The sequence below is a fragment of the Massilia scottii genome (assembly GCF_030846495.1).
GTDB classification, from domain to species: Bacteria; Pseudomonadota; Gammaproteobacteria; order Burkholderiales; family Burkholderiaceae_D; genus Telluria_A; species Telluria_A violaceinigra.
Genome location: NZ_JAVCWM010000005.1, coordinates 341,646 through 392,361, shown reverse-complemented (window position 1 = coordinate 392,361; position 50,716 = coordinate 341,646). Strand labels below are relative to the sequence as shown.

The window sequence follows — 50,716 nt, the reverse complement described above, 5'->3', positions numbered from 1 at the left end:
CTAGGGTACCTCGAAAAACCGGTGCAGCCGTGGCATCATAGCGGCTTAATGCTATCGACCCAATTTCATGATCAAGACGAGTCTGTTTGCCGACCAAGAACGGGAAGCCAAGCTGAACAAGCTTGGTGATGCGCTGAAGGTGATGGAGCAGCATGTCGACTTCGTCGCACTTGCCGATGCGGTTGATAAAGCGGCTCCACGCCCCAGCCGCGAACGCGGCGGCCGTCCCCCATTCCCGACCGAACTGATGGTTCGCGTCTTGCTGATCCAGCAGTTGTTCAATCTGAGCGACGAGCAAATGGAATTCCAGTTGCTCGACCGCCTGAGCTTCCAGCGTTTTGTCGGACTGCGTGCCAGTAGCCAGATACCGGACCGGACAACGATCTGGACGTTCAAGGAGCGCCTGATCAAGGCAGGCGCCAGCGAGAGCATCTTTGACGCGGTCAACCGTCAGCTTTCCAAGCATGGCTACATTGCGCGTGGCGGTCAGATGGTCGACGCGAGCATCGTGCAGACGCCGAAGCAGTCGATGAGCAAAGAGGAAAAGTCGCTCGTTGGAGAAGGTGCCATGCCAATCGACTGGAAGCCTGCGAAGCGCCGGCAGAAAGACACGGATGCGCGCTGGACCAAGAAGCACGGCAAGTCCTACTTCGGCTACAAGGTATCGGCCAACGCAGACAAACGCTACAAGTTGGTACGCAAGATCAAGGTCAGCACCGCCAGCGAGCACGACACGCTGCACTTCGAGGATGTACTCGATCCGGCCAACACGAACCGCAACATCCTGGCCGACAAGGGCTACGTGGATGGCGAGCGCGAGGACAGGCTGACCCGGCAGGGCTGGCGCATGCACATCCAGCGCAAAGGAAGCAAGGACAAGCCCATTTCGGAGACGCAAAAGCGTCGTAACGCGCGCATCGCCAAGACCCGCGCCCGGGTAGAGCATGTGTTTGCCGGCCTGGCCGAGATGGGCGGCAAGGGCCTGCGCACAATCGGGCTGGCGCGCGCCACGCTCCAGCTCAACTGGAAAGTCGCTGCGTACAATCTGCGGCGTCTGGTCTACTTGAGGGAGGCCAGGGTCGAGGCGTTCTGACGCCCGCAGTCCGTCCGGACTGCACAAAATGAGGTTGAGCGCCTGTAAAACGGGTCCGAAGCAGCTCGGCCTGACAGCAAAAAACGCATCCGTCGGCATCGCGACCGGCAGTTACGCGGAATTTGCCGGTAATTCGAGGTGCCCGTCAGTCGATCGTGTGCCGGATGCGGTCTTTGAAGCCTGCCTCAGTAACGCTTATGCCCATGGTCATCCAGTAGGCCCGGCAACGGGCCTGCCTCCGTCACGCCCGCAGCGTTCGCCGTCTTAGTTCAGCGCCACCTGCTCCGGCATCGCCGACGAGTGATGCTTGAGAATCAGCCAGTCCTTTCCCAGCTTCTTGTACACGAAGGTATACCGTGCCTGCACCTTGGCCGGCTTGCCATCCTTGACGATGTCGAAGGTGTACACGCCACTGTCGACCGCGCTATCCCTGCTCAGCATCTGGATGTGACGGGAGTTGATCACGCCGTGCGGCTTCAGTTCCAGAAAATGCACGAAATAATCCTCGATTTCCGCCGGCGTCGTCCGCACGTGGTTCGATACAGTCGGCTGCAACACCGCCTTGGGGTGGTACAGCTTGACCACGTCGGCCGGCTTTCCCGTGCCCAGCGCGGCGTTCCAGCGGTCGAACAGGCCGGCAATCTCGCGGTCCTGCCTGGTGGTCGGCGCGACGGCTTCGTTGCCGTACACCCGCGGCGGCTCCTTGGCATACGCAACGCTGCAAGCGAAGAGGGAAGCGGCAAGGATCAGTTTGTTCATGAAATTCTCCTGTCAAGTCAACGTGGATGGCGCATTGTTTGCTGCGACAGGCACACTATCGCCCCTCGCCGGCGCCTTGCCGTCCGCCGCCAGGCCTATCCGAAGCTCTGCCGTTCGGCATATACTGCGCGTATGCCCCGTACCTCTTCTCCCTCCGCTCAAACCCTGCGCGAGCACTACCGCGAGCAGCAAGCCAATACCGCCCGCCTGCGTCTGCTGCACGAGGCCGGCCAGGCGCTCGCCGCGCGCGAGGCCGCCACCGCGCTGGACGCGATGCTCGGCTTCGCCCTGGCGTTTTCCGCCTTCGACTGCGGCAGCGTGCTGGCCGACGACAACGGCGCGCTGCGCGTGCAGGCCGCGCGCGGCGAGGTACTGCCGGCGGGCATGCGTTTTCCAGCGCAAGGCGCCCTGGCAGCCGGCCTGAAGGATGAGGCGGGCGTGCTGGTCCGGCGCAACAGCGTCAGCCAGATGCTGCTGCCGGCCGGGGCGATGGCCGGCATCGAACTGCTGTTTCCCCTGCGTTCGGCGGGGCGCGCGCTGGGCGTGCTGCAACTGGCCAGCCGCCACCCGCTGCCGGTTCCCGGCGAGGCCGACCTGGCCGCCTTGTCCACCCTGGCCAGCATGCTGGCCACGGCCTTGCCCCAGGGCGGCGCGCGGCCTGTGGTGCCAGCCGCCCAATCGGCCAAGCTGCTCACGCCGCTCACACCGCGCGAGCGCGAGGTGCTGTGCCTGCTGCCGCACGGACTGACCAATGCCGACATCGCCTTGCGCCTGGGCATCGCCCCCGGCACGGTGAAGGTGCATGTGGAACGCATCATCCACAAGTTCGGCCTGGCCGACCGCACCCAGGTCGCCGCCCGCGCGGTCGAACTCGGCTTCGGCCATTCCGGCGCGACCAACCCATGAGCGTGCTGGCGAGCTGGTCCCAGTGGTGGTCGAACCGTTCCTTGCGCGTCAAGGGGCTGGTGCTGATCGCGGTGCCGCTGGTGATCCTGCTGGGCGCGCTCGCTTCGAGCTATCTGATGGGGGCCGAAAGCCGCCGCGCCCAGCAGGGCGTGCAGCGCACCTTGCAGATCCAGCACGACATCCAGGAAGTGCACACTTTGCTGGCCGAGGCCGCCACCGGCGTGCGCGGCTATCTGTTGACGGGGCGCGCGAATTTCCTGGAGCGCTACCGGATTGCCGAAACCGAGCTGCCGCGCACCTTGCGCCGGCTGCGCATGCAGATTCGCGATCCGCAGCAGAACGCCTTGCTCGACCAGGTAGCCGCCCTGGCCGCGAGAAAAAGCGAGGGCTTGAGCGAACTGGTCGCCCTCGGCAATACCACGCCGGCGGCAACGCTGGTGCCGATCCTGGTGTCGAACAAAGTGGTGCTGGACGAGCTGCGCGGCCACATCGACGCCATGCTGGCGCGGGAAGACGTGCTGCGGCGCGAGAGCGAGCGCTTCGCCGACCAGGTCTACATGCGCACGATGGTGGCCACCGGCGTGGCCAGCGCGGCCGGAGTGCTGGGCGCGCTCGTCGTGGTGCTGCTGTTTTCAACCGGCATCGGGCGCCGCGTGCGCGATCTGGCCGATAACGCGGAGCGGCTGGCGCGCGGCGCGCCGCTGGCGCCGATCGCACCGGCCACCGATGAACTGGGCCAGCTGGCGGCGCGGATGGAGCATGCCAGCATGCTGCTGGCCGCGCGCAGCGCCGACGCCGAGCAAGCCTATCGCGAAGCCGAGCGCGCCAGCAAGGCCAAGACCGAATTCCTGTCGCGCACCAGCCATGAACTGCGCACGCCGCTCAACGCGATTCTGGGTTTTGCCCAGTTGCTCGAACGCGATCTCAAGACGCCCGCCGAGCGCGGGCATGTCGGCCATATCCTGAAAGGCGGCCGTCACCTGCTGGCGCTGATCAACGAAGTGCTCGATATCGCGCGCATCGAAACCGGCCATATGGACCTGGAGCCGGAGCCGGTCGAGGTGGACAGCCTGCTGCGCGAAGCGCTGGCGCTGATCGCCCCGATGGCCGGCGAGCGCGACGTGACCTTGGCCGCCCAAGCGCCATCGTCCGGCGTGCACGTGCTGGCCGACCGCAAGCGCTTGCTGCAGGTGATGCTCAATCTGCTGTCGAACGCGGTCAAGTACAACCATCCGAACGGGACTGTGTCGCTGCGCGTCGAGGCCGACGCGCAGCGCGCGCGCATCGGCGTGAGCGACAACGGCCCGGGCATCGATCCATCCTTGCAAGCGCGCCTGTTCACGCCGTTCGACCGGCTGGGCGCCGAACACCGTCCCGGCGAGGGCACCGGCCTGGGGCTCGCGGTATCGCTGCAGATGGTGCGCGCCATGGGCGGCGACATCGGCATGGAAAGCGCGGTGGGGCAGGGCAGCACCTTCCGCGTCGAGCTGCCGCTGAGCGCCGCGGCGGGCCATGCGGACGCGGCGCGGCCGGCCAGCATTGCGGCGCCGCCATCGCAGCGCGCCTGTACCGTGCTGTATATCGAGGATCAGTCCTCCAACCTGGCGCTGGTCGAGATCCTGCTGGCGCGGCGCGCCAACATCACCCTGCTGAGCGCGTCCACCGGCAGCGAGGGCCTGGCGCTGGCCCAGCGGCATGCGCCCGACCTGGTGCTGCTGGACCTGCACCTGCCCGACGTATCCGGACTCGAGGTGCTCGCGCAGCTGCGCGCCACGGCCGGGTTGAGCCAGACGCCGGTGCTGATGGTCAGCGCCGACGCCTTGCCTGCGACCATAGCCGGCGCACTGGCCGCCGGCGCCGCCGGTTACCTGACCAAGCCGCTCGACGTGAGCCTGTTTTTTGCTACCTTGGACCGATTGCTGCCATGAATATTTCCGACCTGCATGCCATGCGGCTCCTGATCGTCGACGACAACATCGAGAACGTCAACATCCTCGAAGACATGCTGACGGGAGAAGGGTTTCGCAACGTCGTCAGTACCACCGATCCGCGCCGCACGCTCGATCTGGTATCGGCGTTCGATCCCGACCTGGTACTGCTCGACCTGATGATGCCGGACCTGGACGGTTATGCCGTTCTGGAGCAACTGGCGCGCCGCACGCCGCCCAACGAGTTTCGTCCGGTCATGGTGATCAGCGCCGACGTGACCCAGGAGGCCCGGAGGCGCGCACTGTCGCTGGGGGCCAAGGATTTCCTGACCAAGCCGTTCGACCTGATCGAGACGATGCTGCGCATCTGCAATCTGCTCGAAACCAGCCTGCTGTACAAGCGCCTGCAAGCGCTCACGTCGCCGGAGCCGCCGCTGCAGCGCTGGCACCCGAAGGCGGACGACTGAGCGGATGGGGCCTGGCGTTTAGTCGGTGTGGAACTCGCTGGCCGAGGCAAACAGATCCCAGGCCGCGATGAACAGCGCCGCCACCACCGGCCCGATCACAAAGCCGTTCAAACCGAACAGCGCCATGCCGCCCACGGTGGAGAGCAGCACCACGTAGTCCGGCATTTTGGTGTCCTTGCCCACCAGGATAGGGCGCAGGATATTGTCGACCAGTCCGATCACGACCACACCGAAGACGCTCAGCACCACGCCTTCCCAGATCGATCCGGTGACCAGGAAATAGACGGCGACCGGTGCCCACACCAGCGCCGCGCCGATTGCCGGCAGCAGCGACAGGAACGCCATCACCACGGCCCACAGCACCGGCGCCTGCACGTCCAGAAACCAGAATATCAGGCCTCCGAGCGCGCCTTGCGCCACCGCGACCAGGATATTGCCCTTGACGGTAGCGCGGGTGACGGCGGTGAAATTGCTGAACAGGCGCTGTTTATATTTGCGGCTCAGCGGAACGGCACTCTTGATACGCGCAGCGAGCGCCTGGCCGTCACGCAGCAGGAAATACAGCAGGTACAGCATGATGCACATGCTGACCATCAGATCGAAGGTGTAGCTGCCCACATGGATGGCCTGGCGCGCGACGGTCTGGCTGACCTGCGACGCGCCTTCCGTCATTTTCTGCTGCAGCTTCGACAGGGTGGTCAGGTCGAAACGTTCCAGCAAATTGACGGCCCACTGCGGCAGGGCAGCCATGATTTTCTTGAAGTAGCTGCCCACGGTCAGGTCGCCGGAACGGACCATTTCGTACACGGTGGCGGCCTGGTCGACCAGGGACACCGCGATCAGCGACAGCGGCAAAATCACCATGACCACGATCGACAGCAGGGTCAGCAAGGCAGCCAGATTGGGTTTGTGATTGGTCTTCTTGAGCAGCCAGCGATTCAGCGGCGCAAACAGGATCGCCAGCACCACGCCCCAGAAGATTGCGCCGGCATAGGGCGCCAGGATCCAGCCGAAGCCGATGGTGACCAGGGCGAGAAGGAGCAGAAACGATTTTTGCTGGAGGGTGTATTGGTGCATAGGAGTTTGCATATGAATTCGATAATTTTCGTAGGGTCATCATAATCTATCCCATGCCCAAGGTGCGTGCGTTGGGATACGCAAGTGCGGCGACTGCGGGGCGGCATTCGCATGACTGATAGAATACGATGTACTTTTTGGCACGCACATGACCAATACAAACTTGAAAAACCTGACTACCGCGATCCTGTTCGTACCGCTGCTGGCCTTCGCGGCGGCGCCGGACACAAAGACCGGTATCGAGACGCGCCATGGCAGGGTAGACGTGAGCGCGGACGCGGATGCCACGCACCTCCTTGTCGCTGGCAAGAAAATCGCAACCATCGGCGCAGGCGGCGCATCCCTGTTTCGCATCCCCGCCATGACGGAGCGAGAATACATCGTCGTGCAAGGCAGCCGCCCTGGTTTGCATTGCCAGTACTCGTATCGGCTGCTGGCATTGTCGGATAGTGCGCCGAAGGTGTCGAAGGAATTCGGCGAGTGCCTTGACCTTGGCGGCACCGGCATGGCCGGGGCCGAGCCGGTGGTGCATCTGAACAGTCGGGTGGACCCGGAAGCCGGCGTCGAAACCTATCAGTGGCAGGGCGATGACGTCATCCTGGTGTTTGAATCGCCCACTCTGTGCGGAGCAGCCGGGTTTCTGGCCCAGAAAAATGCCGCGCCGGTAAGCGCGCCGCGTGACAGGCGCGTCAAGGGCCCCGGACGATTGCAATTCCTGAGCGCTCCCGATGCCGGCTGCGCGATGCCCGGCGTATTTGTGGTGGCGGGCGATCGCGTGACGACCAGCCTGGCTTCCGGTGCGTTCGTGTATGCGAGCTACACCAATCCCAAAAGCGGAAGGAAAGTTCAGGGATGGGTGCCGCGTGAACGCCTGTCCGGCCTGTGATGCCCGCCATGGAAGGCGACTATTTCCGTCATCCCCAACGATTCCCGAAAAACGCGGAAGGCCCTTCTAAACGATAGGAAGTCAACTATAGCCGCACACGCCGAGTGCACGCATTGACGCTGCTATCGCCGGTGATGAATGCGAGCGCCATTCGCCTTCCATCGCGCACATATGTGGCCGTGCCAGTAACAAATTGGATGGTTGTCGAGCGCAAGGATTTACTCCGTTAGTAAAACGCCGGTGTGATGTGGACTCGGAACCGTCATATCTGCCACTGATGCCATGCGCTTCGGTTCCCACGGGCGCAGGCCCTGGTCCTTTGCCAGGCGGATGCGATGCACCTTCATCGCGTCGATGACGTCGAACGCTTGCGCACGGTCGGTCAGCAAGGGCAGGGTTTGTCCTGCTTCAAGGAAGAAACGGTTGCTGGCATCGCTATCGACCGACAGAAAGGCATCGCTCCACCAGTGCGTGATTCGGTCGCTGGCACGCTCCAGCGCACCTTGCGTTACCAGGCGGTTCGATTTTTCATTATTGATCTTTTTGGATGCGGGCATCAGGTTCCAGGCGTCGCCGCAAGGCCAGGCGGCGAAAGGGAAGCAGTGGTCGACGTCGTAATCGTCGCGCAGGCGCTGGCCGGACCAGACGCAATACACTGGCTTTCCCGCTTCCCGAAGCCGGGAGACGGCGACGCGCGCAATACGTGTGTCGCGTTCCGGATCGGCCCATGCAAGCAGGGCGTGCGCAAGCCGGCCACTATCGGGCAGGCGGTTTGCCGCGTACGACACGACCAGGCGTACCCATTCCGATACCAGCACCGGTTCGACCCAGACGTTGTAACGGGTGAGCGCCTGCCATATCTGGAACGGTACGCGCAGCTCGCCAAAGCTCCACAGGAATGGATCGTCAATCACCAGCCTTGACGGAGCCGCCGTCTGGCGCAGGGCATGAATATCGAAAATCGATTCGCTGCTGGCTGGCCAGCACAAATACTTTGCCGGCATCAGGCGAATGGTGCGGGCAATCTCCCACAGGCTGCAGTGCAGATGCCTGGCCGTATCGCTGTCGAACACCGCGCCCACGCGTAATTCGACAGGATGAATCAGGCGCAGGGCATTGAAACTGTCGGTGACAAAGCCTGGTTTGGTGCCCGCGCGCGATACAGGCATTTGTGGCAGACCGTTTTCAATCAGCGGCTTGTACATGCGCATCCAGAACAGCGCGGCCAGGCCCATCGGCAGCGCCACATAATCGGCTTCATGGCGCGCGCAGCCACCAGCCGTATCGGCAATGCGCGCCACGATGCGCAGCAGCGCGATTTTGTAGGTCGATGATTTTTCGTCGACCAGCACCAAGTGGCGCAGCAGGGGCAGGGCGCCGAGGCCATCGTCCGGAAGGCCGAAAATGGCCGTGGTCCATGCGATGCCGGGCCGTCCCAGCCGGTCCGCGCTGTCGCTGGCGCGAAGCAGGCGCAGTCCGAATTGCTGGGCGTGGCCTGATAATTCGTGCAGCGTGACTTCGTACATGGCGCGCGCGGTGTCAGGTTCTCCGAGGCGCAGGCTGATGGCAATGCGCCCGCTCGGTGCCAGCATGGTGGCGAGTTTTCTCAGTGCCCGTGCGCGCGCTGCGGGCGGTACATGCATCCATACCGCCGACAGGAGAATCAGGTCGAACGTCAGTCCTAAGCGTCTTACCTGGGCCAGGTCGGGGAGCGAGTCGGACAGCCAGTGAATAGGCTGGGATCCGTGCAGCGCGAGCGCCTGGCTGCGCATGGCGTCAGATGGTTCGACGGCGACGACATCGTATCCATGGCTCGCCAGCCAGGCGGCATCGCGGCCAGAGCCCGCGCCCACGTCGAGAATCGTCGAACCAGGTGCCGGGAGCAGATCCATCAGCCCGGCGTGTACCTCCTCGAACGACAACGATTCGTATTGTGTAACCAGTTCCTTGGCGTTTTGCTCGTAATGCGTGAACTGGGTCATTGGACTCGCTGGTTATTGTATCGATGTTACCGATAATAGCACCGTGATTGTGTTTGTCGTTTATGCCCTCATGGTGCGGCTGAAGAACACCGTCGGCTGCCCGCAGCGAATGCGGTACAGCTGCGCCGGGCGATTGCTGCCGTGGCGCTGCTTGCCGGGGATTTCTTCAAGAAAATCGCCTTCCTTGACGCGCTTGCGAAAGGCGCTTTTATCGATCGGCCGCCCCAGCACGATTTCATACACGCGCTGCAGATCGGACAAGGTGAATTCCTCCGCCAGCAAATGCGCCGGCAGCGAGGTGTATTCGACCTTGTTACGCAGCCGCTGGACCGCCGTGGCAATGATCATGGCGTGGTCGAATGCCAGATCGATGTCCACGCCGGCCTCGCTGATCGAGTGCCAGCAAGCGGCATCCGCCCCCGCTCCGTGCTGCAATTCGATGTGGCTTGACCCGATCAGCGCAAAATAGGCGAACGTGGCCGACCAGCCGCGCGGATCGCGCGTGCTGCTGCCGAATCCCTGCAATTGCTCCAGATAAGGCGCCGTCACGCCTGTCTTTTCGCGCAGCTTGCGCAAGGCCGTGCCGTCCAGATCGGCGTCGTGCCGCACATCGATGAACCCGCCCGGCAATGCCCATCGCCCCTTGGCCGGATGCGCGCCACGCTGCACCAGCAGCACGTGCAGTGCCTGTTCCCTGACCGTGAATATCACCAGGTCGACACTGGTCAACGGCACATCGAAAGCGTGGACGTTGTAGCTGGCGAGATATTCCTCTTCAGTGAGATCGGCGGTACCCATCGTTTTCCTCGTAGTGGCGAGCGCGGATTTTACCACTTCCCGTGTCTTAGTTGAAAATTCAAACTAAGTTAGTTGTAAATTACCACTAAGTGATTTATGATGCGGCAGCCGCCCGGCGCAACGCTGCTGCCGTGCGGGTTTCACGTCGTAACACATAAAAATAAAAAGGAACACCAATGAGTAATCGAGATTACCGCGCCGGTATTGCGCAGGAAACACTGACCGTGCTGGAGCGCGGGAACTATCAAAATGCGCGCGGAGAGACTGTGTCCATCGCTGACGCCCTGGCGTCCGCCAAGGCGCAGTCGCATCACTATTCGTCGGAGCGCCTGGCGCAACTGAGCGCGGCGCCGGTTGCGGGCGAAGCGAAGACCACGTGTTTTGAAGTACGCAATGAATCAACCCTCGCCGCAGCCCGGCGCGGCATCGCTGAAGGGCGCCTGGACCCGCTGTGCCTCAATTTCGCCTCCGCGAAGAACCCGGGTGGCGGCTTTCTCGGCGGCGCAGAGGCGCAGGAAGAAAACCTGGCCAAGTCGTCCGGCCTGTATCCCTGCATCGTGCAGATGAACGCCCTATACGACGCCAATCGCGCGCTCAGAACCTGCATCTACAACGATGACATGATCTATTCGCCCAAGGTGCCGGTGTTTCGCGACGATGCGTACGCCTTCCTCGATACGCCTTATCTGGCGTCGATCGTGACCGCGCCTGCCGTCAATCGGGGTGCGATTTCCCGCAATGAACCGCAGCGCATGCAGGATGTGGCGCAGTGCATGCTGCAGCGGATCGACAAGCTGCTGGCGCTGGCCCTGCATCACGGTCATCAGGACTTGATTCTCGGTGCCTGGGGCTGCGGCGTGTTCGGCAATCTGCCCGAGGAAATGGCCGGCTGGTTCGCCGCGCATTTGCTGCATAACCCGCGCTACAGGAACGCGTTCGGCCATGTGACGTTTGCGGTGCTCGATCGTAAAGACAGCGGGACGTTCGACGCATTCGATCAGGTGTTTGGGCGGCTGTAAAATTCGTCTATTCCTGGCACACCACGCCGGCTCAATGGCCGGACGCTGACATGCAAGCTTTGATCAATCGGCCGGTATCTGGTAAAACAGTGGTCCGCGCATCCGGCCGCTTTCCGGCCAGGCCGCATATGTATAACTACAAGGAGCGTCATGTCGACACCTCACACCACCATGCGGACTATCCGCGCCGCCGTCGCCCTGGCCATGCTGTCGCTGTGCGCCGCTGTTTCCGCGGCCGAACCGGCGTGGGTCACCAGAAGTAATGCCAACGCCAAGCTTGTGCTCAACGTGATGGCCAAATATGCGCCCGAAAGCGCCAGCGGCCTCGGTGTCGACGGTTACGACGAACAGATCACCGACCTGTCGCGCGACCATTTTGCACAGACCAATAAAGATACCCGCGCCGTGATCGCGGAACTGCAAAAACGCCGCAAAACCGAGACCGACGCCAAGATCCGCCAGGATATCGATATCCTGATCGGCAGCGCCGAAGACCAGATGCGCTCGGCCGCCCTGGAACGCAAGCATTTTGTCCCGTTCGATAATCTGGCCGATCAATTGTTCGGCGTGGTGCGCCAGACGCTCGACCCGCGCATTCCCAAGGAGCGCCAGAAGACGCTGCTGGTCCGGCTGCAGAAATACGCCGGCCTGGCCAAGGGATATCGCCCGTCCACCGAACTGGCGGTCGAACGCCTGCACGAGCGCCTGAAAGCGAACAAGAACCTGATCGGTCCTTTCAAGGATGAAGTGGAGCAGGCGATCAACGACAGCCCGACCCTGATCAAGGGCATCAAGGACCTGCTGAGCAAGAGCGACCTGCAAGGCTGGGAGCCGAGTTTCGCCGCGCTCGAAACGCAGCTGACGGCCTATAACGAGCACGTGAAAAAGCAGATCCTGCCGCGCGCGCGCAGCGACCACCGTTTGCCGGCCGAGGTCTATGCCAATAACCTGCGCCAGTTCGGGGTCGATATCGGTCCGCAGGAGTTGATCGCCAAGGCGCTGACCTCGTTCGCCGAAATCCGCAACCAGATGAATATCACCGCCGGCCTGATCGCGCGCGAGCGCAAGCTGGCCAATCCCGATTACCGCGCCGTGATGGCCGAGCTGAAAAAGCAGCAGATCGCGCCCGACCAGGTCATGCCTTTGTATGCCGACCGCCTGGTACAGATCGAAGCGGCCGTGCGCGCGCAAAATATCGTGTCGCTGCCGGCGCGCAAGGCGGTCATCCGCATGGCCAGCACCGCCGAAAGCGCAGCGCAGCCGGCGCCGCACATGAACCCGCCGCGCCTGATCGGCAACACGGGCGAATATGGCGAATTCGTGCTGACCGCCGGCATGCCGCCCGACGCCAAGGGCAAGACGCTGGCCTTCGACGACTTCACCCATGAAGCGGCAACTTGGACGCTGACCGCGCACGAAGCTCGCCCCGGGCACGAGCTGCAATTCGCCAAGATGATCGAAACCGGCGTCTCGACCGCGCGCGCGGTGTTTGCGTTTAACAGCGTCAACGTCGAAGGATGGGCCCTGTACGCGGAAGCGGAAATGCAGCCCTACGAGCCGCTCGACGGCCAGTTGTTCGCGCTGCAAGCCCGCATGCAGCGCGCCGCCCGCGCCTTCCTCGATCCGATGGTCAACCTGGGCGAGATCACGCCCGAGGGTGTCAAGGACTTCCTGATGGATGAGGTGGGGCTGTCGGAAGGCATGGCCACCCAGGAAATGCAGCGCTACACCTTCCGCGCGCCGGGCCAGGCGACCTCGTATTTCTACGGCTACCAGCGCCTGATGGAAACGCGCCAGGCGGCCGAGGTTGCCCTGCGCAAGAAGTTCAACCGCCAGGCCTTCAACGACTTCGTGCTGGCCCAGGGCCTGGTGCCGCCGGCGCTGCTGCGCCAGGCTGTGCTGCAGGAGTTCGTGCCGGCCCAGCGCTAGACCGATGCGGCCGCAGTGTGCCGCTTAACAACACTCCTTGACTGCGTCGCATGAAGCAGGCTTACAATCGTTCTCATCGGTTAGCCATGTGAACGCTCGTCAAGGAGGATTATCGTGATGTTTTCTGATCTGAAAATTGGTGCACGCCTGGCAATCGGGTTTGGCTTGACGATCTGCATCCTGCTGGTGATGTCGCTGTTCGGGATCAGCCGCATCCGCTACACCAGTTCCCTGACCGACCATATCGTCAACGACCGCTACGTCCAGGTCGAGCTGACCAATGTCATGCGCAGCTACGCCAACCGCGGCGCCCAGTCGCTGCGCAACGCCATGCTGGCGCCCGATCCGGCCCAGTCCAAAACCTTGATGACCGGCATGCTCGATGCCGACCGCACCGGCGCCGAGGCATCCGCCAAGCTGGGCGCGATGATGGTCGCCGACGAAGCGAAACAATTGTTCCAGGATCAGGTCAAGGCCTTCGATGCGTATTTCCAGCTGCGTTCGCAAGCGGTCAAGCGCTTCGAGGCGGGCGAGCGCGACGCCGCCATCCAATTCCTGTTCAAGGAAGTCATTCCGATACAGAACGCGTACTTCGGCCGGCTCGACGCCGTGCTCAAGTACCAGACCGCGCTGATGGCGCGCGACGGCAAGGAAGCGGCCGACGCGTCCAGCTCGGCGGCGCTGATGATGTTGATGCTGCTGGCGCTGGCCAGCGCGATCTCGGCGGTGGCGGGCTTTCTGATCACCCGTTCCGTGACCGTTCCCATCGGCGAGGCCGTGACCCTGGCCGAGACGGTCGCCCGCGGCGACCTGACCACCCGCATCGACGTGACCAGCCAGGATGAAACCGGGCGCCTGCTGACGGCCTTGAAGGACATGGTGGAGGGCTTGACCCGCACCGTCGGCGCCGTGCGCAGCAGCACCGACACGATCACGACCGCGTCCTCCGAAATCGCCGCCGGCAATATGGACCTGGCTTCGCGCACCGAAAACCAGGCCGCCAGCCTGGAAGAGACGGCGTCGTCGATGGAAGAACTGACGTCCATCGTCAGCCAGAACGCCGACAACGCGCGCCAGGCCAACACCCTCGTGGTTTCCGCCGCCGAGCACGCCAACAAGGGTGGCCGCGTGGTCAGCGAAGTGGTCGAAACGATGGGCGCGATCAGGGAAAGTTCCGGCAAGATCGTCGACATCATCAGCGTGATCGACGGCATCGCTTTCCAGACCAACATCCTGGCGCTGAATGCCGCGGTCGAGGCGGCCCGCGCCGGCGAGCAGGGGCGCGGCTTTGCGGTGGTGGCGTCCGAGGTGCGCAACCTGGCGCAGCGCTCGGCCAGCGCCGCCAAGGAAATCAAGGCGCTGATCGACGATTCGGTGGGCAAGGTCGAAAATGGCAGCGCACTGGTCAATCAGGCGGGCGAAACGATGCAGCAGATCATGGGTTCGGTGCGCCAGGTGGCCGACATCATGGGCGAAATCGCCGCCGCCAGCGCCGAGCAGAGCGCCGGGATCGGGCAGGTGAATGTGGCGATCGTGGCGATGGACAATGCCACGCAACAAAACGCGGCCCTGGTCGAGGAGGCCGCCGCCGCGGCGGCGAGCATGCAGGGGCAGGCGGTGCAACTGGCCGAGGCGGTCAGCGTGTTCAAGCTGCATGGCGACGATGCGCAGGGAACGCCGCTGCGCGCGCCGGTGCGCACTGCCGTTGCCGCGCCGGTGCGCGCCAGGGCAGTGGCCAAGCCGGTGGCGAAGGCGGCCGCCAAGGCGCCAGTCAAGGCGTCACCCCAACCCGCGCCCCGGGTCGCCAAGCCGGCGGCCCAGGCCGACGAGTGGGAAGAGTTCTAGCCCGCACCCGCCTTCATCTTGACGTCGAGGCCGGTGAGAATCAGGTCCAGTCCGGCCTCGAAGCGGGCCTCGAAATCCATGTCGAACAGGTCGTCCATCGCCGCCAGCACATGCGGATAGCGTTGCGCCGCCAGTTCCTCGAACGGACCGCGCCGGCTGTCCGCATCGATGGGGGCGGCCGCTGCCGGGGCCAGCGCCTGTTCCTCCATCACGAACCCGAGCACGTAGTACAGGATGGAAAATGCGCCCCAGCCCGCCATGCGTGTGCTGGCGCCCGCCGTGCGCAGCGGGCCGATCATCGACTCGGCCACGCGCAGCACGTTGTCGGTGACCACATAGGTGCCCGCGAACACGCGCGCACCGTCGCGCCGGGCGAGCAGGGCGGCGCGCACCGCCCGCGCCGTGGCGCCGACGGCGTCGCGCCATGAGGCCGGCGCCGCTTCCTGCGCCACGCCCGCCATCAGGGCGTCGGCCATGCCATCCATCAAAACCTGCTTGTTGGCAAAGTGCCAGTAGAGCGATGCTGCCTTGATGTCGAGCGCGTCGGCCAGCCGGCGCATCGTCAATCCCTCCAGCCCGACCTCATCGAGCAAGCCCAGTGCCGTGGCGATCACCGCCTCGCGCGAAATTCCCATGATGTCCTCTTTTTCTTGACAGTCTAACGGTGTTAGGTTTATCTTTGTCACTCCCTAACGATGTTAGCTTATATGACGATGACAAGCAATGCAGAGGTAATCGTGGCCGGCGCCGGGCCGGTCGGGCTGTTGCTGGCCTGCGAACTGGCGGTGGCCGGCGTGCGGGTGACGGTGCTGGAGCGGCGCGCCGGGACGGTGCCCCAATCGCGCGCGCTGACCATGCACGGGCGCACGCTGGAAATGCTGGCGCTGCGCGGCGTGGCCGGGCGTTTCCTTGCGCGCGGCATGCCCATTCCCAGCGGCCATTTCGCCGGCCTGCCGACCCGGCTCGATTTCAGCGCCTGCGACAGCACGTATCCCTTCACGCTGTTCATTCCCCAGAGCGTGACGGAACAGTTGCTCGAAGCCTGGGCCGGCGAACTGGGCGTGGACGTGCGGCGCGCGGCGACGGTCGAGGCAACCGGGCAGGATGAGGATGGCGTGTGGGTCGGCGGCACGCGGGCGGGAACGCCGTTCCGGCTGGCTGCGCGCTATCTGGTCGGTGCGGACGGGGCGCGCAGCCTGGTGCGGCGGCAGGCCGGCATCGCCTTCGATGGCTTGGCGGCCACCAAAACGGCCATGCTGGGCGACGTGCGCCTGCATACGCCACCAGCGGGCCGGGCCATCAGCCTGGGCAATCCGGCGGGCGGGCTGATGGTGGTCCCGCTCGGTGGCGAGCTGTACCGCGTGATCGTGGTCGATGCGCAGGAGATCGAGGTGCCGCTGGAGGTTCCGGTCACCCTGGAAGGATTGTCGGCAGCGACGCGGCGCGTGGCGGGGGAGGATTTCGGCATGCATTCGCCCGAATGGCTGTCGCGTTTTTCGAACCAAACCTGCCTGGCGCAGTCTTATCGTAAAGGGAGGATTTTTTTGGCGGGCGACGCGGCCCACATCCATTTGCCGGCGGGCGGGCAGGGGATGAATGTGGGCATGCAGGACGCCATGAATCTGGGCTGGAAGCTTGCTGGCGTGCTGCGGGGCAGGGCGGATGCGTCGCTGCTCGACACTTATGAAGGCGAACGCCATCCGGTGGGGGCGGCGCTGTATCGCAACACACTGGCCCAGAGCGCGCTGATGATGGATTCCTTCGGCCCGGCGGGCCAGGCGCTGCGCGCCACGCTCAGCGACCTGATGAAGGGGCCGGAACTCAATGCGGCGCTGGCGCATGATTTGTCGGGTTTCGGTATCCGTTATCCGGCTGCGCTGCTTTCCGGGGCGCCGGAGGGCGATGCGTGCGCGCGCTGGACCGGGCGCAGGTTGCCGGATTGGCCCCTGCGGCATGCCGATGGCGCGGCATCGTCGCTGTACGCGCATCTGGCGAGCGGACGCTGGCTGGTGCTGCAGGTGGACGGGGGCGTGCACGGCCGCTATCAGCCTGCGCTGGACGGCGCCTGGGTGAATGCGGTGACGGCACTGGTGCCGGGAAGGGAGGCGGAACTGGACGGCGTGGCAGCGCTCGTGGTGCGGCCGGACGGCTATGTCGACCATGCCGTTGCATTGCGGTCCTCCGTCACGGGCGGCAATCCATGCCCCGCGCAAGCGGTGACGTAGCCTGTCGCCCGGCACCTGCACGCCCGTTGTTGGTTTTCTTAGGCGTTCGCGCCAGCTCTGGTCCGGCCGCGTCCGCCTTGGCGCGGGAACAACGAAGTTGGTACCTGTAGCCCAATATTCGTCGTTCCCGCGCCGGCGGGAACCCTGGTTCCGCGCTCCACGCAAGGCTGCGACCCGCATTCCATCCCCCGCTCCTCATCCGGACGCATCCCCGCCCACGGCTCCATGCTCCCGCAGGAACCCACGGTCGGCTTGCCATCACGGCGCTCCACTCAGGCCGCGAGCAAACGCTTCTGATGCGTCACTACCCAGGCATACTGTTCCGGCGTATCCGGCACCTGAACGCCGCGCGACGCCGACACCAGCCTGAAGGCGTCCCCGGGCGTCCAGCCGTGCCATACCAGCACGGCCGCTGCCATCAATCCGGTGCGTCCGATACCGGCCCGGCAATGAATGACGGTATGTTCACCATCTTCAATGCGGCGGCCGAGCGCCTGCACCAGTGCAAAAACGCCTGGCGAGGCGGGCAAGCCGCGGTCGGCGATGGGGAAATGCGTGAAGGCAATGCCGTTCGACGCGCACAGTGCCGGCGCGTTGACCAGACCGAGTTCGTGTATTTCGTGCCGTTCCAGCAAGGAAACCATGCCGGTGATGCCATACCTGGCGATGCCGGAAAATTCTTCGTCAATCCATTCGCCAGCCACCGGTTTTGCCATCACGGCCAATGACCCGCGGCCAATGTCCGCGACCTTGTAAATCTCTGGACCCATATCACCTTTTATTGTTTATCGCATTGCGGCAACGTTGACGGCAGTGCCTCATTCGCCATCGCTTTCCTCTGACGCGGCAACTGCCCTGGCTTTGGCCGCCCCTGGCGAACGCAGCGGGCGGCGCCGGCGCGCCGATCTGGCCGCCCGCACCCCCTCCAGCCAGTCGCGTCCGGCGCCGGCCAGCGCGGCGTCGATCACCTCTTGCGGCAGGCAATACACCGAGGCCCAGCCCGCCCGGCCATCGGCCGTGTTGGTCGGAAAGTCGCGGCGCTCGATCGGCCAGCCGTACTTGCGGATCAGCGCGCGGATCACCGTGCTCAAGCTTTGCTTTCTTTGGTCGAAAATACTCTCAATGCCGGTCATGTCGTCCGATGCCAGCAAGACCGCCAGCACATCGGCGCGCAAGGTGCCTGGCATCTTGGGATAACGGAAGGTTTTGCTGCTGCTGTTACTCACTGTGGACATCCTGTCAGGCCGTGGTCAATACGATATCGACGATGATAGCCTGCTATGTGGGGTAACGGACAGAACAAAAATTCCGGTTGGAGGATAACCTAACTAGCGTAGAATTAATTGTACGGAGTACCGCCATGAAACCATCTTCTTTTGCCATTGTTGCCTTGTGCGCCTGCGCCGCGGGTGCGAATGCTCAAACACAAACTTCCGTGTATCGGGCTGCCCTCGCGCCGTCCGACGCAAAACAGGGGCTGGCGCTGGTTGATGTCAGCGATCTGTTCGACTCGGGCACGCCCGAGACCGCCACCAAGGTGTTCGGCTATCCCGGCAAGCGCATGGGCTTGCAGGACGTGACCGAACCACGCCGCTTTGCCCTCAGCAACTTTGAACGCGACCGCCAGAACAGCCGCGCCTGGGGCTTGTCGGTCGGTATCTCAGGCGGACCGGTCACCCTGCGCCTGGCGCACCAGAACAAGAGCGTTGCCAAGGTCGCACCGGCAACCTCGCTCGGCGCCCGCATGGATGCCAAGAATTCCATCGCCGCCGCCAATGTCGACCTGGGCAATATGAAGGCGTACGCCGCCTACAGCGCCAACCGCGGCTGGGGCGCGTCGCCGTTGTGGAATCCTGATAACCCCTACGGCGCGGCCATGGCCAGCACGCCATCGACCGACAGCCGCGACGTACTGGTCGGCATTGCCGTGCCGATGCGCGCCACCACCTACCTGGTGTCGTTCGTGCGCAAGAACGACCGCGACCGCGCCAACCGCGATGTGGACATGCTGGCCTTCGGCGCCACTTATCAGATTTCGCGCCGCACCGATTTTTATACCGCGTTTTCGCTGGTAAAACACCGTACCGGACCGGGCTACATGGCCATCACGGCGCCGGACGGCGGCAAAGGCTGGTCGGCCCTCAACATCGGCATGCGCCACTCGTTTTAAGCGCGGCCGGGCCCGATTCGGAGCGCTGGGCCGCCGCGCCGCAGGCGGGTCAGTCCTTGGTGCACGGCGCGTGCGCCATCAGGTGTTCAAATTCCAGCGCGCCCACCGGGCGGCTGAAGAAATAGCCTTGCACTTCATCGCAGCCATGCTCGCGCAGGAAGGCCAGCTGTTCGGCCGTTTCCACCCCTTCGGCAATGACTTTCATGCGCAGGCTGTGCGCCAGCGAAATGATCGACACCACGATCGCCGCCCCGTCGGCTTCCAGCGCAATGTCGCGCACGAACGACTGGTCGATCTTGAGCACGTCGATGGGAAAACGGCTCAGATACGACAGGCTGGAGTAGCCGGTGCCGAAATCGTCGATGGCGAGGTGCACGCCGAGCTGCTTGAGCATGCGCAAGATCGTGATGGCGTTGTCGACATCGCTCATCACCATGCTCTCGGTCAGTTCCAGCTCCAGGTAGCGCGCCTCCAGGCCGCTTTCCTCGAGGGCGCTGGACACCGATTGCAGCAGATCCTTGCCGGTGAACTGGCGGGCCGACAGATTGACCGCCATGCGCAGCCGGCCCAGCCCGGCCTTTTGCCAGGCCATGTTCTGCATGCACGCGGTACGGATCACCCACGCGCCGATCGGGATGATCAAGCCCATTTCTTCGGCCAGGGCGATGAAGCGCAGCGGCGAGACCAGGCCCAGCACCGGATGCTCCCAGCGCAGCAGCGCTTCCATGCCGACGATGACGCCGCTGTGCACATCGATCTGGGGCTGGTAGTGCAGCACCAGTTCGTTGCGTTCGAGCGCGTGGCGCAGGTCGGCCTCGATCTGCAGGCGTTCCAGGGTGCGCGCGTTCATTTCCGGGCAATAGAACTGGTAACTGTTGCGCCCCAGTTCCTTGGCCCGGTACATGGCTATGTCGGCATGCTTGGTCAGGGTGTCGGCGTTGCCGCCATCGGCCGGGTACACCGCCACGCCCATGCTGCAGGTGACGAAAAATTCGTGCGCCTGGATCCGCAGCGGCTCGGCCACCGCGTCCATGATGCGCTGGAGCACGCGCAGACCGTCGCCGTCGCCCGGATGGCCGGGCAAGACCAGCACGAACTCGTCGCCGCCCATGCGCGATACCGTGTCGGCCTCGCCCACGGCGCCCTTGATGCGCTCGCCCAGCACGCGCAGCATGGCGTCGCCGGCTTCATGGCCGAGCGTGTCGTTGACGAACTTGAAGCGGTCGAGGTCGACGAACACGACCCACAGTTCGGTACCCGCGCGGTGTGCCTGCGCAATGGCGCTGGAGAGCCGTTCGGCCAGCAGATGGCGGTTGGCCAGGCCGGTCAGGGCGTCATGATTGGCCTGGTATTCCAGCTCGGCCTCGAAGCGCATCACGGCGCTGATGTCGTACTGGGCCACCACGAAATGGCTGATCGCGCCGGCGTCGTCGCGCACCGGGGCGATGAACAGGTCGTTCCAGTAGCCGCTGCCATCCTTGCGGTAGTTGCGCAGCACGGCGTGGCCTTCGCGCTGTTCGCGCAGGGCGGCGCTGATTTCGTCGATGTTCTGCTGGTCGTGTCCGGCGCCCTGCAAGGATTTGAGGCTCTTGCCGATGACCTCGGCGGCGCTGTAGCCGGTGATCGATTCGAATGCGGGATTGACGTACTCGACGGCATAATCGGGGCCTTCGGCGTTGCAGATGATGACCGCGTTGGCCGACACTTCAATGACTTTCTCGCGCAGGCGCAGCGCCTTTTCGGTGCGTTTGCGCAAGGCCAGGTCTTCGGTCAGGCGCAGGTTGGCGAACTGCAGCGCGGCGGTGCGTTCGCCGGCGACGCGCTCGATCGCCGAGTGGCGCGAGACCAGGCTGTAGACATAGCCGGCCGTCAAGAAGCTCGACAGCAAGCCGCCCAGCAGCGCATACCAGGAACCGGCGTGGGTGCCCACGAAGGAGCGCGGTTCCTGGGTCACTTCGATGAACCACGGTTCTCCCCCCACGTTGAATACCGCGTTGACCGGAGCCGGATGGTCGTACAGCAGCCAGGCGGGCAGCAGGGAGCGGACGCTGCCGGACCGGCGTGGCGCCTTGCCGTCGGAAAACGCCAGCTGCGCCGCCTGCGCCGAGCCCGATGCGTAGATATTGATCGACATGCCGGGCTGGTCGAGCAGCCTGGCGTTGCCGAGCAGGGTATGGATCAGGTGGTCGACGCGGAACACGGCGGCCGTCTCGCCGATCACGGCGCGCTCGCGCTGGCGGACGGTGTCTTGCGGGGCCTGGCGCTGATAGACCGGCGCGAGCACCAGGAAGCCGGTATGAAATCCGCGCTGCTGCACCAGCGAGAGCAGGCCGGTGGCGGTGACGCGGCCGTTGCGGCGCGAGCGCGAGCGGGCGTCGCCATAGGTCGTCACGGCTGAAGTGTCGAGCCCGAGCGCGGTGTCGTTGCCGGCGGCCGGTTCGATATACTCGACCACGTTGTAGTGCGCGCGGCGTGGCGCCGGGCCGTGGTGCTCGTCGATGAATTCGGTGATGGTAAAACCCGGGATGCGCCGGCGCTGCTGCGCTTCGTAGGCCGGGCGCTCGGCATGGCTGACGAGGCGCTGGAAGCTGAGGGCGTGCAGTTCCGGATAACGCGCCAGCAAGGGCGCGGTAAAGCTGCGAAATTGTTCCCTGCTGACCACACCGAAGGTATTGAACAGCTGGTTGACCACCATCAGCTGCTCGATCGCGCCCGACAGTCCGCCGGACACGGCATTGATGCGCAGCATGGCTTCCTGCTGGAAGCGCACGGTGCGCGCCTGGGTTTCCACCCGCCGCACCGAGGCGAACAGCAAGGCAGTCAAGGCCAGCCCGACCAGCAGCGCCAGGATCGCCGACACCGAGATCGAAATACGCACCCGGCGCAGTAAATTTCCCATCAGCGAACCTCCTGCGTGCACGCGTCCGGGTGATCGACGATCACATCTGGCCGTAGGTTCACGATACGCCAAAGTACGCCGTTTGTATGTACGCTTCCGTACGGACGAGTATGCTTTACTGTAATACATTGCGTCGTAGAATCACTGCGCGTGATATTCTGTCGGACTAACTCAACGCAGTATTCACTGGAAGAATAGGCCGTCTCCAATGTCCAGTAAGCACGACCCTAACCAGAACCATTTGTTGGCAGCGCTTCTCGACGCCGAATTCGACCGTCTTGCCCCGCACCTCGAACTGATTCCCCTGCTGCTTGGCGACGTGTTGTCGGAATCGGGCGACAAGTTGCATCATTTGTACTTCCCCACGACCGCGATCGTGTCGCTCCATTACCTTCTGGAAAATGGAGGCTCGTCCGAAATTGCCGGGGTCGGCAATGAAGGCGTGCTCGGCGTGTCGGTATTCATGGGCGGCGACAGCACGCCCAGCCGCGCCGTGGTGCAGACGCGCGGCCATGCCTACCGCTTGCCGGCCGCGATCCTGATGGAAGAATTCAATCGCGGCGGCCATGTGATGCGCCTGCTGCTGCGCTACACCCAGGCCCTGCTGACGCAAATGTCGCAAACCGCGGTGTGCAACCGTCACCATTCGGTGGAGCAGCAACTGTGCCGCTGGCTGCTGCTGACCCTGGACCGCCTGCCGTCGAACGAACTGACCATGACCCAGGAACTGATCGCCAATATGCTCGGCGTGCGGCGCGAGGGCGTCACCGAGGCGGCCGGGCGCCTGCAGGGCTACGGCTACATCAGCTACCGGCGCGGCCACATCACCGTGCTGGACCGGGCCGGGCTGGAGGACGACGTGTGCGAATGCTACGCCGTCGTCAAGAAGGAATTCGGACGCCTGCTGTCGGACGTGCGCCACCGCCAGGGAAACATCGGATGAGCAACGGTTTCTTGCACAACACCTCGGTCGAGCGCCTGATGGTGATCGGCTTCGGCGCCACCTTGGCGGTGCTGCTGCTGGTCGGCAGCATCGCGCTCAATTATGCGGTCGACTCGGCGGGCGCGGTCAACCTGATCAAGGCCAGCATCATCCTGCTGCTCATTTTCCTGGCGCTGCTGTTCGTGCGGGTGCAGCGCGCCATCAGCCAGCGTACCGAGGCCGACCGGGCGCTGCACGCGGTGCCGCTGCTCAAGGCCGGCGCGCTGCAGGATGCGATTTTCAACAGCGCCAATTTTTCCAGCATTGCCACCGATGCCCAGGGCGTGATCCAGATTTTCAACGTCGGCGCCGAGCGCATGCTGGGCTACGCCGCCGCCGAAGTGGTCGACAAGCTGACCCCGGCCGATATTTCCGACCGCCAGGAACTGGAAGCGCGCGCCGCGGAACTGAGCCATGAAATGGGCGAGCCGATCGCCCCCGGCTTCGAATCGATGATCCACAAGGCCCTGCGCGGCATCGAAGACATTTACGAACTGACTTATATTCGCAAGGACGGCACCCGCTTTCCGGCGCTGGTGTCGGTCACGGCCCTGCGCGACGCGCCCGGCCGGGTGATCGGCTACCTGCTGATCGGCAGCGACAATACCGCGCGCAAGCAGGTCGAGGCCGAACAGGCCCTGCTCGACCAGCGCCTGCGCGACCAGCAGTTCTACACGCGTTCGCTGATCGAATCGAATACCGATGCCCTGATCGCCACCGATCCGCGCGGCATCATCAGCGACGTCAACCAGCAGATGGAAGCGCTGACCGGCTGCACCCGCGACGAACTGATCGGCGCACCGTTCAAAAGCTATTTTTCCGAGCCGGAACGGGCGCACGAAGCCGTCACGCGCGTGCTGCGCGAAGGCAAGGTGACCAATTACGAGCTGACGGCGGTGGCGCGCGACGGCACCCGGACGGTGGTGTCGTACAGTGCCAGCACTTTCTACGACCGCGACCGCAAGCTGCAGGGCGTGTTCGCCGCGGCGCGCGACGTGACCGAGCGCAAGCAGTTCGAGCACGCGCTGCAGGAGACCAATGTCGAGCTGGAAAGCGCGCGCGCCACGGCCGACAAGGCCAACCGCGCCAAGTCCGAATTCCTGTCCTCGATGAGCCACGAACTGCGCACCCCGCTCAACGCGGTGCTCGGCTTTGCCCAGCTGATGGCGTCCGACGTGCCGCCGCCGGCCCCGCATCAGCAGCGCTCGATCGACCAGATCCTCAAGGGCGGCTGGTATCTGCTGCGCCTGATCAACGAAATCCTCGACCTGGCCATGGTCGAATCGGGCAAGGTGACGATGTCGCAGGAATCGATGTCGCTGGGCGACGTGCTGCTCGACTGCCAGGGCATGATCGGCCCGCAGGCCGCCACCCGCAACCTGGGCCTGCATTTCCCGATTGTCGACAAGCAGCTGTACATCCATGCCGACCGCACCCGCGTGAAACAGGTGATGATCAACCTGCTGTCGAACGCGATCAAGTACAACCGCGAAGGCGGCTCGGTGAGCGTGACCTGCGAACTGGTGGCCGACGGCCGGGTGCGCGTGAGCGTGGAAGATACCGGCGCCGGTCTGGCGCCCACCCAGCTGGCGCAGCTGTTCCAGCCGTTTAACCGCCTGGGCCAGGAAAACAGTGCCGAAGAGGGCACCGGCATCGGCCTGGTGGTCACCAAGCGCCTGGTCGAGCTGATGGATGGCCGCATCGGCGTCAACAGCACGGTCGGTTCCGGTACCGTGTTCTGGGTCGAGTTCGCAGGCGCCGCCGAGCCCGCGCTGGCGATGGACCACGATGACGACCTGGAGCGCGACCGCCGCCAGGCCGCCGCGCGCCGGATCGGCCGGCAGCCGACCCTGCTGTACGTGGAAGACAACCCGGCCAACCTGGCGCTGGTGGAGCAATTGATGGAGCGCCGCGGCGACCTGCAACTGCTCACCGCCGTCGACGGCTACCACGGCGTCGAAATGGCGCGCGCCTGCAAGCCCGACGTGATCCTGATGGACATCAACCTGCCCGGCATGAGCGGCTACGGCGCGCTCAAGATCCTGCGCGAAGACAGCAGTACCGCGCATATTCCGGTGGTGGCGCTGTCGGCCAACGCCATGCCGCGCGACATTGAAAAAGGCTTGGAAGCGGGATTTTTCCGCTACCTCACCAAGCCGATCCGCGTGCGCGAATTCATGGATGCGCTCGACCTCGCCATCCAGCACGCGGCCGAACACGGCCTGGCCGAAACTGTCGACTCCGGCACCAATGCACCACTTTGAAAGAACGACATGCTTGACCCTTCTGAAATCCTGAGCGGCAACATCCTGATCGTCGATGATCAGGAAGCGAACGTGATGCTGCTTGAACAAATGTTGCGTAATGCAGGTTACGCCAACATTTCCACGACTCAGGATCCGCGCACCGTGTGCGCCGCGCACGCCGAACACAGCTACGACCTGATTCTGCTCGACCTGCAGATGCCGGACATGGACGGGTTCGAGGTGATCGAAGGACTCAAGCTGATCGAGCGCGGCGGCTACCTGCCGGTGCTGGTCATTACCGCCCAGCCCGGGCACAAGCTGCGCGCGCTCAAGGCCGGCGCCAAGGATTTCGTCAGCAAGCCGTTCGATCTGGTCGAGGTGCAGACGCGCATTCACAACATGCTCGAAGTGCGCCTGCTGTACCGCCGCCTGGCCGATTACAACCGCCAGCTCGAACAGACGGTGCTGGAGCGCACCGCCGAGCTGCGCGCCAGCGAAGCGCGTTTCCAGCGCTTTACCGAGCTGTCGTCGGACTGGTACTGGGAGCAGGATGCGCAGGGCCAGCTGACCCGGTTTTCCGGTCCCGTCAGCGAAATGCTGGGCATCGGTGCCGACAGCGACAGCGACGGCGGCTGGAACCCGGACGAGCGCGCCGAGCTGCAAGACAATATCGCCAGCCGCACGCCCTTCCTCGATTTCATCTTCACGCGCACGCGTGCCGATGGCAGCGTGCAATACCTGCAGGTGAGCGGCGAGCCGATGTTCGATTCGTCGAGCCGCTTCACCGGGTATCGCGGGATCGGGATGGATATCACCGAGCGCATGAACTGGCGGCCGCCGGCAACGACGCCGGGCTGACATGACCCGCCCCGGCGGTGCCGCATGGCGCAGCTGTCAGCCGTTCCGGGCGGCCGCTACCTGTAGAGCCGTCGCCCCCGCGCCAAGGCGGCTCTCGGCGGGGGGGCAAGTTCGCGCCGCATCCTCGGACGCAGTTTGTCAACCTTGTCCGTGCGACACCATTCTCCGATTGTGGTTACGCTGTCATCACACCATCCAATCATTTCCGGAGGCACCATGACAGGCACCAGCACGCTCGACCCCGATAATTTCCCTGAAACGCCCGACCGCAAGCTTGGCACCGGCCATGGCACCGGCGCACTCGGCCCCAGCGATTCGTCCGACAGCGGCAGCGACCTGGTCGGCGCATCGGGCTTCGGTCGCGACGACGTGCTGGACCTCGGCGGCGGCACCACCTCCGACCTGGAAACCGGCACGGCCGGCGGCGCCGGTCCCGACATCGGCGACCCTGACCTCGACAGCGACACCGATGCCAGCGGCACCGGCGAACGCGCCGCCGCCGGGCGCGACACCACCGTGCGCGACGGCGCCGACATCGACGTCGACCACATCGAATCGATTCCCTCGGTGCCCCTCGACGAGGACGATCTAGCATTCATGGCCAGTACGCCGCCGGGACAGGCGCCAGGCGGCAAGAAGGGCGCCCACCCCTAACAGGGCGCTCAGCACGGGCCGGGTGCGCATCGACAGCGCCGTGTAGGTGCTCGATTCGGCCACCTGCGCCACCATGCCCATGCCCTGGCGTTCGCGCATGGCGTTGGCCGGATCGGGCGCGTGCAGGGCGTCGCGCCGGGTCTGCGTGGCCGGCATGGCGGACGGCTCGCGCATCTGCCGGCGAAACAGGGCATGCCGCATATAGCGGTCCATCAGCGACGGCAGGTGAAAGCTGCCCAGCGACATCAGCCTGGAGGCGGCGCCCACATACACGTCGCGGCGCTGGCGGCGCGCCGCATACAGGATCGCTTGCGCCACCAGTTCGGGCGCGTAGATGGGCGGAGGCAGGGCCGGTTCCTTTTCCATGTAGTTTTTCGCGTGCACCGTGAACAGGGTGTCGACCGCGGCCGGCTTGATCAGGGTGACCGACACCGGCGCGCCATCGTGCGCCAGCTCGACCCGCAGCGCATCCGTGAAGCCCTTGACCGCGTGCTTCGAGGCCGAATACATCCCCTGCAGCGGCACCGCCACATCCGACACTTCGCTTCCCAGGTTGATCAGGGCGCCGCCGCGCGCCTTCATGTGCTTGAGCGCTTCGAGCGAGCCGTGCACCACGCCCCAGAAATTGGTCTGGAACAGGCGCTGCTGGTCTTGCAGCGTGACATCTTCGAGCTTGCCGAAAATCGCCACGCCGGCATTGTTGATCCAGGTATCGATGCGGCCGAAGCGCTCGATCGCGGCGCGGCCGATGCGCGCCACATCGTGCGGCACGCCCACGTCGGCCGTGACGGCGACGACCTGGGCGCCATGCAGGCGCAGCTCGCCGGCCAGCTGTTCGAGGGCATCGCGCCCGCGCGCGGCCAGCACCAGGCTGGCGCCCTCGTCGGCGGCCATGCGCGCGGTGGTCAGGCCGATGCCGCTGGTGGCGCCGGTGATCACCATCACCTGGTCCTTGAGGGGTTTGAGTCGGGGTTTCATCAGGCATCCTTTCGTGAATAGGCTCACAAAGGACAGACAGCGCGCGACGGTGTTTGGTTCGCCGGCGCTGGTGCCGGGGTTACGGTGCAGGGCAGTCAGCCCCGCCTGTGCGCTGGCGGGGATGGCGCGCCGGTCAGCCCAGGTGTTTCTTGAAGAAATCCATGGTGCGCTGCCAGGCCAGCTTGGCGGCCGCTTGATCGTAGCGCGGGGTGGTGTCGTTGTTGAAGCCGTGCTCGACGCCGGGATAGATGTAGTGCTGGTAATCGACCTTGTTGGCCTTGAGCGCCGCTTCGTACGCGGGCCAGCCGGCCAGGATGCGTTCATCCTTTTCGGCGTCGTGGATCAGCAGCGGCGTTTTGATCTTCGGCACTTCGGCGGCGGGCGTCTGGGCGCCGTAGAACGGTACCGAGGCGGCCAGGTGCTTGACCACGGTCGGCAGGTAGTTGGCGATGCCGCCGCCGTAGCAGAAGCCGACCACGCCGACCTTGCCGCTACCGTTGGGCATGGCCTTGAGGATGGCGGCGGCTTCGACGAAATCGGCGCGCGTCTTGGTCTGGTCGAGTTTGCCGAACAGTTCGCGCGCCTTGTCTTCGTCGCCGGGGTAGCCGCCGAGCGGGAACAGGGCGTCGGGGGCGAAGGCGATGTAGTTCTCGAGCGCGACGCGGCGGGCGATGTCTTCGATGTGCGGATTGAGGCCGCGGTTTTCGTGCACGACCAGCACGGTCGGCAGCTTGCCTTTGGCGTTGGCTGGCTGCACCAGGTAGCCGCGCAGTTTGCCGTATCCCTGGGGCGAGGGATACTCGACATAGGTGGCCTTGATGCGCGGGTCGGTGGGAGGCACGAGCTGGGCCGCGAAACTGGGGGAGAGCGCAGCGAGCATGCTGGCGGCCGTCGCGCCGCCGACCGCGTAGCGGCCGGCCTGCGACAGAAAGCCGCGGCGGTCGAGCTGGCCGTGTACATACTGGTCGAATAACTTCAGCACTTCGGGATCGAAATCTTTAGCGGTCATGCGTGTCATCGTTGACGTCTCCTCGTAGTTGCGGTGTGGCCGTGAATGGTTCCGCGGCGATCCGATCATACCCCGGTTAAGGGCTTGATGCAGGGTGGGGGCGGCGTGAGGAAACAGGCATGGGGGCGCCGGAAGTGAGGGAGGGTGCCGCTGTTGCGGGGCGCGCGACGAGCGCTTGCGGCGCGCAGATATGTCGCGTCGCAATGCGCTGCCGTCTCGCACCGGGCCGGCGCTCCGTGGAGCCATCGCCTTCGCGCCAGGAGGGCACTCGGCGGGGGGCGGCTGCGCGGCATAACGGTTGCCCAAATGGGCTACATCATTACTTCTTGCCGGTCAGGTAAATCTGGTCGAACACGCCGCCATCGGCGAAGTGGGCCTTCTGGGCCCTGGTCCAGCCGCCGGCAACGTCGTCAATGGTGAACAGCTTGACCTTGGGGAACTGCGCGGCGTATTTGGCGGCAATTTTGGGCACCACCGGACGGTAGTAGTTCCTGGCCGCGATTTCCTGGCCTTCATCGGTGTACAGGAATTGCAGGTAGGCTTGCGCCACCTTGCGCGTGCCGCGTTTGTCGACAACCTTGTCCACCACCGACACGGGCGGCTCGGCCAGGATGCTGAGCGATGGCGCAACGATGTCGACCTTGTCCGGGCCGAGTTCCCTGATCGCCAGCAGCGCTTCGTTTTCCCACGCGATCAGCACGTCGCCGATGCCGCGTTCCACGAACGTGGTGGTCGCACCGCGCGCGCCCGAATCGAGCACCGGTACGTTCTTGTACAGCTTGCCGATGAATTCCTTGGCCGTCGCTTCAGTGGCGCCCGGCTGGCGCAGGGCGTAGCCCCAGGCCGCAAGGTGGTTCCAGCGCGCCCCGCCCGAGGTCTTGGGATTCGGCGTGATCACGGCGATACCCGGCTTGACCAGGTCGTTCCAATCCTTGATGCCTTTCGGATTGCCTTTGCGGACCAAAAACACGATCGTCGACGTGTAGGGGGCGCTGTTGTGCTGCAAGCGTTTTTGCCACTGGGGCGACACGCTGCCGCGCTCGGCGATGGCGTCGATGTCATAGGCCAGCGCGAGCGTGACCACGTCCGCTTGCAGCCCGTCGATGACGCCACGGGCCTGCTTGCCCGAACCGCCGTGCGATTGCTTGACCGAGACGTTGTCGCCCGTCCTGGCTTTCCATTGCTTGGCAAACGCGGCATTGACGTCCTGGTACAGCTCGCGGGTCGGATCGTACGACACATTGAGCAAGGTAAGGTCAGCGGCGAGGGCAGCTTGTGACAGCAGGGTCAGTGCGATCAGGGACTGGCTTATTTTTTTTAACAGCATGGTGAGCTCTCTCGGTGGGAAATGCGGGAACAAACAGCATAAATTGCTCCCACCGGAAAGAACACGAATTAAATCAGCTTTGCATATGCGTTTAATGTGCCTTGGAGAGGATCAGCAGCCAGCGGCGCATCAGCAGCACTTCCACATGGCCCGGCTCGACGCCGGTATCGCATTCGATGATGGGGTTGACCGGGTAGAAGCGCTTGCGGAAATCGCGCGTCACCAGCACTTCGCGGCGGCCGAGGCGCATCAGGAATGGGGTTGGAGCGTATTCGAGGCCGAAGTTACCGTTCAGTGGAGTCATGATAAATTCCTTTGGGGTTTGCGTTGAGCGAGTGAATCCAGAATAGCACAAGTACTGTATGAATCCACAGGTACTGTATAAATAAACAGTTGTTTGTCGTTTTGCGGCATCGGCCCCTTTCTCGTCAGGAATAGGCGATGTGCCGCCCGGGCAGGCCGGCGCCGTCCCGCGCACGGGTGCCCTGGACCAGCGCCATGATCTGGTCCTTGCCGATGGCGATCGGCGCGGCGATGCTGCCGTCGGCGCCAAGCAGCAAGGCGCTGGGCGTGGCCACCACCCCGAACAGGGCGTTGATTTCCCGTTCCTCTTGCAGCAGGGCATCGGCGCCGATCAGGCCACCGAGCTTGTCGCGGTTGGCCTGGGCTGTCCCGCTGGTCACAATCACCAGCCGGTCGCGGGGAGGATGCGCGCCGCGCCATGCCAGCAGGTCGGCCAGCAAATCCTGGCACGGTGCGCAGTCGGCGCTCACGAACAGCAGCAGCGACGGGGTGCCGTTGCCGAACAGCGTACTTGAGGAGACAGCCGCCCCCGCCAGGGTGACGGCGCTGAACGCGGGCGCGGCGCTGCCGGGCAGGGGGCCGGTCAGCGGTGCGAACTGGTGTTCCGGGATGCCGGCCGCGGCCAGGCGTTGCTCCAGGTTATCGATTTTCAGGAGCAGCCGCCCTTGCTGGCGCACCAGGTTCAGCGACAGCCAGCCCTGGAGCAGAAAGAGGCACGCCACGGCCAGCGACGCCAGCACGGCCGCGCCAGGCGTCGCCGCCAGCTTGCCGGCTGCTGCCAGCAGCCCCTGATCGAGCTGTGCGGGTCCGGTCCACAATACATAAGCGGCGCACAGGGTCAGCAGCAGGCTGCGCAGGGCGACGCCCCAGCTGACCGGCGCGGCACGCACCTGTCCGAAGCAGTTGCAGCTGGGATGCCTGTTTTGCAGCAGCGCGACCGTCACCAGCATGGTCACCAGCGCCATGAACAGGGTCGCCGCCAGCGCGCCGGCCCATGCCACGCCTGGCGTGAGCAGGCAGACGGCAATGCCGAGCTCCGCAGCAGGCAGCACGGGAGCGGCCCGATCCGCCCATCGCGCGGGCAAGCCGAACTCGCGCATGGCGCCGGCGGTCTCGGCCGCGCGGCCGAACTTGGACACGCCGGCCAGGGTCAGGACCAGCACCACCGCGATGCCGCATACGACGAACAGGATACCCATTGATTACCTCCGGTCAGTGGCTGGAATGTGAATGGCGCGCTCAGTGCCTGCGGGCGCTGGCCGGCCGCGCCGTGGTCGGTCCCGCCGCCGGCGCCACCCCGAACGGCGACACGCGCTCGCCGCCAACGACGAAGCAGGGCTGGATGCAAACAGGATGGCTTCCGCAGCAAGTGACGCTGACGCAGGCCCATCCGGGCGGGCAGCTGGCGCTGGAGGTGCAGCCCGACAAGCCCGCGCACGGTTGCGGACGGTGGCAAAATCCGGCGCCTTCGATGGTCTGGAAGCACACGCAGCCGGGATCCTCGCAGCTGGGCAATGCCTCGCAGGTGCCGCCGGGGCAGGTCTTGCAGGTTTGGGTGCCGCAGCAGTCGCAGGCCGCCTGCTGCGCCGCGAGGTAAGCCGGGGTGCCCCAGGTATCGGTCCGGACACCCTCGAAGTAGGCGCGCGCCGTGGCGCGGCACGAGGAGCGCCGGATCCGGTTGCTGTCCAGGCCGAGCGCATCGAGGCGCGGCGGGTAAGCCGCGTCGCAGGCGTCGCGCAGGCAATCGATGAACGTGCCGTCGCAGCGTGGCCGGTTGCTGTTGCAGCTGCCCCAGCAGCAGTCGTGGCCGTCGCAACAGGCGCCGAAGCGCGCCGCGCCGAACGCGCCCGGAAACGATTGTCCGCCGGCGGCGCCGCAGCCGTTCGGACGGCAGACGTAGCCCGGGTGCGCGACCCGCTCGGGGCACGAGGCCAGGTCCGCCAGCGGATGCTTGGGCCGCACTCCGGCCGGGGTGCAGCATTGGGTCGCCACGTCGTACAGCTGGCGTCCGCACAGGCAGTTGGCCGCGGCCCGGGCCTGCTTCATGCCGACGCTGCCGAGCAGCGCCGAGACCGCACCGAACAGCGCCACTTTCATCACGTCGCGGCGCGCAATCTGGCTGCCCAGCGAGCGCGAAAAATGGTCGAAGCCGGTGTCGTCTCCGGCAGGGCTGGCCGGCGCGGCGGCGCGCACCCGCGCGCGCCCCCAGCGGCGCAGTGCGCGCGCCAGTGCCGACATGGCCGAACGAGTGGCATCCATGCTTTCCTCCGCGTCATACATGCATTGAATCGATTCAGGCAAACCGGTATGGCGTCATCACGTAGTCGGACACGACGGGCCCGGCCTCGTCGCTGGCGTGGTTCCAGGACGTCAGCGCGGCCGGGCTGGCTTCCGACCGCGTTCGGGTGCTCATCAATTGAAATCCGGACAGGGATTGTCCGGGCGCGAGCTGATGCGGGTAGGGCGGCGCATCGTCGGCGGCGTACCACAGCACGAAGGTCTGGCCGTCGGTTTCCACCGCCCAGCCGGCCGGGATGCCGGTCACGGCCACCGGCGCGGCGATCGCCAGTGACAAGGTGGCGATCGACTTGCGGCTGCCGGCCGGCTCGTCGTTGAAGAGCGTGTAGTTCCAGTAGCGGGCCCGGGACGCCGATTCCACGCGCGCCTTGAAGCGCGGCAGCGCGGCCGCCGTCGCGGCAGGCAGGCGGATGAAGCGGTTCAGGCTCAGCCCATACGCAAGCCCGCCCACCGTGTAGGTCCCGCTGAGGGTGAACAGGTATTTGCCGCCCACGGCCAGTTCCGCGCTGGAAAAGCGCGCCGTCACATGCGCGGTGGCGCTGGCGCCGATGAGCTCGATCACGATGGGGAATCCGGGCGGGCTGGCGCGGCGCGCGCTGCCGAGCGTCATCGCGCTGATGTGCAGATTGCCCAGCGGCGCTTCGCCCACGTTCATGATGTGCAGATTGAGGAACACTTGTCCGTTCACATGCTCAATCCCCGGCTCTCCGAGCACGACCTTGGTAGCGGCTGCAAGCTTGGCCATGTCAGCCTCGCAAGCCGTTGGGATGCCCGGCCCGGGGCCGGGCCAGGGCCGCGCCGGCCAGCAGCGCAATGAGCCCGGCGCTCACCAGCGGCACCGTGGATGGTTCCGGCACCGCGGCCGCCTGCCCCCCGATGAGGAAGGAAAACGTGCTCACGTCGCTGAAATTGCCATGGATGTCGGCCGCGAATACGTCCATCGACCAGGCCAGGCCGCGCACCGCATCGGGCGCGATGTCGACGTGGAACAGTTCGGTCAGGCCGGAGATCGTCCGGTTGCCGATGGTAAATTCAATCCCGCCCAGGCGTTGCTGGGGCGCCAGCATGTGATGCGGGTAGCCGCTGAACTCGAGAAATATCTCCGTGCTGAGCAGATCGAAGCCGCTCAGGTTGGTGATGGTGCCCGTGGCATCCCAGGCCGATCCGGGCGCCAGGGTGATGGTGTGGACGGCGGGCGTGATGGTCAGCAGCGACGCTGGCGCGGGCGCGGACCAGAACACGGCCATCGCGAAGAGGAGGGTGGCACATCGGTTCAATCGCACAAGGATCTCCGGCGGGAAGGGATGGGGGAGCTGCTGTTCTGCCGATTTTGTAAGAAGGCGCCGCTAGCGGGTTTGATTCGCGTCCATCCGTCCGGCTTGCTTAACCCGCCTCACGCCGGCGCTTGACGCGGCGCGACTCGTGCATGTGCGTTCGCTCAACAAGCGGCCGCTTGAGCCGGGCCTGGTGTAAAATTTGGCGCACAGCAACAATTTGATTGACTACTGTGCAAGTCGCGGCGATACTGCGCGCAAGCTGGCTGTAGTGCAATATGATCTGACGTATCATATTGACGATTACGTCCATGCCCGGTGGACCAGGTAAAACCGGTTTTGTGTGCCGTCAGCAGTCCCGCGGGAGCCTGTGGCGCTTGTTCATTGATTGGGGTTCTATTCATGCCTGACCCAAAGGCGGTCAATTCTGCGCTGTATAACGCGGTGCGCAAAGACGTGGCGCGCTACGTCAGAAACAAGCTGCGAAGCATGGAACTCGACGTCACCGCCCTCGAGCTGCATAACTCCAGCTCGACCAAGACCTTGCGCGTGTACGTGACGGTAAGCCGCACGACCAACCTGAAGGCACTGTACCTGGCCGAAACCATCGTCTGCCAGGAATTGCAGAAGGAATTCGGCCTGCGTCCGGACGCCTTTTACTGGCGCTATCATCCCGAACGCAAGGCAGCAGCGGAGGAGGAGGCGGTGCCTTCCTCGTCGACCCATTGAAATCGATTTGCCATGGCTAGTCAAAAAATCCTCGTCGTCGACGATTCGCTGGTGCAGCGCCTGATCGTCGCCGAACTGCTGCAGGCCCACGGGCACCGCGTGATCCTCGCCACCGACGGCGTCGAAGCGGTGGCGATGGCGCGCAGCGAGCTGCCGGACCTGATCGTCATGGATGTCGTCATGCCCAACCTGAACGGCTTCCAGGCCACGCGCGCCATCACCAGCGATGAAACCACCTGGCATATCCCGGTCATCCTGCTCACCAGCAAGGATATGGATTCGGACCGCGTCTGGGCGCTGCGCCAGGGCGCGACCGCGTTCCTGAACAAGCCGCTCGATCACGCCGCGCTGCTCGACCTGGTCAATACGCTGGAATAGCAGCGGGCCGGGCGCCAACTTGGCGGTCTGTGCGCTGCGAAGGGCGGCGCGTCGTGTACGATTGCAAACGTTGCCGTGCCGCTGGTGCCGGCCGTCGCCCATCGTTCAACCGTGATCAATTTCCATCCCCGCGTACGCAGCTTCGTCGCCGCCCGTCTCAGTCCCGAAGGCGAGCTCGGCTTGCACGTCACCATCGGCGCCATCCTGATGATGCTGGCGGCCGCGCTGTTCGGCAACCTGGCGGCCGACGTCGTCTCGCACGACGACATCACCGAGCTCGATGCCCTCCTGGCGAACTGGTTCCACGGACACAAGGACAGCATCTGGACCGGCCCCATGCTGTTCATCACCAACACCCATGACGTGCTGGGCGTGCTGCTGATGGCGAGCGCGCTGGGCCTCTACTTTTACTTCAGGAAAGCGCGCTACTGGCTCATTTGCCTGGTGCTGGCGGTGCCGGGCGGCCAGCTGCTCAACGTCATGCTCAAGTATATTTTCCAGCGTGCCCGGCCGAGCTTCGACGAGCCGCTGCTGACCTTGTCCACCTACAGCTTCCCCAGCGGCCATACCCTGGGCGCGACCGTGTTCTACGGCTTGCTGGCGGCCTACCTGGTGTGCGTGGTGCCGCGCTGGCGCGTGCGCATCGTGGTGGTGCTGGGAGCCTGTACGATGGTCGCCCTGGTGGCCCTGAGCCGGGTCTACCTGGGCGCCCATTACCTGAGCGACGTGCTGGGGGCCATGGTCGAAGGCTGCGGCTGGCTGGCGGTATGCATCACCGCCTGCTCGACCCTGCGCCGGCGGCGCGCGGCGCGCATCAGCGAGTAAGCCATCGCTTTCCCTCTCAACGCACCCCGAGGAGTGCCATCCTGACCCCGATCGCAGTCATCATCAACGGCAGTGCCGGCAGCGGCCACGACGACGGCCGCGCCGCCGAGCTGCGCGACAAATTCGCCGCGCATGGCCTGGATGCGCACGTCACCCTGGCGCGCGGCGGCAGCGAGTTGATCGAGGCGGCCAGGGCGGCGCGCGCCAGCGGCAGGCAGATCGTGGTGGCCGGCGGCGGCGACGGCACCATCAACGCGGTCGCCTCGCAGCTGGTCGGCAGCGGGGTGGCGTTCGGCGTGCTGCCGATGGGCACCCTGAACCATTTCGCCAAGGACCTCGGCATTCCGCTGGCGCTCGACGAGGCGATCCGCAACGTGGCGCAGGGCCGCCGCACCCAGGTCGATGTGGGCGAGGTGAACGGCACGATCTTCCTGAACAATTCCAGCCTCGGCCTGTATCCCGACATCGTGCGCGACCGCGAAAAGCAGCAGCGCCGGCTCGGGCGCGGCAAGTGGCTGGCGGCCTGCTGGGCCACCGTGACGGCGCTGCGCCGCTATCCGTTTCTCAGCCTGCGCCTGACGGTGGGCGAGCAGGAACATGCGCGCCGCACGCCGTTCGTCTTCATCGGCAATAACGAATACACGATGCAGGGCCTGAGCGTGGGCGAACGCCAGCGCCTCGATGCCGGCAAGCTGAGCCTGTACGTGGCGCAGCGTCCCGGCCGCCTGGGCTTGCTGCGGCTGGGCTGGAGCGCCCTGTGGGGCAGTCTGGCGCAGGAGCGCGATTTCGACGTACTTACGGTCGAAAACATGGAAATTGCCACCCGCCACACGCGTTTGCGCGTGGCCACCGATGGCGAAGTGACCGTCATGACGACTCCGCTGCGTTACCGGATTCGTCCGGCCGCGCTGACGGTCGTTGTCCCAACTTGAGGAGTTAGCATGCGTACTTTGGTTCATCTTTCAGACCTGCATTTCGGCCGGGTCGACGAAAAACTGCTGGCGCCGCTGCGCGAGCTGGTCGAACGCATCGCGCCGGACGTGGTGGTGGTCTCGGGCGACCTGACCCAGCGCGCCAAGAGCGAGCAATTCGAGGCGGCCAGGGCCTGGCTCGACACCTTGCCCGGGCCGCAGATCATCGTGCCGGGCAATCACGACATTTCGCTGTACAACGTGTTCCGGCGCTTCCTGCAGCCCCTGACGCGCTACAAGCGCTACATCACCGACGACCTCGATCCGATCTATGTGGATGAAGAGATCGCGGTACTGGGCGTGAATACCGCGCGCTCGCTGACCTTCAAGGATGGGCGCGTCAACGACGAGCAGGTGGCCATGATCCGCAAGCAGCTCAAGGGGCTCGACCCGGCGATCACGCGCATCATCGTGACCCATCATCCGTTCGACCTGCCCAAGACCGAGGATGACGACGACCTGGTGGAGCGGGCGCCGGCGGCGATGCAGGCGTTTGCCGACTGCGGGGTGGACCTGCTGCTGTCGGGGCATATGCATACCAGCCATGCCGGCAACACCTCGGAGCGCTATCAGATGAGCGAGTACGCGGCGCTGGTGGTGCAGGCCGGCACGGCGACCTCGACGCGCGGACGGGGCGAGGTGAATTCGTTCAACGTGGTGCGGGTCGAGCACCAGCGCGTGGAAGTGGACCGCTATGGCTGGGATGAGGTGGGCATGCAGTTTTCGCTGATGAAGACCGAGCCGTTCCTGCGCTCCGGCAATATCTGGGCGGGCCATACCGAAGGCTTGATGGCCAGCGGAATCTGAGCCGCTTGCCGCTCCGCAGCGCCCGGGTTGACAGTACAATAGGCTGTGCGGCCGCTCGCGCGAGCGCCGATGCAAAAGTCCTGTGCCGGTGCGCACCCTGCGCCGGCGCAGCGGATGTCCGATGGTCCGACCTCACTGGCGCGATGTGCTCATGGCTGATTTTTCCCCTGAAAGTGCGCGTGGCGCGCCGCTGACCATCGTGCGGGTCGAGGCATGGAAGGTGCGCATGCCGTATGGCGCGCCCATGCAGTCCTCGCGCGGGCGCCTGGAGGTGGGCGAAAAGGTGCTGCTGCGCCTGACCGCGCTCGATGGCACCGTGGGCCTGGGCGAGGCCTCGATCATTTTCCCCGCGCGCGACGGCGAGTGCGCCGACTCGGTGTTCCGCCGCCTGGCCGAGGTCAGCGGCCCGCTCCTGCTGGGCCAGGACGGCGCGCGCATCGTCACCATCTTGCAGACCCTGGCCGGCCTGTCGTCGGAACGCCACGCCTTTCCCACGTCCCTGTGCGCCATCGACCTGGCGCTGCACGACCTGAAGGCGCGCCACCTCGGCATCCCGGTTGCCGACCTGCTCGGCGGCGCGACGCGCGAACGCTTTGCCCTGTCGCGCAGCATGGCCATGCCGGACGAACGCACGGCGGTGCAATCGGCCTGCACGCTGGCCGAGATGGGCTATCGCCTGCTCACCCTGAAAGGCAGCGCCGACTGGCGCCACGATATCCGCATGGCGCGTGCGGTGCAGCGCGCCGTGGGCGCGGGCGTGCGCATCGAGATCGATCCCAACCAGGCGTGGCACTGCAAGGCGGCGCTGGCCGTCGATGCCGCCTTGCAGGAGTGCGAGCTCGAATGCATCGAGCAGCCGTGCGCCTGGTGGGATATCGAGGCCATGCAGCTGATCACGGAACGCGCCCATGCGCCCATCGCGGCCGACGAAAGCGTCCTCAGTCCGGCCGACGCGATGCGCGTGGTGCGCGCGCGCGCGGCCGACATCATCACGGTCAAGCTGGCGAAGTCCGGCGGCTTGCGCGCCTCTTCGGCCATCGTGGCGATCGCCGAAGCAGGGGGGCTGCAGTGCAACCTGGGCTCGAAACACACCCTGGGCGTGGGCAGCGCGGCCCTGCTGCACTTTGCCGCGGCCCATCCCGCAGTCGGCGAATTCGTCGGCTACGGTTCCGCGCTCGAACGCTTCGTCGGCGACATCATCAACGAAACCATCGACATCAGCGATGGCCAGGCCCGGCTGCCGCCCGGTCCCGGCTTCGGGGTCACGCTGAACGACGAAGCGATCGCACGCTTCGCCCTTGCCTCGGCCGACCTGTCGGCCGAGCGGACGCGCGCGCGGTGACGCTGCCGCCCTGCGCCACCTACGGCCATGCGGCGCGGCGCGGCCGGCTGCTGCAAGCCTTGCCGGCCTTGCTGGCGATGCAATCGCCCTACCATGCCGGCTGGGTCGTGCTGCAACTGCTGGGCATCATCAGTGGCCTGGACAGCGAGCGCGCGCAGATCGTGCGCCATCTGCGGGCCCTGGCGCGCGCGCGGCCGATCGCTTCGGTGTACATCGCCGGCAGCGCCGATTGCGGCCTGCTGTCGGTGCTGCACGAAGCGTTCGGCGCGGGCATCGCGGCGCTCGACGTGCGCGTCGCCGACCGCTCGCCGGTACCGCTGGCGCTGTGCCGGCAGTACGCCGGCGCGATGGGCTTTGCGGTGACGCTGGACGTGCACGACCTGTGCGCGGCGCCCGCTCCGGACGGGCGCCGGTTCGACCTGGTGCTGACCCATTCGCTGCTCAGTTTTATCGCACCGGATGCGCGCGCCGCGCTGGTCGGCCATCTGGCGGCGCGGCTGGACGTGGCGGGCAGCCTGCTGCTGTACCAGAGCGTGCGCGCGCAGCATGGCGTGTCGCTGCTGGCGTATGCGCCGCGGCAGGTCGACAGCATGGTCGCCGCCAGCCTGGCGGCCCAGGGCACTGGCGCGCGGCGCCTGGCCATGCTGACCGACCACGAACTCGAATTGATCGTGCGCGCGTTCTGCGCGGCCAAGACCACCCATGCGGTGGCCTCGGTGGACGAATTGGCCGGCAGTGCCCGCGCCGCCGGCCTCACCGGCGTGCGCTGCGAGCCGCTGTCGGCGCGGGACCTGGCCGGGCACCGGCCCGCCACGCCGGAAAGCCATTACGTCAAATGGATGATGCAGGGACAGCGGGCCGCCTGAACGCCGTCACGGCGCTTGCGGCGGCGCCGCAATGGCCGCGACGAACTCCTCGAATTTGCCGTTCGCACTGCGCGCGATGGCGTCCACCCGCTGCGCCGTGACGTTCACGCCGGGCGGCAAGCGCTGCGCCACCTGCGCCGTGAGCCGGCTTTCTTCCTCGGGCGAGAGCGCACTGTGGCTGACATAGCGGATCTGCACCTGGTCGAGCGCGCTCTGGAGCACCTGGCGCTGGACGATGCGCGGGCCGCCGCTGCCTGCGCCGGTGGCACTGTCGCGAAAGCCGAAGGTGGGCCAGTAGCGTTTTGCGTCGGCCGTCACCAGCATGTTGCGGGTCCGTCCGAGGATGCGCGAGAGCACCGGCAGGCCGCGCCCGCAGGGGCAGGGCGGGCCGGCTTCGGCCATGTCGCCCAGTTCGTAACGGATCAGCGGCATCGCAAAATTCAGCAAGCCGGTCACCACCACGCGTCCGATGGCGCCCGGCGCGCAGGCCTTGCCATCGTCGTCCAGCACTTCGAGCAGGACGTTTTCGGACTGCACATGATAGTGGCCGCTGTGCGGACAGCGGATGGCGAGGTAGCCGAATTCCTCGGATGAATAGGTGTCGTTGACCGGCACGCCCCACGCTTCGCGGCAGGCGTCGCGCACCTGCGCATCGAGCGGCTCGCCGAAGGTGCGCACCTCGCGCAGGCCCGGCAAGCGCACGCCTTGCTGGCGCGCCAGGCTGGCCAGTTGCAGGGCGAGCGAGGGATAGGTCAGCAGATAGCCGGGCGCGCGCTCGACCAGCCATGCCAGCTGGGCCTCGACATCCACGCTGACCGGGCACAGATAGGCCGCGCCGGTGTGGAACATGCGGGTCGGCATGCCCCAGTTGTCGGCCTCGTCGGCCTCGCCGCGGCGGATGATGCACAGCGTTTGCAGCAGGTCGCGCCGGTGCCAGGCATGGTCGCGCAAGGTCAGCGCTTCCCATATCAGCTGGTTCAGGTAGGTCTTGCGAAAGCGCACCGGGGTACCGGTGGAGCCGGAACTGCTGCCGTCGGCGAGCGGGCCATGTTCGGACGGCACCGCGCCGCTTTGCAGCTGCGCAAACTGCGCCTGCAGGTCGCGCCGGGACAAGGATGGCAAGCGCGCAAAGTCGTGCGCAGTGACGGGCGCGCCGTCGCACCATTGCGCGAGCAGGCCGGGCGGCCAGTGCCCGCGGTACCAGGGGACGGTCAGCGCGGCATGCCGCACGACCTGCCCCAGCTGGACCGACTGGCGCGCCGCGATATCGCGCGGGGCCAGCCATTGTTCGGTTTCCATCTGGCGGAACAGGGAGTAGACCAGGCTGCCCCGTACATCCGGGACAGCCGGCCACTCGATGCCGCTCAAACTGCTTTTCAAACGCCATGCGGGTACGTCGTTCGACATCGGTCTCCTTGTGTCAGGGTCGAGGCGCCGCTCAGAACTGCTTGCGCAGTTTCAGCGACACGCTTTGCGCGCGGTAGCCGCGATGCGCTTCAGCGTCGTAGCGCGCCGTCAGTTCGGTGCTGCCGGCCCGCAGCAGCGTCACGCCGGCGCCGGCGCGCGCAAACAGCGGCTTGGGATCGATGCCGCTGGTGGTGAAGGCTGGTCCGCCACCGGCAAAGGTCGCCACGACCGCGGTTTGCTCGGCCAGGAAATCATAGCCGAACCCGAGGTTGCCCGAGAACGTCAATTCCTTCGATGGCGAATGATTGAACCTGACGTCGCCGTACAGGATGAACTGCTTGGCGCGCTGGCTGTTGACCAGCAAGTTCAGGGCGCCGGCACCGGTTTCGGCGTAGGCCTTGTTCTTGACGGTGGTGTAGTCCAGGCGCATCGATGGCGTCAGATTGGTTTGCTCGCTCAGGCGCAGCACGCGGGCGATGCCGCTGCCCGCATGCAGGCTCATGCCGCGGTAGTCGCTGCTTGCCATGCGCGTCAGGCCGCCAAAACTGATGAGCCGGCGGCCCTCGGTCTTGTTGGTGCCCAGGTCGAGCTGCCAGCTGATGTCGGTATCGGCGTCCAGGTTGTGGCTGCCGTAGGTCATCAGTTGCAGCAGGTCGATATCGGCCGTCTGCGCGCTCACGCCGGTGCCGTCCAGACTGGTCCTGGCATAGGTCACCGCGAAGCCGACCCGGTCGGCGCTGCTGACCACGCCGTCCGCTCCGACGATCAGGCCGCCGCTGTCGGCCTCGTAGCCGGGGGCGCCATTGCGTTCGCTCTGGCGTGCCCAGGATCCGAACGGCTTGGCCCACATTGCGCGCTCGCTGCCGTAGCCGTCGCCGGCCGACAGGCCGCGGTTCGATTCGATGCGCGCCTGCACCACGCGGTCGGTCAGGTTCATGGTACGGGCCAGCGCGGCGGCGGTGCCGCCGGCTGCCAGCGGCACGGTCTGGCCGACGGCATCGGACACTTCTTGCGCGGTCGACAGCTTGCCCAGCGCGGTGATGACCTGGCCCATGTCGCCGCCGGTGCTGTTGGCGATCAGGGTGTCGAACACGCGCGCCGCGCCGCCTCCCGACGAATTGCCGGTGGCCACGATGGCCGAGATGGCGGTGTTGGCCGGTGGCGGCGGCGTGATCGGCGGCGTCGGCGTCGGTACCGGTGTCGGGACCGGCGTCGGCACTGGCGTCGGGACCGGCACTGGCGTCGGGACCGGCGTGGGGACCGGCGTCGGCACTGGCACCGGTGTCGGCACTGGCACCGGAACAGGGGTCGGCACTGGCACCGGCGTGGGAACAGGCACCGGCACCGGTGTCGGCACAGGCACCGGTACCGGCGTCGGGACCGGTGTTGGCACGGGAACCGGGACCGGTGTCGGCACCGGCGTGGGAGTCGGCACCGGAGTCGGGGTCGGGGTCGGCACTGGCGTTGGTGTAGGCACCGGTGTCGGCGTCGGCGTTGGCGTTGGTGTTGGCGTCGGGGTTGGTGTTGGTGTTGGCGTCGGGGTTGGCGTTGGCGTTGGCGCCGAGGCAATCACCAGATCGACCGACTTGCCGTTTTTCACGCCAGTCAGGTTGAACAGGAAGCTGTTGTCGGTCACCGGAATGGTGACCGCAGTGGTCAGCGTGTCGCCGGCCTTGATCACATCGGCCAGGATGGTGCCGTTGGCTAGGACCGGCGCGCCGGTGACGTCGACATCGATGTTGCTGCTGGCGGACAGGTCGACATTGCCGGTCACGTTCAGTTTGCCGTAGGTCGTGGCGTTGGTCAGACCGGTGCGGAAAATGCCGCCGGCAGGCTGGACATAGTCGCCCGTCAGCGAGACGGTATGGCCGGCCGCGACCGACAGGATGCCGCTGTTGCTCATGGTCGTCGCGCCGATGTTGAGCGCACTGGTCGAACGCAGGGTACTGCCCGCGCCGATATTCATCTGGCTCAAGCCGGCAAAGTCGCCGCCGGCCGTCATCGACCCGGTATTGAGCGCACCGGTGCCGATATTGACCACGCTGCCAGTGCCGCCGGTGACGGTGCCGGTCACGCTGGCGGTGCTGCCCAGGACGGTCAGGGTATTGATGCCGAGCGCGACTGCCCCAGTCAGGCTGCCCTGGTTGGTGACGGTAAACGCGCTGCCGCTGTTGGTGAAGTTGAGCGCATTGGCGCCGCTGATGATGCCGGTGCCGCTGTTCAGGATGCCGCCGTCGAGAACGCTCGTGCCCGTGATTGCGATGCCGTTGTTGGTGCCGCTGATCGTGCCATCGTTGGTGATGCCGCCATGCACTTCCCCGTTGGGCACGGTGATGCCGATATCGGTGGCGGTGATGCTGGCGCCGACCTGGTTGACGATGCCGCCGGCCACGATGTTGGCGCCGCTGCCGACGTACACGCCGCGCGCGCCGTTCAGGGCGCCGTTGTTGGAGATCCCGTTCGCCACGCTGGTGCCGCTGCCATCGAGATGGATACTGTTGCCGTTGGCGCTGTTGATGATGCCGGTGAAGTTGTTGCTGATGTCGTCCGCCGTGGCGCCGCCCATCAGGTGGATGCCGGCGCCGCCGGTGCTGGCGATCGTGCCGCCGTTGACGATCGCGCCGCTGACCTGGGTATTACTCAAGGAAATCGAATCGCCGCCGCTGGTGATCGTGCCCGCGTTGACGATCTTGCCGGTGATGGTGGTCCCGTTGTACGCCACGATGCCGCCTTCGGCGCCGTCCAGCAGGCCGCGGTTGGTGATGTCGCCGGTGATCTGCGAAATGTTCAGATCGATCCCGCGGCCGCCATGCGTCTCGGCGCCGAGATCGTTCAGGATGCCGCCACCGCTGATGGTGCTCGTCTGCAAGCCGATGGCGTGGGTGGCGCTGAGGATGCCGGCATTGACGATGCCGCCGCTGACGGTGGAGTTGCTCGAATAGATCGCGAGGAAGCCGCCGTTGATGGTGCCCGACGCGGTATTTTCGATCTGGCCGACCGTGGAACTGCCTTGTACCGTCAGGGCATTGGAATTGGCGCTGCCCAGCGTGCCGCTATTGCTGATCTTGCCGCTGACGGTGCTCGCGACCAGCGACAGCGCCGGGCTGCCGCCCTGGGTGTCGATGGTGCCGCTGTTGAGGATATCGCCGGTGACGGTGGCGGTCGACATGGCGATGCCGCGCGCGTTTTGCCCTGGCGTACGGCCGATGTGTCCCTGGTTCACAATGCTGGCGCCGATCTGGGACCCGCTGATGTTGAGCGCGGCGAAGCCGCCGGCCGCGCTGATGTCGCCGCCGGCGGCGTTGGTGATGCCGCCCTGCAAAGTACTGTTGATGATATTGATCGCGGTGCCGTTGACGGTGCTGATCACGCCGGCCGGGCCGTTGCTGATGGCGCCGGCGACGGTGGCGCCGTTCAGGCGGATGCCTTCCTCGGTCACGCCGCCCCACGGCCCGGTGGAGGCGATGGTGCCGGTATTGGTGATGCCGCCGGTGAGCGTGCCTTCGATGTTGAGCGCGACCGCGACCGGGTTGATGGTGCCGGCATTGGTGATGGCGCCGGCGCTGACGCCGGGAGCGAGTTGCACGCCATTGTTTGGCGTGTTGGCCAGCGGCACGGTGATCACCCCGGTGGCAGTGACGTCGAGGCTCTCGCCGGCGCCGATCGTGCAGGTGTTATCGATGGTGATATTGTCCACCGTAATGATGCCGCCGCTGGCAGCCGGACAAGGGTTGCCGATCGCCGACGCGTTGGCCATCAGCAGGCAGGCACCGGCGACCAGTACCGCCATTTGTTTTTTTTGAAAATTGAGATTCGCCATGAGATGAGTTCCCCGGTTCAGGTGCGCAACAGGATGTGGAGGCGCCCTGCAAAGAACTCGCGCGCGCCCGATGAATCAAGGCTTCACTTGATTTATCTCAAGTGGCGCTGATCCCTATGTGCCTTGAATATAGCGAAACACTATTTTTATGTAAATGATGTTTCGCTCTGCACATAACGGAATCTGATTGTGTAACAACACATTGACCGAAGTACGGCCGATAGCGGTTCAGATCCAGTATTCGGTCAGCCGTGCCGCCCATTCCTTGAGGCGGTCGGACCACGGGCGGTCGCGCCATTGTTCGAGGGTGATCTCCTTGGAGTCGCGCATATCTTCCGCGAACGCGCTTTCCATGTCGGTGCCGAAGCCGGCGTCGAGCACCACCACGTTCAATTCGTAATTGTGCAGAAAACTGCGGCGGTCGATATTGGCCGAGCCGACGGTCGACCAGGTGCCGTCGATCACCGCCGTCTTGGCATGCAGAATCGCCACCTGCAACTGGTGAATCTTGACGCCGTTCCTGAGCAGCTCATCGTAAAACGCGCGCCCCGCATGGAACACCAGGCCGTGATCGGTCACCCCCGGCAGCACCAGGCGCACGTCCACGCCGCGCCTGGCGGCCGCGCACAGGGCATCGACGAACTGGCGGTCCGGCACGAAATAGGCCGAGGTGATGTGCACCGATTTCTTCGCTTCCTGGATCGCCAGCATGAACGACTTGTAAATCTCCGACTCGCGCTCGGGATCGGTGGCCAGCACGCGCACGATCTTGTCGCCCACCGGCGCCAGCGGCGGGAAATACTCGCGCTCGGGCAATTCGCCGGCATCCTGGTTGACCCAGGCATCGATGAAGTGATACTGCAGCGAGGCCACCGCCGGGCCCTCGATCTTGATGTGGGTATCGCGCCAGCCGACCTTCTTGCTGTCGGTCGTGTCCGGCTTGCGCTTGGAGCGGAAAAAGGAACTGTTGGCGTAGGTACTGCTGATGTTGATGCCGCCCGTGAACGCGACCTTGCCGTCGACCACCATCAGCTTGCGGTGGTCGCGGTTGTTCAGCTCCCATTTGCCGACCCGGGCCGCCGGATTGACCGGGTTGAAGGCAACCATGGCAATGCCGGCCTGCTTCATGCGCTCGAAGAATTCCTTGGGCGTGGCCAGGGTGCCGACGCTGTCGTACAGCACATTGACGGTGACGCCCTGTTTCTGCTTTTCGATCAGCACGTCGGCAAACTGCATGCCGATCTCATCCTGGTCGAAAATATAGGTTTCCAGGTTGATCGAGGTTTTGGCGTTGCTGGCGGCGGCCATCATTTCCTTCATGGTGGCCGGGCCGTCGAACAGCAGGGTGACCTTGTTGCCCGCCACCAGCGGCACGCCGGTGGCCGCTTCTTCCAGCACCGCCAGCGCCTTCATGTCCGGCGTGGCCTTGGCCCAGCGCCGCGCCAGCAGGTCGGCGGCTTTTTTCTTGTCCATCCGGCCCTTGCCGGTGGCCACCGTCGGGGTGGCGCGCGCCGCCGGGGCGTCCGCCAGCGCGTCCATCGAGGGCAGCGCGGTGCAGGAGGCCAGGCCGAGCGCAAGGGCCAGGACGGCCAGCCAGGCAGCGACACGTGGTTTTGTCATTTTGATCCCCTAATTGGTACGGCTTCGAGCGGCTCCGACGGCATGTCCTTGGGCCCGATGAAAAAATCGATGGGGGCGGCCAGGAATCGCCGTCCGAGTGCTTTCAACAGAAGAATACCGTGTTCGAAGTGAATCTTGCGCGCGCGAAGCGCAACTAAGAGTGCTAAACCGAAACTTACCACGAGATTGACCGTGCCGATCGATAAAAATCCGCCGATCGAGGTCAGCGCCACTTCCCAGCTCATATTGTGGTCGAGCGCCACCAGGGCGGTGGCGAAGTTGGCGGACGAGAAAGTGACGTGGCGGATGTCGAGCGGCAGGCCGAACAGGAAACCGAGGGTGCCGATGGTGCCGAGCAGGATGCCGAAATACAGGTTGCCCATCAGGCTGCCCAGGTTGTTTTCGATGTACAGCGACAGGCGGCGCAGGCGCTCCGGCCCCAGCAGGCGGCCCAGGCCGCGCAGCTGGTAGACGCGCTGCGCCATGCGGGTGTACAGCGCCTTGTTGTCGAAGTAGCCAGAGATCAGGCCGGCCACGAACAGGCACACGCCGGCAATGGCGGCGTAGAACAGGGCCAGGCTGTGGATCGGGTCGATGTCGTGCAGCAGGTGCATGGCCTTGTCGGGCGTGACCAGGTGGTGGCCGGTGGCGTAGCGGTAGCCCATGGCGATCAGCCAGGCGGTCGGAATGGCGGTGGCCAGGTTGCCCAGCACGGCGAAGCACTGGGTGCGGAACACCTTGTTGATGAGCGCGGCCATGCTGTCGAGGTCGATATTGCGCCCATCCTTGCTCGACAGGCCGGCGGCGATGCGCGAGGCGGTCATGGCCGGCTGCTTGGTGGCCACGGTGAAATGCAGCACGTGGATCAGCATGAAGCCGAGCGAGTAATTCAGGCTGAACAAAAACGCTTCGACCAGCGGCGCGGCGCGCAGGGTGCCCAGCAAAATCTTGAACAGCGCCATGAAGCCGACGATGAGGCCGGCCCCGGCCGAGGACAGGAACATGCCGCCCAGCTGGGCGCGGGTGTCGGCGATGTAGTGTTCGCCGGTGCGGCTGGCGTTTTCGGTGACGTTGCGGGCCAAGAGGTCGATATTGTCGGCGAACAGGTCGCGCACCGTGTATTTGTTATTGTGCGCTTCGACCAGTTCCTGCGCCAGGGCGATGGCGCCGGCGCGGCGCAGGCTGGTCGGCGGGGCGTAGTCGGGGGTGGCGTCGTTGGCCAGCGTTGCCAGGTCGACGCTGGGGGCGGCCGGCAAGTGGCCGCTGACGTCGACCAGGAACAGCAGCTTGCGCAGGCGGTCGATGCTCTGGGTCAGGGCCAGCAGCAAATAGGTGAGGGCGACGCTGGTGCCGTGGCTGAGCGCATTCTTGCGGATCTTGGCCACCACGCTGTCGCACTGGTCGAGCATGACCAGCAGATGGCGCGCGTCGTCCATGCCGCTCGCTTCGCCGCACAGCAGGCGCGCGTAGCCGTCGAGGTAGTTGTTGACCTCGATGTTTTGCATCAGGAATGGCGAATCGAAGTTTTCGATGTCGGCGTGGCTGCCGATCAGGCGCGGCTCGAAGCCGAGCGCGCACACGCGGCAGGACAGGGTGCGGATCGCTTCGAGCATGCCGAGCGCGGTGGTGCGGCGCGCGTTGGCCGGGCTGGCGTGCGGCGCGGGCGTGGCGTTGGACACCACGTCGAACAGTTCCAGCCAGTCGGCGGCCGGCACGGTGCGAATCCAGCGGTAATCGGTTTTCACGTACAGCACCTGGTCGATGGCGTCGCTCAGGTACACATTGCCCAGCGCGGGCGGCAGGAAACGGTAGGAAATGCGGCGCTTCAGTTCGGTGAAGAAGCCATCGTTGGACAGCACGCCGATGTCGGTGTACAGGCTGGCGTGGCGGCGGCTGTCGAGCAGGCGCGTGATGTAGCTGCGCAGGGCGGAAGCCTGGGCGGGATTGCCCCTCAGTAGCTGGCACAGGGTGCGCACCCGGTCGGTGCTGGTGGCCATGTCGGCGCGCCGCCGCGGGCGCAGTTTGTCGACCAGGTCGACCAGGATATCAATGCGGTCGCTATGGGGGTCGAGTCGTTCTAAGGTTGAAAGCATGAAAAATAGCCGGAGCAACAGATACTAAAGACGTAGTGTACGTTGATGACGCCCAGAAACTTTGTACGCTAGCGAACACACGGCTTGGGACGCGCTCAATCGGGGCACATGGTGTATTTCTTTTCCTGGACACGGTCGTTGACTCGCTCAGTGTTCTTCAGATAAGTAATGCAGTACGTTCCCAAGGCGGTCCTGATTTTGTATTTGCGTCCGCCCGCATCGGCATTGCCGGTGGTAATTTCCTCGACTTCGGCCTTTTCAAACAGGGTGGGCGCGCGCCGGGCCGACTGGATGCCGGCGATCAGGCGCTTCTGGGGCGAATCGTCGGGCACGCTGAACTTGTTGAGCGATTGCTTGCGCAAGTCCTTGTCGATCCTGGCCAGGTCGGCCATCGCCCGCTTGCGGATGGCGTCGGCACCGCCGGATGGCGCGGCCGGGGCGGGCTCGGCGAAGGGGTCGGGCGGCACCACGGTCATCGCCGGCGCCTCGGCCTCGGGAGGGGGAGCAAGAGGGGACACTCGGCCCGGTGCGGGGGCATCCGGGCGCTGGCGCGCGGCGCGCAGCGGCGCGGCCGTCAGGCTGGCTGCCGGCCTGGCAGACGTCGCGGGCGGGCTCGGGACGGGCCTGGCGGCGATGGCCTCGATCCACTGGATACGCGGGCCACTGTCATCCTCGCGGTCCGGGGCTTTCTCGCGCGTATGGCGCCAGGCCAGCAGCAGGGCCGCATGCAGGCCGAGCACGAGGACGATGGCGATCCAGCGCGTGGGAAGCCGGGAAACAAGCGGATCAGGGGGCATGGTTCATCTGGATGAAGTTGGTGAATTGAACTGCGTTAAGTTAAATGTATTCTTGCAACATTCTCAATGCTAACAGTTCAGGCCGGCTTATTGCCGGGCCCGTGGTGGAGCACCACCTCTAAGTTCGGTTAAACTGGAACGCAGAACAATGACTGAGGGGCAAGTATGTATCTGACTTATTTCAAAGGGCAATGGGCCGAAGGTAATGTGCCGCTGTTCGGCGCGATGGACCATAGCGTGTGGCTGGGTTCGTCCGTATTCGATGGCGCGCGCGCCATCCGCGGCCAGTTGCCCGATCTGCGCCTGCATTTGCAGCGCGTGATTCACTCGGCCGAGCGGCTCGGCTTGCAGTGTCCGCTGACGGTGGACGAGATGGAAGCGCTGGTGCGCGAAGGGGTGGGCAAGTTTCCGCTTGACGCCGAGCTGTATGTGCGCCCGCTGGTGTTCGGCGCCGAGGGTTTCCTGGTGCCGGTGCCCGAGAAGAGCGGTTTCGCGCTGACCCTGTTCGATGCGCCGATGCCGCCGTTCACCGGTTTTTCGGCCTGCCTGTCGAGCCTGTGCCGGCCGGACGCCAGCATGGCGCCGACCGATGCCAAGGCCTCGGCCCTGTACGCCAACACCACGCGCGCGATCCGCGAAGCGAGTGCGCGCGGATTCGACAATGCGGTGGTGGTCGACAGCGACGGCAATGTGGGCGAGTTCGCGACCTCGAACCTGTTCCTGGTCACGCCCGAGGGCAAGGTGGTGACGCCGGTGCCGAACGGTACCTTCCTGGCCGGCATCACGCGCGCCCGGGTGATCGGGCTTTTGGCCGAGGCCGGCGTGGCGGTGGAAGAACGCAGCGTGCACCCGGACGAGCTGCTGACGGCGCTGGAAATTTTCAACACCGGCAACTACGGCAAGGTCACCCCGTGCATCCGCTACGAAGGGCGCACGCTGGCCATCGGGCCGGTGGCGACCCTGGCGCGCGAGCGCTACCTGGCGTTCTCGGGCGCGGCGTAAAGCGCGGCGTCAAACGCTGGCAGGCGCGCCGCCGGACGCCTTGCGGACGCCTTATTTGCCGGCGGCCGGCTTGGGAACCGGCTTGGTGTCGACCGGCTTGACGTCGCCGCAGTTGGCGCCCAAATACTTGCCCGTCGATTCCATGGT

At 65.3% G+C, this 50,716-nt stretch carries 44 protein-coding genes (1 of these 44 running past the window's edge); 22 read left to right on the top strand and 22 right to left on the bottom strand.

Annotated features, from left to right (window positions below; translation table 11 throughout):
* Positions 1-67: 67 nt before the first annotated feature.
* A complete protein-coding gene (locus tag RBA41_RS09490; protein ID WP_306623343.1) occupies positions 68-1,093 on the top strand; it encodes an IS5 family transposase in 1,026 nt (341 codons plus the stop codon).
* A 264-nt stretch (positions 1,094-1,357) separates the two neighbouring features.
* Here RBA41_RS09490 and RBA41_RS09485 read toward each other — a convergent pair whose 3' ends face one another.
* A complete protein-coding gene (locus RBA41_RS09485; protein ID WP_306623341.1) occupies positions 1,358-1,852 on the bottom strand; it encodes an SgcJ/EcaC family oxidoreductase in 495 nt (164 codons plus the stop codon).
* A 132-nt stretch (positions 1,853-1,984) separates the two neighbouring features.
* Here RBA41_RS09485 and RBA41_RS09480 point away from each other — a divergent pair, with 132 nt between their 5' ends.
* The 3 genes from RBA41_RS09480 to RBA41_RS09470 are packed head-to-tail and all read left to right on the top strand — an operon-like array spanning position 1,985 to position 5,153.
* Complete coding sequence (locus RBA41_RS09480; RefSeq protein WP_306623340.1) at positions 1,985-2,758, top strand: helix-turn-helix transcriptional regulator; 774 nt, start codon at positions 1,985-1,987, stop codon at positions 2,756-2,758.
* Entirely contained in the window at positions 2,755-4,686 is a 1,932-nt protein-coding gene (locus RBA41_RS09475; protein ID WP_306623338.1) for an ATP-binding protein, read from the top strand. Before RBA41_RS09480 ends, RBA41_RS09475 begins: the two co-directional genes overlap by 4 nt.
* A complete protein-coding gene (locus RBA41_RS09470; protein WP_306623337.1) occupies positions 4,683-5,153 on the top strand; it encodes a response regulator in 471 nt (156 codons plus the stop codon). Before RBA41_RS09475 ends, RBA41_RS09470 begins: the two co-directional genes overlap by 4 nt.
* An 18-nt stretch (positions 5,154-5,171) precedes the next feature.
* Here the strand turns inward: RBA41_RS09470 and RBA41_RS09465 are convergent, their stop codons facing one another.
* Positions 5,172-6,230, bottom strand: coding sequence for an AI-2E family transporter (locus RBA41_RS09465; protein ID WP_306623335.1), 1,059 nt, complete (start codon positions 6,228-6,230; stop codon positions 5,172-5,174).
* 148 nt (positions 6,231-6,378) lie between these two features.
* Here RBA41_RS09465 and RBA41_RS09460 point away from each other — a divergent pair, with 148 nt between their 5' ends.
* Positions 6,379-7,116 (top strand): hypothetical protein, encoded by a 738-nt coding sequence (locus RBA41_RS09460; protein WP_306623334.1) that lies wholly within the window; start codon positions 6,379-6,381, stop codon positions 7,114-7,116.
* A 218-nt stretch (positions 7,117-7,334) separates the two neighbouring features.
* Here the strand turns inward: RBA41_RS09460 and RBA41_RS09455 are convergent, their stop codons facing one another.
* Positions 7,335-9,098: a class I SAM-dependent methyltransferase gene (locus RBA41_RS09455; protein ID WP_306623333.1), complete on the bottom strand. Its 1,764-nt coding sequence runs from the start codon at positions 9,096-9,098 to the stop codon at positions 7,335-7,337.
* Between the two features lie 60 nt (positions 9,099-9,158).
* Positions 9,159-9,896 (bottom strand): NUDIX hydrolase, encoded by a 738-nt coding sequence (locus tag RBA41_RS09450; protein WP_306623332.1) that lies wholly within the window; start codon positions 9,894-9,896, stop codon positions 9,159-9,161.
* Positions 9,897-10,072: 176 nt separating this feature from the next.
* On the opposite strand from RBA41_RS09450, the gene RBA41_RS09445 reads away from it, so the two are divergent.
* The 3 genes from RBA41_RS09445 to RBA41_RS09435 all read left to right on the top strand — a co-directional run bounded on the left by RBA41_RS09445 (position 10,073) and on the right by RBA41_RS09435 (position 14,689).
* Entirely contained in the window at positions 10,073-10,915 is an 843-nt protein-coding gene (locus RBA41_RS09445; protein WP_306623331.1) for a TIGR02452 family protein, read from the top strand.
* Positions 10,916-11,065: 150 nt separating this feature from the next.
* Positions 11,066-12,844 (top strand): DUF885 domain-containing protein, encoded by a 1,779-nt coding sequence (locus RBA41_RS09440; RefSeq protein WP_306623329.1) that lies wholly within the window; start codon positions 11,066-11,068, stop codon positions 12,842-12,844.
* 117 nt (positions 12,845-12,961) lie between these two features.
* Entirely contained in the window at positions 12,962-14,689 is a 1,728-nt protein-coding gene (locus tag RBA41_RS09435; protein ID WP_306623357.1) for a methyl-accepting chemotaxis protein, read from the top strand.
* On the opposite strand, the gene RBA41_RS09430 is transcribed toward RBA41_RS09435, so the two are convergent.
* Positions 14,686-15,324 (bottom strand): TetR/AcrR family transcriptional regulator C-terminal domain-containing protein, encoded by a 639-nt coding sequence (locus RBA41_RS09430; protein WP_306623328.1) that lies wholly within the window; start codon positions 15,322-15,324, stop codon positions 14,686-14,688. The two genes, RBA41_RS09435 and RBA41_RS09430, sit on opposite strands and share 4 nt — an antisense overlap.
* Before the next feature lie 72 nt (positions 15,325-15,396).
* On the opposite strand from RBA41_RS09430, the gene RBA41_RS09425 reads away from it, so the two are divergent.
* Positions 15,397-16,914, top strand: a complete 1,518-nt coding sequence (locus tag RBA41_RS09425) for an FAD-dependent monooxygenase (protein WP_306623327.1) — start codon at positions 15,397-15,399, stop codon at positions 16,912-16,914.
* 272 nt (positions 16,915-17,186) lie between these two features.
* Here RBA41_RS09425 and RBA41_RS09420 read toward each other — a convergent pair whose 3' ends face one another.
* A complete protein-coding gene (locus RBA41_RS09420) occupies positions 17,187-17,684 on the bottom strand; it encodes a protein-tyrosine phosphatase family protein (RefSeq protein ID WP_374709517.1) in 498 nt (165 codons plus the stop codon).
* Positions 17,685-17,732: 48 nt separating this feature from the next.
* Positions 17,733-18,140, bottom strand: a complete 408-nt coding sequence (locus RBA41_RS09415) for a hypothetical protein (protein WP_306623325.1) — start codon at positions 18,138-18,140, stop codon at positions 17,733-17,735.
* A 134-nt stretch (positions 18,141-18,274) separates the two neighbouring features.
* Between RBA41_RS09415 and RBA41_RS09410 the strand changes: the two genes are divergently transcribed.
* Entirely contained in the window at positions 18,275-19,084 is an 810-nt protein-coding gene (locus RBA41_RS09410; protein ID WP_306623322.1) for a porin, read from the top strand.
* A 49-nt stretch (positions 19,085-19,133) separates the two neighbouring features.
* Here the strand turns inward: RBA41_RS09410 and RBA41_RS09405 are convergent, their stop codons facing one another.
* Positions 19,134-21,983: a bifunctional diguanylate cyclase/phosphodiesterase gene (locus tag RBA41_RS09405; protein WP_306623321.1), complete on the bottom strand. Its 2,850-nt coding sequence runs from the start codon at positions 21,981-21,983 to the stop codon at positions 19,134-19,136.
* Positions 21,984-22,191: 208 nt separating this feature from the next.
* Between RBA41_RS09405 and RBA41_RS09400 the strand changes: the two genes are divergently transcribed.
* The 4 genes from RBA41_RS09400 (at position 22,192) to RBA41_RS09385 (ending at position 26,723) form a co-directional block, all read left to right on the top strand.
* Positions 22,192-22,926, top strand: coding sequence for a Crp/Fnr family transcriptional regulator (locus tag RBA41_RS09400; RefSeq protein ID WP_099881090.1), 735 nt, complete (start codon positions 22,192-22,194; stop codon positions 22,924-22,926).
* Positions 22,923-25,229, top strand: a complete 2,307-nt coding sequence (locus tag RBA41_RS09395; RefSeq protein ID WP_306623318.1) for a PAS domain-containing hybrid sensor histidine kinase/response regulator — start codon at positions 22,923-22,925, stop codon at positions 25,227-25,229. Before RBA41_RS09400 ends, RBA41_RS09395 begins: the two co-directional genes overlap by 4 nt.
* A 9-nt stretch (positions 25,230-25,238) precedes the next feature.
* Positions 25,239-26,069 carry a response regulator gene (locus tag RBA41_RS09390; protein ID WP_306623316.1) on the top strand — a complete coding sequence of 277 codons (831 nt, stop codon included), beginning with the start codon at positions 25,239-25,241 and terminating at the stop codon, positions 26,067-26,069.
* A gap of 216 nt (positions 26,070-26,285) precedes the next feature.
* Entirely contained in the window at positions 26,286-26,723 is a 438-nt protein-coding gene (locus RBA41_RS09385) for a hypothetical protein (protein ID WP_306623314.1), read from the top strand.
* Here the strand turns inward: RBA41_RS09385 and RBA41_RS09380 are convergent.
* From RBA41_RS09380 to RBA41_RS09345, 8 genes are all read right to left on the bottom strand, one after another.
* The gene (locus tag RBA41_RS09380; protein ID WP_306623313.1) at positions 26,658-27,701 is read right to left on the bottom strand and encodes an SDR family oxidoreductase; all 1,044 of its coding nucleotides are present in this window, start codon (positions 27,699-27,701) and stop codon (positions 26,658-26,660) included. The two genes, RBA41_RS09385 and RBA41_RS09380, sit on opposite strands and share 66 nt — an antisense overlap.
* Before the next feature lie 133 nt (positions 27,702-27,834).
* Positions 27,835-28,719 (bottom strand): dienelactone hydrolase family protein, encoded by an 885-nt coding sequence (locus RBA41_RS09375; protein WP_306623312.1) that lies wholly within the window; start codon positions 28,717-28,719, stop codon positions 27,835-27,837.
* A 310-nt stretch (positions 28,720-29,029) separates the two neighbouring features.
* A complete protein-coding gene (locus RBA41_RS09370; protein ID WP_306623310.1) occupies positions 29,030-30,037 on the bottom strand; it encodes a sulfate ABC transporter substrate-binding protein in 1,008 nt (335 codons plus the stop codon).
* Between the two features lie 91 nt (positions 30,038-30,128).
* The gene (locus RBA41_RS09365) at positions 30,129-30,341 is read right to left on the bottom strand and encodes a hypothetical protein (RefSeq protein WP_054263454.1); all 213 of its coding nucleotides are present in this window, start codon (positions 30,339-30,341) and stop codon (positions 30,129-30,131) included.
* Positions 30,342-30,465: 124 nt separating this feature from the next.
* Positions 30,466-31,539 carry a MauE/DoxX family redox-associated membrane protein gene (locus RBA41_RS09360; RefSeq protein ID WP_306623309.1) on the bottom strand — a complete coding sequence of 358 codons (1,074 nt, stop codon included), beginning with the start codon at positions 31,537-31,539 and terminating at the stop codon, positions 30,466-30,468.
* Between the two features lie 40 nt (positions 31,540-31,579).
* Complete coding sequence (locus RBA41_RS09355; RefSeq protein WP_306623308.1) at positions 31,580-32,599, bottom strand: phospholipase A2 family protein; 1,020 nt, start codon at positions 32,597-32,599, stop codon at positions 31,580-31,582.
* Between the two features lie 34 nt (positions 32,600-32,633).
* Complete coding sequence (locus tag RBA41_RS09350; RefSeq protein ID WP_306623306.1) at positions 32,634-33,383, bottom strand: hypothetical protein; 750 nt, start codon at positions 33,381-33,383, stop codon at positions 32,634-32,636.
* A gap of 1 nt (position 33,384) precedes the next feature.
* Positions 33,385-33,921 carry a PEP-CTERM sorting domain-containing protein gene (locus RBA41_RS09345; RefSeq protein ID WP_306623305.1) on the bottom strand — a complete coding sequence of 179 codons (537 nt, stop codon included), beginning with the start codon at positions 33,919-33,921 and terminating at the stop codon, positions 33,385-33,387.
* A gap of 393 nt (positions 33,922-34,314) precedes the next feature.
* Here RBA41_RS09345 and RBA41_RS09340 point away from each other — a divergent pair, with 393 nt between their 5' ends.
* From RBA41_RS09340 to RBA41_RS09310, 7 genes are all read left to right on the top strand, one after another.
* Positions 34,315-34,641: a hypothetical protein gene (locus RBA41_RS09340; protein WP_306623304.1), complete on the top strand. Its 327-nt coding sequence runs from the start codon at positions 34,315-34,317 to the stop codon at positions 34,639-34,641.
* 12 nt (positions 34,642-34,653) lie between these two features.
* Positions 34,654-35,019, top strand: coding sequence for a response regulator (locus RBA41_RS09335; RefSeq protein ID WP_306623303.1), 366 nt, complete (start codon positions 34,654-34,656; stop codon positions 35,017-35,019).
* A 75-nt stretch (positions 35,020-35,094) separates the two neighbouring features.
* A complete protein-coding gene (locus RBA41_RS09330) occupies positions 35,095-35,844 on the top strand; it encodes a phosphatase PAP2 family protein (RefSeq protein WP_306623302.1) in 750 nt (249 codons plus the stop codon).
* Complete coding sequence (locus RBA41_RS09325; RefSeq protein WP_306623300.1) at positions 35,787-36,776, top strand: diacylglycerol/lipid kinase family protein; 990 nt, start codon at positions 35,787-35,789, stop codon at positions 36,774-36,776. The genes RBA41_RS09330 and RBA41_RS09325 overlap by 58 nt, the downstream gene beginning before the upstream one ends.
* 9 nt (positions 36,777-36,785) lie before the next feature.
* Positions 36,786-37,622 (top strand): metallophosphoesterase family protein, encoded by an 837-nt coding sequence (locus tag RBA41_RS09320; protein ID WP_306623298.1) that lies wholly within the window; start codon positions 36,786-36,788, stop codon positions 37,620-37,622.
* 121 nt (positions 37,623-37,743) lie between these two features.
* On the top strand, positions 37,744-38,964 hold the full coding sequence (locus tag RBA41_RS09315) for a mandelate racemase/muconate lactonizing enzyme family protein (RefSeq protein WP_306623296.1): 1,221 nt from the start codon (positions 37,744-37,746) through the stop codon (positions 38,962-38,964).
* A complete protein-coding gene (locus RBA41_RS09310) occupies positions 38,961-39,830 on the top strand; it encodes a class I SAM-dependent methyltransferase (protein ID WP_306623295.1) in 870 nt (289 codons plus the stop codon). Before RBA41_RS09315 ends, RBA41_RS09310 begins: the two co-directional genes overlap by 4 nt.
* A 6-nt stretch (positions 39,831-39,836) precedes the next feature.
* Here the strand turns inward: RBA41_RS09310 and RBA41_RS09305 are convergent, their stop codons facing one another.
* The 5 genes from RBA41_RS09305 to RBA41_RS09285 all read right to left on the bottom strand — a co-directional run bounded on the left by RBA41_RS09305 (position 39,837) and on the right by RBA41_RS09285 (position 49,567).
* Positions 39,837-41,237, bottom strand: a complete 1,401-nt coding sequence (locus RBA41_RS09305; RefSeq protein WP_306623294.1) for a phenylacetate--CoA ligase family protein — start codon at positions 41,235-41,237, stop codon at positions 39,837-39,839.
* A 31-nt stretch (positions 41,238-41,268) separates the two neighbouring features.
* Positions 41,269-45,027, bottom strand: a complete 3,759-nt coding sequence (locus tag RBA41_RS09300; protein ID WP_306623293.1) for an autotransporter outer membrane beta-barrel domain-containing protein — start codon at positions 45,025-45,027, stop codon at positions 41,269-41,271.
* A gap of 258 nt (positions 45,028-45,285) precedes the next feature.
* Positions 45,286-46,677, bottom strand: coding sequence for a cardiolipin synthase (gene cls / locus RBA41_RS09295; protein WP_306623292.1), 1,392 nt, complete (start codon positions 46,675-46,677; stop codon positions 45,286-45,288).
* Complete coding sequence (locus RBA41_RS09290) at positions 46,674-48,770, bottom strand: site-specific recombinase (protein ID WP_306623291.1); 2,097 nt, start codon at positions 48,768-48,770, stop codon at positions 46,674-46,676. The genes cls and RBA41_RS09290 overlap by 4 nt, the downstream gene beginning before the upstream one ends.
* A gap of 95 nt (positions 48,771-48,865) precedes the next feature.
* The gene (locus RBA41_RS09285) at positions 48,866-49,567 is read right to left on the bottom strand and encodes a hypothetical protein (RefSeq protein ID WP_306623290.1); all 702 of its coding nucleotides are present in this window, start codon (positions 49,565-49,567) and stop codon (positions 48,866-48,868) included.
* 165 nt (positions 49,568-49,732) lie between these two features.
* Between RBA41_RS09285 and RBA41_RS09280 the strand changes: the two genes are divergently transcribed.
* The gene (locus RBA41_RS09280; RefSeq protein ID WP_306623289.1) at positions 49,733-50,569 is read left to right on the top strand and encodes a branched-chain amino acid aminotransferase; all 837 of its coding nucleotides are present in this window, start codon (positions 49,733-49,735) and stop codon (positions 50,567-50,569) included.
* Positions 50,570-50,620: 51 nt separating this feature from the next.
* Here RBA41_RS09280 and RBA41_RS09275 read toward each other — a convergent pair whose 3' ends face one another.
* Positions 50,621-50,716: the 3' portion of a DUF3617 domain-containing protein gene (locus RBA41_RS09275; RefSeq protein WP_306623288.1), read on the bottom strand. It continues 507 nt past the right edge of the window; 96 of the gene's 603 nt are visible here — the last part of the coding sequence; the start codon falls outside the window, past its right edge; it ends in the stop codon at positions 50,621-50,623.

Coding starts and splice junctions, on each gene's coding strand:
- RBA41_RS09490 (WP_306623343.1), top strand. CDS start 68: ATGATCAAGACGAGTCTGTTTGCCGACCAAGAACGGGAAGCCAAGCTG.
- RBA41_RS09485 (WP_306623341.1), bottom strand. CDS start 1,852: ATGAACAAACTGATCCTTGCCGCTTCCCTCTTCGCTTGCAGCGTTGCG.
- RBA41_RS09480 (WP_306623340.1), top strand. CDS start 1,985: ATGCCCCGTACCTCTTCTCCCTCCGCTCAAACCCTGCGCGAGCACTAC.
- RBA41_RS09475 (WP_306623338.1), top strand. CDS start 2,755: ATGAGCGTGCTGGCGAGCTGGTCCCAGTGGTGGTCGAACCGTTCCTTG.
- RBA41_RS09470 (WP_306623337.1), top strand. CDS start 4,683: ATGAATATTTCCGACCTGCATGCCATGCGGCTCCTGATCGTCGACGAC.
- RBA41_RS09465 (WP_306623335.1), bottom strand. CDS start 6,230: ATGCACCAATACACCCTCCAGCAAAAATCGTTTCTGCTCCTTCTCGCC.
- RBA41_RS09460 (WP_306623334.1), top strand. CDS start 6,379: ATGACCAATACAAACTTGAAAAACCTGACTACCGCGATCCTGTTCGTA.
- RBA41_RS09455 (WP_306623333.1), bottom strand. CDS start 9,098: ATGACCCAGTTCACGCATTACGAGCAAAACGCCAAGGAACTGGTTACA.
- RBA41_RS09450 (WP_306623332.1), bottom strand. CDS start 9,896: ATGGGTACCGCCGATCTCACTGAAGAGGAATATCTCGCCAGCTACAAC.
- RBA41_RS09445 (WP_306623331.1), top strand. CDS start 10,073: ATGAGTAATCGAGATTACCGCGCCGGTATTGCGCAGGAAACACTGACC.
- RBA41_RS09440 (WP_306623329.1), top strand. CDS start 11,066: ATGTCGACACCTCACACCACCATGCGGACTATCCGCGCCGCCGTCGCC.
- RBA41_RS09435 (WP_306623357.1), top strand. CDS start 12,962: ATGTTTTCTGATCTGAAAATTGGTGCACGCCTGGCAATCGGGTTTGGC.
- RBA41_RS09430 (WP_306623328.1), bottom strand. CDS start 15,324: ATGGGAATTTCGCGCGAGGCGGTGATCGCCACGGCACTGGGCTTGCTC.
- RBA41_RS09425 (WP_306623327.1), top strand. CDS start 15,397: ATGACGATGACAAGCAATGCAGAGGTAATCGTGGCCGGCGCCGGGCCG.
- RBA41_RS09420 (WP_374709517.1), bottom strand. CDS start 17,684: ATGGGTCCAGAGATTTACAAGGTCGCGGACATTGGCCGCGGGTCATTG.
- RBA41_RS09410 (WP_306623322.1), top strand. CDS start 18,275: ATGAAACCATCTTCTTTTGCCATTGTTGCCTTGTGCGCCTGCGCCGCG.
- RBA41_RS09405 (WP_306623321.1), bottom strand. CDS start 21,983: ATGGGAAATTTACTGCGCCGGGTGCGTATTTCGATCTCGGTGTCGGCG.
- RBA41_RS09400 (WP_099881090.1), top strand. CDS start 22,192: ATGTCCAGTAAGCACGACCCTAACCAGAACCATTTGTTGGCAGCGCTT.
- RBA41_RS09395 (WP_306623318.1), top strand. CDS start 22,923: ATGAGCAACGGTTTCTTGCACAACACCTCGGTCGAGCGCCTGATGGTG.
- RBA41_RS09390 (WP_306623316.1), top strand. CDS start 25,239: ATGCTTGACCCTTCTGAAATCCTGAGCGGCAACATCCTGATCGTCGAT.
- RBA41_RS09385 (WP_306623314.1), top strand. CDS start 26,286: ATGACAGGCACCAGCACGCTCGACCCCGATAATTTCCCTGAAACGCCC.
- RBA41_RS09380 (WP_306623313.1), bottom strand. CDS start 27,701: ATGAAACCCCGACTCAAACCCCTCAAGGACCAGGTGATGGTGATCACC.
- RBA41_RS09375 (WP_306623312.1), bottom strand. CDS start 28,719: ATGACACGCATGACCGCTAAAGATTTCGATCCCGAAGTGCTGAAGTTA.
- RBA41_RS09370 (WP_306623310.1), bottom strand. CDS start 30,037: ATGCTGTTAAAAAAAATAAGCCAGTCCCTGATCGCACTGACCCTGCTG.
- RBA41_RS09365 (WP_054263454.1), bottom strand. CDS start 30,341: ATGACTCCACTGAACGGTAACTTCGGCCTCGAATACGCTCCAACCCCA.
- RBA41_RS09360 (WP_306623309.1), bottom strand. CDS start 31,539: ATGGGTATCCTGTTCGTCGTATGCGGCATCGCGGTGGTGCTGGTCCTG.
- RBA41_RS09355 (WP_306623308.1), bottom strand. CDS start 32,599: ATGGATGCCACTCGTTCGGCCATGTCGGCACTGGCGCGCGCACTGCGC.
- RBA41_RS09350 (WP_306623306.1), bottom strand. CDS start 33,383: ATGGCCAAGCTTGCAGCCGCTACCAAGGTCGTGCTCGGAGAGCCGGGG.
- RBA41_RS09340 (WP_306623304.1), top strand. CDS start 34,315: ATGCCTGACCCAAAGGCGGTCAATTCTGCGCTGTATAACGCGGTGCGC.
- RBA41_RS09335 (WP_306623303.1), top strand. CDS start 34,654: ATGGCTAGTCAAAAAATCCTCGTCGTCGACGATTCGCTGGTGCAGCGC.
- RBA41_RS09325 (WP_306623300.1), top strand. CDS start 35,787: ATGCATCACCGCCTGCTCGACCCTGCGCCGGCGGCGCGCGGCGCGCAT.
- RBA41_RS09320 (WP_306623298.1), top strand. CDS start 36,786: ATGCGTACTTTGGTTCATCTTTCAGACCTGCATTTCGGCCGGGTCGAC.
- RBA41_RS09315 (WP_306623296.1), top strand. CDS start 37,744: ATGGTCCGACCTCACTGGCGCGATGTGCTCATGGCTGATTTTTCCCCT.
- RBA41_RS09305 (WP_306623294.1), bottom strand. CDS start 41,237: ATGTCGAACGACGTACCCGCATGGCGTTTGAAAAGCAGTTTGAGCGGC.
- RBA41_RS09300 (WP_306623293.1), bottom strand. CDS start 45,027: ATGGCGGTACTGGTCGCCGGTGCCTGCCTGCTGATGGCCAACGCGTCG.
- cls (WP_306623292.1), bottom strand. CDS start 46,677: ATGACAAAACCACGTGTCGCTGCCTGGCTGGCCGTCCTGGCCCTTGCG.
- RBA41_RS09290 (WP_306623291.1), bottom strand. CDS start 48,770: ATGCTTTCAACCTTAGAACGACTCGACCCCCATAGCGACCGCATTGAT.
- RBA41_RS09285 (WP_306623290.1), bottom strand. CDS start 49,567: ATGCCCCCTGATCCGCTTGTTTCCCGGCTTCCCACGCGCTGGATCGCC.
- RBA41_RS09280 (WP_306623289.1), top strand. CDS start 49,733: ATGTATCTGACTTATTTCAAAGGGCAATGGGCCGAAGGTAATGTGCCG.